Source organism: Nocardioides sp. GY 10127, from assembly GCF_004919085.1.
Lineage (GTDB): Bacteria > Actinomycetota > Actinomycetes > Propionibacteriales > Nocardioidaceae > Nocardioides.
In genome coordinates this window covers 337,466-395,136 of the sequence record NZ_STGL01000006.1, presented here as the reverse complement: position 1 = coordinate 395,136, position 57,671 = coordinate 337,466, and the positions used below count along the sequence as shown (strand labels likewise).

The following is a 57,671-nucleotide window of genomic DNA, read 5'->3' as shown; positions in this document are numbered from 1 at the left end:
GGCTGCGGAAGTTCGAGGAGGCCGGCCCGCCGATCGAGCAGCCGCGCGAGCAGAACGTCACCATGCGGCTCTCGGGCGGTCGCACCGGCAAGCGCGCGGTCGTCTGCGAGAACCTCGAGCTCACGGGCCTGATGAAGCCCTTCGACCTGGAGGTCTGGTACGGCGAGCGGGTGGCCGTGCTGGGCTCCAACGGGTCGGGGAAGTCCCACTTCCTGCGGCTCCTCGCCGCCGGCGGGAGCGACCCGGACGTCGAGCACCGACCGGTCTCGGAGACCGCGATCGAGCCGGTGCGGCACACGGGCCGGGCTCGGCTGGGGGCGCGGGTACGGCCGGGCTGGTTCGTCCAGACCCACGACCACCCGGAGCTCCTCGGCCGGACGCTGCTCGACATCCTGCACCGGGGCGACGGGCACCCGGACGGCCGCCAGGGCATGGGGCGCGAGCAGGCCAGCCGCGTCCTGGACCGCTACGAGCTCTCCGCGGGCGCCGAGCAGACCTTCGAGTCGCTCTCGGGCGGCCAGCAGGCGCGCTTCCAGATCCTCCTCCTGGAGCTGTCGGGCGCGACCCTGCTGCTGCTCGACGAGCCCACCGACAACCTCGACGTCCAGTCCGCGGAGGCCCTCGAGGAGGGCCTGGCCGCGTTCGAGGGCACCGTCCTGGCCGTCACGCACGACCGCTGGTTCGCCCGCGGGTTCGACCGGTACCTCGTCTACGGCGCCGACGGCTCCGTGTACGAGTCGACCGACCCCGTGTGGGACGAGGGCCGCGTGGAGCGTGCCCGGTGAGCGCGCCGTCGTCGGTGGGGCGGCCGGTGGACTGGTCCGTGGAGGCCGTCGACCCCGAGGACGAGGCGGCGTTCGCCGCCTGGCACGCGGTCTACGCCCGGGCCGAGGAGCACGACCGCGGCGCGGCCGCGACGACGTGGACGGCGCCGGAGATGCGCGAGACCCTGCGCGACGCGGGCGGGAGCCGGCGGGTCAGCGGGTTCGTCGGACGCCTCGGGGGCGAGCCGGTCGCGTTCGGGCTGCTGGAGGTGCCCCTGCGGGACAACCTCGAGTCCGCGCAGGTGCTCGTCGTGGTGCTGCCCGAGCGCCGGCGCGCCGGCCTCGGCTCGGCGCTGCTCGCCCGGCTCGAGGACGAGGCGGCCGCCCTCGGCCGCACCGTGCTGGGCAGCGAGGTGCTCTGGCCGTGGCGGCTCGGCCCCGAGGGCGGGCAGTCGGACGGCGAGCAGCCGGGCGCCGGGCAGCCGGGCGGCATCGCGCCGGGCCTGGCCTTCGCCGCCGCGCGGGGGTACGCGCTGGAGCTGGTGGAGGTGCAGCGCCGCCTGCGGCTGCCCGTGCCGGCCGGCGTCCTGGACGACCTCGCGGCGCACGCCGCCACCCGCCACGAGGGCTACGCGCTGCGCGCGTGGGTGGGCGAGGTGCCCGAGGAGCTGGTCGGCGGGTGGGCGGTGCTCGAGGCGAGCCTGGAGACCGAGGCGCCGACCGGTGGGCTGACCCGCGAGCCGCAGACGGCCGAGGTGGCGCGCGTGCGCGAGGGCGAGGCGCTGATGCGCCGCCAGGGGCGGACGCCGTACCGGGCGGTCGCGCTGGACGTGGACGGCACCGTGGTGGCCTACACCGAGGTGGTCACGACCGCGCACGAGCCGACGCGGGCCTACCAGTGGGGGACGCTCGTCGACCGCGCCCACCGGGGCCACCGGCTGGGCGTCGCGCTCAAGGTGGCCGCGGCGCGGCTCCTGGGGGAGCGGGCCCCCGGCGTGGAGTCGGTGGCCACCTGGAACGCCGCCGAGAACGAGTGGATGATCGCCGTCAACGAGGCGCTCGGGTTCCGGCCGGTCGAGTACCTGGGTGGGGTGGAGAAGCGGCGCTGAGACCCGTCGCCTCCCCACCCCGCCGTGGGGACGGCGTCAGCTGACGACGCCGATGGTGAGGGCGTCGACGTGGTTGCGCGACCACGTCCGCACCTCGTCGCGGCGCACCGCCTTGAACAGGCCCTTGTCCTCCGCGTGGTCGAGGTAGACGACGCTCTGGTCGCCCTCGTAGCCGAACCCGGCGACCGGCGCGGTCATGAAGTCGACGTCCTTGGTCTTGAGGTCCGTGAGGTCCATCAGGAGGTCCTTGAGGTCGTCGACGGTGAGCTCGGAGCTCACCGACAGGTGCTCGGTGAGCGTGGAGATCATGTCCCGCACGTGCAGCGGGTCGGTGGCCTTGAACTGGTGGCGGAAGGTGTCCATGAGCGCCTTCATGAAGTACTGCTGACGGCGCACGCGGTCGAGGTCGCCGCCGGCCAGGCCGTAGCGCTGGCGGACGTAGAGGAGCGCCTCCTCGCCGTCCAGGTGGTGCATGCCGCGGGTCCAGGTGACGTCGCGGGCCGAGTCGTAGACGGTGCCCGGGACCCAGACGTCGACCCCGCCGAGCTCGTCGGTGAGGGCGGCGAAGCCGTCCCAGTCCACCCAGGCCACGTGGTCGACGTAGACGCCGGTGAGCTGCTCGACGGTCTCGACCGCGAGCGACGGGCCGCCCCACGAGAAGGCCGCGTTGATCTTCGACTTCCCGTACCCGGGGATGTCGACCCACGAGTCGCGCGGGAAGGAGATGAGCGCGGCGCTCTTCCGGTCCGCCGAGAGGTGCAGGAGCATCATCGTGTCCGAGCGCTGCGAGCCGGGCACCCAGTCCTCGGCGCTCGTGGTGCCGCCGCTGGTGCCGTCCGTGCCGGTGGTCGGGGTGTCGCTGCGCAGGTCGCTGCCCAGCAGCAGGATGTTGACCGCGCCGGCCGCCTCGCCCTCGGTCACCTTGGACGGACGGTTCTCCAGGTTCGAGAACACGTCGTCGACCTTGGTCACCTGGGAGTCGAGCTGCTGCTCGGTGCTGTGCACCGACCAGGCGACCCCGCCGACGCCCAGCGCGAGCACCACGAGGACGACGAGCAGCACGGTGCGGGTCCGGCGTCGGCGTCGACCGCCACCGCCGCGGCCGTCGTCGCCGTGGTCCCCGCCCTGGCCGCCGTCGCCGGGTCCGTCGCCGTCACCGGCCAGGCCGATCCCGGCGAGCCCGGCGTCGTCGTCGGTCGGGGTCCGGCCGGGCTGCGACGCGGCCGGGGCGGCAGAGGGGTGCGCCACGGCGTCCTCCTGGGTTCGGGGTCTGCGGGGAAGGGGAGCGGGGTGCGTCCCGCCGGCGACGCACGGGTGTCCGGACGGTGCGGGGCTTGCGTTCCGCGGTCTTCCGGGCTCGGCGTCGTGACGACGCTAGGGCCGCGCGCGGGGCCCGCCGCGATACCGGCGATGACGTACCCCATTCGCGGTACGTGGCCCAGGAGGACTACCCGCATCTGGGGTAACTAGCCCCTCGACCTGCCCGGCTGCCCCTCCTCGCGTCGTGGCATGGAGCCCTCAGCAGCTCCGAGGGAGGCGCCGTATGTCCGTCCAAGCCACCGCGAGTCCGGTCGAGACCCAGCCGGTCGTCCTGCGTCGCGCCGTGCCGGCGCCGCGCCCCGTCGTGCCCGCCCGTCGACCCCTGGTGCTGCCGGACGCCCTCCCGCTCGTCCAGGACGGCCGCTTCGGCCCCGTCATGCTGGTGAGCTCCGGCGGCGGCCACTTCGCCGAGCTCTGCGCGGTCGCGGACGCCTGGGGCGTCCCGCACGCCGACCGGCACTGGGTCGTCCCGCGCAGCCAGCAGACCGCGGGCGTCGTCGCCCAGGGCGGCACCGTCACGTTCGTGCCGAAGGTGGCGAGCCGCCAGCTGGGCCGCGCCGCCTCGTCGCTGGCCCGCGCGATGGTGCTGCACCGGCGCGTGCGCCCCTCCGTCGTCCTCTCCGCGGGTGCGGCGCAGGCCGCGCCCCACCTGGTCGCCGCGGCAGCGATGCGCACCCCGATCGTCTACGTCGAGAGCGTGGCCCGCCTCGACAAGCCGTCGCTCACGGGCCGGCTCGCCGCGGCCCTCCCGGGCACGCGCCTGTTCCGCCAGGCGACCGGCGCGGGCAGCTGGGACTCCCGCTGGGTCCGGACCTCGGACATCTACCACGGCTTCGCGGTCGAGAGCTCCCCGCTGGCCGTCGCGCCGACGAGCGTCACCGTCATGCTCGGCACCGAGAAGTTCGGCTTCCGCCGGCTCGTCGACGGCGTCACGGGCGCACTGCCCGAGGGGGCCCGGGTGACCTGGCAGGTCGGCAACACCGACTGCGAGGTGGACGGGGAGCAGCCGCAGCGCTGGCTCAGCTCGCTCGACCTCCAGGCGGCCGTGGCCACCAGCGACGTCGTCGTCACCCACGGCGGTGCCGGCTCCGTCCTCACCGCGCTGCACGAGGGCCGCATCCCCGTGGTCGTCCCGCGCGACCCCGAGCAGCACGAGCACGTCGACGACCACCAGGTCCGCATGTGCCGCGACCTGGCGGCCCGTGGACTCGTGGTCATGGTCGAGCCCGGTGAGCCGCTCACCGGCGAGCACCTGGCCGAGGCGGCCCGTCGCCGGGCCGTCCCCGCCCCGGCCCTGGTCAGCCGGGCGGGCTGAGCGGGCGGCCCAGGCCGCAGGCCCGCTGGAACGACGAGACGGCCGGACCCCGCCAGGGTCCGGCCGTCTCGTCGTCTCGTCCCGTGTGCTGCGCCGCGTCAGTCGAGCGGCACGGAGGGGCGCAGCTGCTTGACCACCTGCGCGGGGTTGCCGACGACGACGACCGCGGGCGGCACCTCGCCGCGCACGACGCTGGCCGCGGAGACCACGGAGTCGCGGCCGATGCGGGAGCCCTTGAGCACCCACGCCTGCGCGCCGATCCACGCGTTGTCCTCGATGACGATGGGCGCACGGGTGCGCGGGCCGGGCGGCAGGTGCCGCTCGGCCGGGTCGAGGTTGTGGAAGTCGGAGTCGCTGATGAAGCAGTCCGACACCAGGCACCGGCGGCCGACGTCGACGCGGGTGGTCGCGCCGATCCAGCAGCCGTTGAGCAGGGTGTCGGCCCCGACGTGGATCTCGCCGCCGCCGTTGACCAGGACGCCGCGGCGCACCCGCACCCCGTCGCCCAGGTGCAGGGTGGTGCCCTGCTGGATCTTCAGCCCGCCGAGGATCACCACGTCGCGGCCGAGGACGAGCCGTCGGCCGTAGCGCAGCTGGTAGCCGGCCACGACGGCGCGCAGCCCGAGGCGCACGAGGCGCCGGGCGGGCCCGGGCAGGCGTCCACCGATCTCGTGGCCGCCGACGGGGGTGGCGGCCACGGGGTCGGTGGGCAGCGCGCTCACAGGCCGCGCCCGCGACGGTGCAGGGTGTCGATGATCGTGTCGGGGCGCGCCCCGGCGACGACGGCGAGGGTCACCACGGAGCGCCACAGGCCCTGGAAGGCCCAGACCGAGCGGCCGACGTGGGCGAGCGCGGCCCCCCGGCGGCCGCGGGCGGCCTCGGCGAACGCGAGCTGGCCGTGGACGCGGGCGGAGGCGCGGCGGTCGCGCGCGATCTCGGGGTGGTGCTCGAGCATCCAGGCCCACGACTCGATCTTGGTGTCCCACGACCGGGCGTAGTGCGAGGTGCGGTTCCAGTCCACGACCACGAGGGGCTCGTCGACGTGGGCGATGGGCCCGAGGCGGGCCGCGCGGAGCTTGATGTCCCAGTCCTCGTTCTGGCTGCCCGGGATGTCCTCGCTGACCAGGCCGATGCGGTCGACCAGGGCGGCCCGGTCGAACAGCATCCCCGACGAGTGCAGCATCGCCATGATGGAGCGGGTGAGGGCCGTGTGGTCGACGGAGTCGGTGCCGGCCAGGCGCGGCGTGCTCACGCCGTCGAAGTCGACGCGCATCGCCGCGGTCACCATCGCCGGGCGGTCGGCCTGCACGGCGCGCTCGACCTGGGCGGTGAGCTTGCCCGGCAGCCAGTGGTCGTCGTCGTCGAGGAACGCGACGTAGTCGGTGTCGAGGGTGAGGATGCCGGTGTTGCGGGTGCCGGCCAGGCCGGGGCGTCGCGCGTTGCGCAGGACGCCGACGGGCCGCTCGCCGCGCACGACGAGCCCCTCGTCCGGCTCGACGCCGTCGTGGACGACGAGCACCTCGATGCGGCCGGGGTAGTCCTGGGCGGCCACGGAGTCCAGCGCGCGGCGCAGCAGCGCCGGCCGGGTCCCGCCCGTGGGCACGACGACGCCGACGCTCGGCCACGACGCCCGGCGGGGGGCCGGTGCGGCCTGCGGGGCGCCGGCGGGGGCGTCGGCGGGGGCGTCGGCGGGGGCGCCAGCGGGGGCGTCGGCCGTCGCGTCGGCGGGGTACGGGGTCACGTCCTGGCTCATCGGACCTCCCGGTGCGGAACGTAGGAGTAGCGGCGCAGCATCGGGTAGGTCAGGGCGGTCACGGCCTGACGCTGGGACCGGGGCTGGGAGAGGCGCCAGCGCACGTCGCGGCGCACGGGCACGCGGCCGTGGGTGTAGCGCATGGGGTTGCCGGCGCAGGAGTGGGTGACGCCGAGCTCGAAGCTGTCCTCGTCGACGTGCGGGAGGTCGACCTCGCCCAGCCCCACCAGCGACAGGACGGCGCGGGTGGCCGAGAGCGGGTCGTCGACGAAGTCCTCGTAGCGCAGCCGCAGGCTCGGCAGGCGGCGGCCGAGCGCCTCGATCTCCACGTTGTGCAGCAGCCAGAGCGCCGAGATGGTGGCCGCGGAGTAGCGGCCCATGCTCTGGTGGGCGTCGTCGACGGCCTCGGGCCGGGCGACGTCCTGGCTCCAGGAGTAGGCGACGCCGCGGGCGTCGCGCAGGCAGTGGACGAGCCGGACGTCGGCGCCGCCGAGGGCGAGCGCCCAGCCGAGGGAGACCTGCTTGGAGGAGTCGACCACGACGGAGGCGTCGGCGACCTTGGCCGCCGCGGCGTGCACGGCACGGTAGGCGGCCGCGTACTCGACGACCTCCTCGCGCAGGCCGCCGGCCGCCAGCACGGGCACCCGGCTGGCGCGGTCGACGCGCCGCTTGAGGTGGGCCATCCGGGCGACGTCCACGTGCTCCCAGCCGCCGAAGGCCTCCTCGCCCACGGCCGCCCAGAACGGGCAGACGGTGAAGGTCTCGCCGCAGCCGCAGCGCTCACCGCGCTCGAGGCCGCGCTCCCACAGGTGCATGGTCTCGCCGAGGGCGACCACGCCGGGGACCGCGCCGAGCACCCGCTCCAGGAGCGTGGTGCCGCTGCGGCCGATGCCGGCGAGGAAGAGGACCGGGGGTCCGTCGGCGGGGGAGGTCCAGCCGGTGGGGCCGTCGGAGACGGGCTGCGCGGTCATCGCTGCTCCTGGGGGTCGCGGTGGTCACGGGTGTCACGGAGGTCGCGGGCGAGGCGGTGCTGGTCAGGCAGGAGGGAGCCCAGGGCCGGGCCCACGCTGGACCCGGAGGCCGCGGGCGCCCGGACGGCGACGGCGACCGACCCGGGGCTCGGCACGGCGACCGACCCGGGGCTCGTCCCGCCGGTGCGGGGTGCGGCCGCGCCGGGCACGCCTGCCGGCCGCAGCGGGCGAGGGGGGAGCGGCCCCACGGCGCGTCCGCGCACCCGCCTCCCCTTGCCGGACAGGCCCAGCAGCCTGTCGAGACCCAGCTGCTCGTGGAGCAGCACGTACGCGCCGGCCACGCCGACGAGGCCGAGCACGAGCACGGCGTCCGCCACCAGCCCGGGCCCGAAGAGGGCGAGGGCCAGGCGGGGCAGCGCGACGAGCAGCACGAGGTCGATGCCGGCGGCCAGGCCCCAGGTGGCGGTGAACGGGTGGCCGGCGGGGCCGAACGCGTCGAGGACGACGGCGGAGCCGTTCTTGACCACGATGGCGGTCGCCCAGCCGATGGCCGCGCCGGTCGCGCCGTGCTCGGGGATGAGCAGGAGGTCGAGGCCGACCATCGTGGCGAGCGCCGCGAGGTTGGTGACGACGAGCAGGTCGGCGCGCCCGGCCATGTTGAGCACGGACTCGGCCGACCCGACCCCGCTGGCCACCAGCATCGCCAGGCCCAGCGGCAGCACGACGCTGTCGGCGCCCGCGTAGCCGTCGCCGAAGACACCGAGCCACCAGTCGGGGCGGGCGACGATGACGAGCAGGAGCGGCCAGAGCAGCGCCACGATCCACAGGGTGGAGCTGCGGTAGACCTCGCGGGCCTCGTGCCGCCGGCCGGCGGCCACGGCGGAGGCCAGCGGCGGCTCGGTGGCGGTGGCGATCGCCTGCTGGACGAGCTGGCAGACCACGACGAAGCGGGTGACGACGGTGTAGACCGCGGCCTCGGCGGGGCCGGCGAGCGCGGCCACCAGGACGACGTCCAGGCGCGAGAACGCCATCTGCATGATCTCGGTGAGCGCGCGGGACGCCGCGAAGCGGGCGATCTCGCTGCCCTCGCCCGGGAGCGGCCGCGGCCACGCGTCGCCGCGGGAGCCGCGGCCGTGCAGGGTGTGCAGGGCGGGCAGCGACCACCAGGCGACCGCGACGGAGAAGAGGTAGGGCAGCGACCAGCAGGCCGCCACGACGCCGACGCCGAGCGTGGCGCCGGTGGCCAGGGACCACGCCCACGCGGCGGCGAGCAGCAGCACCTGCAGCAGCGGACGGCCGGCGCGCTCGGCGACCACCGTCGGCAGCATGCGGCCGGTGCCGCGGGTGAGGCCGAGCAGCGGCTCCACCAGGACGGTGGCCGGCAGCGTGAGCGCCACGACCCCCACCGCGGGCGAGCCGAGGAGCAGCGCGGCGCCGAGGCAGCCGACCGCGGCCAGCAGCGACAGCGCCGTCACCGGCACGAGGATCATCCGGGCGATCCTGCGCTGGGACTCGGGGCCGGGCGCGCCCTCGCGGGCGAGGAACCGGACCGCGGCCGAGGTGGTGCCCAGGCGCAGGACGGCGGCGGCCAGCAGGGCCGCCGAGGTCAGCGCGTAGATCCAGCCGGCCTCCGCCTGGGGCAGGGCCCGGGCGGTGAGCAGGACGACGAGCAGCTGGCCGGCGCCGCCGACCGCGTACCCGCCGAGGTTGAGGAGGCTCTGGCGGCCCAGCCCGGCACCGGCACTCACGAGCGCCAGGACGCGGGGGCGCCCAGCCACGGCGTGAGGGCCTCGTCGAACGGGGCGTAGTGCTGCTCGAGCTCGGCCCGCAGGCCCGGGTCGATGGTGCTCTTCTTCCGGGCGTTGTGCTGCTCGAACATGGTCGGCACCACCGCGCGGGTGCCCATCCAGCCGAGGAAGTCGACGAAGACGTCGGCCGGCTGCTCGAAGAAGCGGTGGCTGTCCATCACGTAGACGTGGTCGCGGCCGAGGACGGAGGCGAGCTTCTCGATCTGGGTCACGTACTCGCCGCGGCGGCGGTAGGCCTGGTGCTGGTGGGCGTGCGAGGTGTACGTCGGGTCCTCCGCGAGGCGCTCCTCCTCGCCGGCGACGCGGGCGTCCTCGGCGGCCAGGGCCTCGGCCAGCGGGAGCGTCTCGTAGCCGCGCGCCAGCTCATGGGCGTGCGCCGAGATCGCGCGCTCGATGGGGTCGCGGACGAGGATGACGACGCGGACCTGGGGCAGCGTCTCGTGGATGCGCTCGGCGGCCAGCGGGTGGAACAGGTAGTACGGGCTGGACTCGAAGCAGGTGGCCGGGGTGCCCCAGCGCTCGCTGGAGCGGCGGACGGTCGAGACCAGCGGGAAGTGCGAGCGGTACCAGTCGACGCCCTTGTCGTAGGAGGAGTCGAAGAAGTGGACGCCCTTGCGCCACACGGGGCGGTGCAGGTGGGGCTGCTGGCTCAGCGCCTTGTAGAGGGACGTCGTCCCGCAGCGCTGGCCGCCGGTGATCAGCAGGCCCGGCAGGGCCCGGTGGCCCGCGGTCAGGTGCCCGACGGAGTCGCGCAGCGTGCGGGCGGTGGCCCGCAGCGGGTCGCGTCCGTCCCGGGCCGCTCGAGTACTGGTCGCGGTCAGCGTCGCCATGGTGTCCCCTCAGCCGTGGATGGTGGTGTGGTGGGTGGTGAGTGCCGGCAGCGTCCACGCCGCCAGCTCCCGGGTGGCCCGTGCGGTCCGGGCCAGGTGGGTGTCCACGTCGACACCGTCCGCGGGCTGCGCACGCCAGAGGTCCCCGGCGTAGCGCGTCAGCAGGTCGAGCACGAGGAGCCGGGCGAGTCCCCTGTCCTGCAGCGCTCGACTGCGAGGCTGCCAGCGACTCAGGACCTCGGCGCAGGACGTCACGAGACTTCCCTCAGGTTGGGTATGACGCCGGTGCTGCTGGAGCACTAGGTGGGCCTCGTCGTAGCCCAGCGGGCGTACGTCGGCGAATCGCTCCCAGTCCCAGACCGCCACGCGGCCCTCGGCGGTGACCGCCAGGTTCTGCGGCGCCCAGTCACCGTGCGAGGGGGCGCAGACCACGTCGTCCAGCCAGGGGGCGGACGCCAGGTCGGTGACCGCCCGGAAGGCGGTGCCCACCAGGCGACGCTGGAGGTCGGCGTGCTCGGTGTCGCAGCCCTCGTCCGGGTCGGGCAGCGCCAGCACGCGGTCGAAGAGCGAGGCCACCCAGCCCGCGGCGGAGCCCGGCCACTCCGGCCCGTGGGCGGACAGCTCGCGCTGCGCCGCGCGGCGCAGGGACTCGTCCGGCACCTGCGGGCGGTCCGGGACCGGCACGACCGACTGGACCATCAGGGTGCTGCCGCCGGGCCCGGGGCCCAGGCCCAGCAGCTCGGGCACCACCAGGAGCGTGTGCGGCGGGCCGCTGTGCAGCGACCGCAGCGCGCCGGCCTCGTGCCGCACGAGCGTGCTCGTGACCGGCCCGGTGCCGATCTTGGCCACGGCGGAGAGCCGGCCCGCGCCGTCCAGGAGGAGGACGACGGGCTTGCGGTTGGCCCGCGGCGGGCCGAAGTGCAGGGCGAGGTGCTGGACCTCGACGCCCGTGCCGCTCAGGACCTGCTCGAGGCTGCTGCGCAGGGCGCCGTCGGCGAGGTGGACCCGCTCGCGGCCCACGAGCCCGGCCCCGGCGACGCAGGCGTAGCCGCGTCGGGCCAGGTGACGGCGGCGGGACTCGGGGTCGTTGGCCCGCGAGAGGACGCGGCGCAGGACCGGCGCGCCCGCGTCGGGCAGGAGGCTGCGCACCCCGTCGGGGCGGCGCACGACGCGGTAGGTGGAGGTGCTGCCGCTGCCGTCGTCCAGCAGCCCGGCGAAGGGGATCTCGGTGGCCGGCGCGGTCGCGGCGCGGGCGCCCTGGTGGAGCTCGGTCATGGTGCGGGAACCGCCGTCCTGGTCGTGCCGGCGAGCGCGGCGTCGGGGGTCTCGAGAGTGGTGTCCGGGGTGGTGTCCGGGGTGGTGCCGGTGCTGCTCCGCGGGGTCTCGCGGCACGTCAGGGCGGCCAGGCCCAGGCCGAACGCGAGCATCTCCAGGCAGCCCGTGGCGGCCACCCGGTCGTAGACGAGGGAGAACCACAGGGCGAGGAACGCGGAGGCCGCGGCTCCCCAGACGATCGTGGGAAGCGCCGGGTCGGCCGGCCCGGAGCGTCCTTCCTCCACGGCGTCGGCGGGCGCCCGCCGACCCCGCCAGAGCAGCCACAGGACCGCGACGTGGAAGCCGAGCCACAGGCCCGCCCCCACGAAGCCCTGCCCCGTGAGCGCGAACCAGAGCTGCCCGTTGGTGCCGATCGGCAGGTTGCCGCAGTTGGCGCAGTCGGTGGAGTTGCCGATCGCGATCGACTTCAGGCTGCCGACCTGCTCGCGCGTGCCGCCGTAGCCGAGCACGGGCGACTCCTCGGCGAGCTCGAACGCCCGCTGGATCGACCAGCCACGGATGTCGTTGCTCGGCGCCTCGCTGCTCTGCCGGGCGATGACCACCGCGCCGAGCGGGGAGAGGGCGAGGACGACGAGGGCGATCGTGCCGCCCGCGACGATGGCCGCGACCGGCACGACGTGCCCGCGGCGCAGCAGCAGGACCAGGCCGAACGCGGCGCCCAGTCCCAGGCCGAGCCACAGGCCGCGGTTGAGCGACAGGACGGCCGCCGGGATCACCACGACCAGCAGCGCGGACCAGGCGATCCGGGTGAGGCGGGTGCGGGCCAGGCGGGCGCAGACGATCGCCCACGGGGCGAGCAGGCCGACGGCGTTGGCCCAGGAGTTCGTGTAAGGGAAGGGCGCGCTGGGGCGCCCGTCCCCGGTGCCGAGGACGTCCTGGATCTGCGCGGCCGCGGGGTGCACCAGCGCCGAGACGTAGCCGGCCGAGGTCAGGCTCCCGGGGAGCAGCCGCTCGACGAGGCTGGTCACCTCGAACTCGGGGGCCACGACGCCGAGGAGGCCGCCGGCCACGCTCCACAGCAGCATCACGCCGAGGAGCCGGGCCATCCGGACCATGGCGGGTCGTCCGCCCGTGGTCGCGACCGTCCACGCCCAGAGCAGGCAGACCGTCGCGCTGGCGTACTCGAGGAACCGGAACCCGACGGCGACCACGCGGCTCGAGGCCGAGGCGGCCACGGTGTCGGTGGGGTTGAGGCCGAGCGCGAGGAGGCTGAGGACCAGCCAGAGGCAGAAGAGCAGCCACCAGCCGAGGGCAGGCGGCGCGGTGAGGCGCCGGTACCTGCCCAGCTGGAGGGCCATCAGGCCGGCGACGGCGAACCAGCCGAGGTTCGCCATGCCCAGCAGCCACCACACGGGGAGCGGGACGACCAGCACCGCCAGCGGGAACAGCGGGTCCCGCGGGTGGAGGGCAGCGAGCACCGGACGCACGACGCGCCCGTCGTCCGCCGTCCGTCCGGTCGTCACCGGCGCCGTGAGGTCAGCCATGCGCGACCGGCTCCGCCTCGTCCTCGCGGGCGTCCTCGTGGACGTCCTCGTGCTCCTCGTGCGCCTCGATGGGCTCCTCGTCCAGGAGCGCGGCCGACGGGTCGGTCGCGGCGTCCGTGTCGGCGTCGGTGTCGGCGTCGGCGTTGGTCGGAAGAGTGTCCGCGTCCGTCGACCCGAGGACGCCCCCCAGCGTCGCTCGGGTCGACGGACGCGGGTGCAGCACGACGCCCATCAGGCTCCCGTCGGCCCCCAGCTCGGACGGGAGGTGCGCCTGGATGGCGCGGGCGTCGGCACCGCTGGAGACCACCACCACGGTGGGGCTCCCCTCGGTGTGGTCGGTGTCCCACAGGGCACCCTCGGGGCCTGCCACGAGGACCGTGAGGGCGTCGGAGGTGGGCAGGTCGGAGAGCGGCGCGCCGTGCAGGTCGACGACCTCGACGTGCACCTCGCTGCCGCGGGCCACGCCGGTCCAGCGGCCGGTGCGCAGCTCGCCGGGCTCCGCGGCGTCCCAGACGAGGGTCGCCGCGGCGGTCTCGTCGAGGGCGACCGGCAGGTCGTCGCCGGCCAGGGCCTCGAGCACGAGCCGGACGGGGCGGGTGCTGCGGGCGACGGACCAGGAGAACGCGGCGCCGACCGCGACGGCGTCCGCGTGCGCGTCGCCGGGCAGCACGACGAGGCTGGTGCCCGGGACGTCGTCGGCGAGGGCGCGCCAGGCGCGGGCGAGGGTGACCTCGCTGGCGAACTCCGGCTCGGTGCGGACCTCGGCCGGGTGGGCGGGCAGCGCGACGCGGACCGGCAGGCCCGTCTCGCGGGTGACGTCGGAGGCCTCGACCAGGCGGGGGCGGCTGCGCTCGCGCCACGCGGAGGCCAGGAGGCCGCCGAGCAGGCCGAGGGCCAGGCAGGAGCCGATCACCAGCGCGGCCTGCGGCTGCGCGGGGGAGTCGGGGACGTCGGCCTCGTTGATGACGCGGCCCGGGGTGACGAGGATGGACTTGAGGGAGGCCACGGACTGAGCGAGGTCCGTGACGGTGGCCGCGGCCGCGGCCACCTCGGCCTGGAGCGCGGTGGCGTCGGCGCCGGAGGCGGCGGCGGCCTGGCGCTGGAGGCTGGTCTGCTCGGTGCGGGCCTGCTCGAGCTGGTCCTGGAGCGTCTGGACGCGCTGGTCGATGTCGTCCTCGGCGACCGAGCGGCGGCTGTCGAGGTAGGCCTGGGCGAAGGCGGAGGCGCCGGCCTGGGCCGCCTCGGGGGAGTCGGCCGCGTAGGTGATCTCGAGGACCGTGGTGTTCGCGGGGACCTGGACGGACACCTGTGCTGCCACGGTGCTCGGGTCCGCGTCGCTGCCGAGCTCGGTGAGGGCGCGGTCGACGACCTCGGCGGACTTCACCAGCTGCGCCTCGGTGTCGAGGTTGACCTCCTCGTCCGTCGTCCGCTCGCCCACGGAGGAGGTGGAGGTGGCGCCGGTGGTGGTCACCAGGACGGCGGCGGTGGAGGTCCACGTGCGGGGCAGGACGGCGAACGCCACGGCACCGACGACGAGGCCCAGCACGACGCCGCCGATCACGAGCCGCCAGCCGCGGACGAGCACGCGTCGGTAGTAGCCGGCGTCGACGGGGGCGCTGAGGTGGGAGTCGTCCATGGCTGCAGCATCCGTCGCGCCGAGGTCTGTCAGGCCCGTCCTGGAATCGACTCCCCAATTGTGGGTACCCATCGTCGTTCCTGCTCAGGGCGGGTGTGACGAAGCCGACAGGCAGGTCGGGAGCCCTGTCGCGGCCGTGGGAACGGCCCGAACGGGCTCCCGAAAGTAAAGAGGGCGAACCCAACCACAGTGGTCGCCCTGCCGCATACCCAACTTGGGGTAGATCGTGGCCGCCACGCGGGAGGGATTCCTAGCCTTGCCGCTCCCGGTCTGGACGGATCCCCGTCGAGTGTCGGGCAGGTGCCTCACCCGCCACGTCAGCCAACCAGAAATGGCGGATGACAACAGGTGAACACCTGAGAACACGATCCACCCCCAGCCCAGCCACGACCGCCGACCTCGACCCCGGGCCGGCGGCCCACCGCCAGGAGCCCGACCCATGGAAGACCAGCAGCACGCGGAGAGGCCGGCCCCCGACGCCCGCCGCCCCGCGTCCCGCCGGCCGCGCGCCCCGCGCTCGGCCCATCCCGTCCCCGACGCCCCCACCCCCCGCGCCACCGCCCCACGCGGTGTCCGGCGGGCGGTGCTGCTCGCCGCCGCGTGCCTCGTGCTCGCCCTGCTGCCGGGTGCGCCGACCGCCGCGGCCGACGGCACGACGTCCGGCACCTCGGCCCGCACCGCCACCGGCGGCCTGCGCGCGGCCGCCGGTGGGTGCCGGCTCACCCGGAAGCTGGTGCCGCGGTGCCCGGGCGGCGTCCTCACCGGTGCCTACGTGCACCCGCACGGGCACGAGACGTGGAACGCCGCCGTGAAGCGGTTCGAGCGCCAGTCCGGCGGTCGGCTCGGGGTCGTGCACTTCTACTCGCGGGGGGACTCCCTGTTCCCCAGCCGGGGGCAGCGGCACGCCCTCAACCGCGGGGCCGGTCGTCGCCTCCTGTTCGCCAACTGGAAACCCGACGACGGCTACACCTGGCGCCAGGTCGCGAACGGCGCCGCGGACGCCCGGCTGCGCGCCGAGGCCCGCTACCTCAAGAAGCACTGGGACCGCCCCATGTTCCTCACCGTCCACCACGAGCCCGAGGACGAGGTGGTCGCCACGAGCGGCAGCGGGTACCAGGCGCGGGACTACCGCGCGATGTACCGCCACGTGGAGGACGTCTTCGACGAGGTCGGCGCCGACCAGGTCGTGTGGGTCATGAACTACATGGGCTTCCAGGGCTGGGTGCAGAAGGCCTGGTTCAAGAACCTGTACCCGGGCAACGCCTACGTCGACTGGATCGCCTACGACCCCTACATGGCCGCCGACCTGGGCGGGTACGACCCGGGCGGCCTCCAGGGCCTGATCAACCGGCACTGGGGCACCGACTGGCGCGGCTTCTACCGCTGGGCCCGTCGGCACCACGCGAGCAAGCCGCTCATGCTCGCCGAGTGGGGCATCGGCGAACGGCCGGGCCACGCCGGCTGGAAGGGCCGCTTCATGCGGCGGCTCGCGCGTCAGCTCGCCCAGGCGCCGGCGCTCGACGCGATGATCTACTTCGACAGCCCCGTCGCGGCGGTCGCGGGGGACGTCACGATCGACACGACGGCGAGCGCGCTCAAGGGCTTCCGACGGCTGCGCGCCAGTCGGGTCCTGAGCAAGGTAGTCCCCAGTTTCGGGTAAGCCAGCACGCAAACTCGTCGTCGGGGACCGCCTGACCACGAACCTTGCCGGGTCGCATCGCTCGCGTGCCCGACCCCCGGGCACGCCCTCCTCCTAGGGGAATCCGCCGTGGCCCGAGCCCGAAGTTCGTTCCGCCCTGCATCGTCACGTCCAGTGCTGCTCCTGCTGACAGCACTGCTCTGCGCCCTCATGCCGGCGCTCGTCGTCCCCGCGCTCACCAGCGCGCAGGCAGCGGTGCCCTCCACGGTGCCCGCCACCACCCCGAACATCAACGACGGGGAGGTGAACGCCATCGCCGAGGTCGGGACCACGATGATCGCGGGCGGCACCTTCACGAGCGTGAGCTCGGCGGGCAGCAGCGCCACAATCAGCCGGACCTACCTCGTCGCGTTCAACGAGAACACCGGCGTCGTCAGCACCACCTTCAACCCGGTGCTCGACGGCACGGTCGAGGACGTGATGGCCGGCCCGACCTCCGGGACCGTCTACGTCGCCGGGTCCTTCAAGACCATCAACGGCGCGACGGCACGCCGCGTGGCCCTCCTCAACGTCTCGACCGGCGCCCTGGTCACCTCGTTCTCCGGCCCGGCCTTCAACGGCAAGGTGAACGCCCTGTGGCAGCAGGGCACCCACCTGATCGTCGGCGGCAACTTCGACACCGTCGGTGGCGAGACCCACAGCGGGCTCGTCAGCCTCAACGCCACGACCGGTGCCCTGGAGACGTGGATCAACTCGCAGCTGACCGGCCACCACAACTACACCGGTACGTCGGGCTCCAACGGCGCCGTCGGCGTCAAGGACGTCGTCGCGAACTCGAGCCAGATCGTCGCGATCGGCAACTTCAAGACCGTCGACGGCTACACACGCGACCAGATGGTCGTGTACGACACCACCAGCTCCACGGTGAGCGTCAACCCGAACTGGAACACGAACGGCTACACCGCCGCCTGCTACAACTTCGCCTTCGACAGCTACATGCGCGGCCTCGACATCTCGCCCGACGGCACCTGGGTCGCGGTCACCACGACCGGCGGCTACAACGCCGGCTCGCTGTGCGACTCGGTCTCCCGCTTCGAGCTCGGCGCCACGGGCCAGGCCATCACCCCGACCTGGACGGACTACACCGGTGGTGACACCACCTGGGCCAACGAGATCACCGACGACGTCACCTACGTCGGCGGCCACCTCCGCTGGCTCAACAACCCCAGCGCCGCCGACAAGGCCGGCCAGGGTGCCGTCGCCCGTCCGGGCCTCGCCGCCGTCGACAACGAGACCGGCCTGCCCGTCGCCTGGAACCCGGGCCGCAACCCGCGCGGCGTCGCGATCTACGACTTCCTCGACACCAGCACGGGCCTCTGGCTCGGCTACGACACCGAGTACATCGGCAACTACGAGTACGTCCGCAAGCGCATCGCGGAGTTCCCGCTCGCCGGGGGCAGCTCGCTGGCCGACTCCAGCGACAACGACCTGACCAGCCAGGTGCTCCTCGGCGGCTCGACCGCCGTCGACCAGGGCAACGTCCTGTACCGCGTCAACGCCGGCGGCTCCGCGGTGCCGTCGATCGACGGCGGCCCGGCCTGGGAGGCGGACGGCACCTACCGGTCCGGCTCCGCGTACAGCGCCTCCTACAGCCCGTCTGCGACCCTCGGCTCGACCGTGGCCAGCAGCACGCCGGCGGCGGTCTTCGACACCGAGGAGTACTCGACCTCGGACAGCCCGAAGCTGACCTACACCTTCCCGGTCACCGCCGGCGTCCCGGTCCAGGTTCGCCTCTACTTCGCCAACCGGTACTCCGGCACGAGCGCCGTCGGCCAGCGGGTCTTCGACGTCCAGGTCGAGGGCTCCACCGTGCTGAGCAAGTTCGACATCGTCGCCGCGGCCGGTGCCGACCAGACGGCCGTCGAGAAGACGTTCAACGTCACCAGCGACGGCTCGATCACGGTGAGCTTCAGCCACCAGACCGAGAACCCGCTCGTGAACGCGATCGAGCTGGTGCGGACCGACAAGGCCGCCCCGGTGGCCGCGGCCAGCACCCTCAAGTCCGTCGCCTTCGACGGGACCACCGCCGGCACGCCGACGTCCGTCGACACGCAGGGCATCGACTGGAGCACCGTGCGCGGAGCGTTCATCGCGGGCGGCAAGCTCTGGTACGGCTCGAGCACCGGCACGATGTACTCGGCCGCCATCACCAGCACCGGCCTGGGCACCCCGACCGTCGTCGACCCGTACCACTCCACGAAGTGGGACGACGTCCAGAACGGTTCCGGCAGCACCTACGAGGGCATGACCGTCGGCTTCTACGGCCAGCTCTCCTCGGTCACGGGGATGACCTACGCCCACCACCGGATCTACTACACGCTCTCCGGCTCCAACAACCTGTACTGGCGCTGGTTCACGCCCGACAGCGGGATCGTCGGTGCCGTGGAGAACACGATGACCGTCTCCGGTGTCTCGTTCTCGAGCACTCAGGGTCTGATGGCGGCGGGCGATGTCCTGTACGTGGTCAACTCATCGACGGGCGCGCTGAGCAAGCTGAACTTCAGCACCTCGACGCCGTCCGGCACGCTCGCGGCGGTCAACAGCAGCGTCGACTGGCGTGCCCACGCCCTCGTGCCGAGCCCCTGGGCGGCGAGCACCACCAACGCCGACCCGACCGCGGCCAGCACCGCCAGCTGCACGGACCTGACCTGCTCCTTCAGCGGGTCCGGGTCCAGCGACTCCGACGGCTCCATCGCGTCCTACGCCTGGAGCTTCGGTGACGGCTCGACCGGCACCGGCGTCTCCGCCTCGCACACCTACAGCGCCGCCGGCACCTACACGGTGACGCTCACGGTGACCGACGACGACGGCGCCACCGACACGGCCACCCGCACGGTGACCGTGACCGCACCGACCGGTGGCGGCGGGGGCTCGTCCTCCGACGTGGCCTACGTGGCCTCGGCCTCCACCACGGCGAACAACGCGAACCCGTCCATCACCGTGCCCTCGGCGGTCTCCGCCGGCGACCAGCTCGTGCTGGTGGGCAGCTACGGTGCGAGCGTCACGCCGTCCACGCCCTCGGGCTGGACCCTGGTCTCCTCGCAGACCAACGGCTCGCTCGTCTCCTCGGTGTGGACGAAGACGGCGACGGCCTCCGACGCCGGCGCGTCGGTGACCACCGCCCTGGGCTCGCAGACCAAGTCGGGGCTGTCCGTCACCGCCTACAGCGGCGTGGACACCAGCGACCCGGTCACCGACGTGGCGTCCTCGACGGACACCTCCACGACGTCCCACACGACGCCGTCGGTGTCCGTGACCGACGGCGGGCTCCTGGTGCAGGCCTGGACCGACAAGTCCTCGGCCACCACCGACTGGACCGCTCCGTCCGGCGTCACCACCCGTGAGGAGTTCTACGGCAGCAACAGCGGCCGTATCACCGGGCTCGTGGCCGACTCGTCGGTCACCTCCACCGGCACCTCCTCGGGCGCCACGGCGACCACGGACGCCTCCTCGCGAGGCATCTCGTGGGCGCTGAGCCTCACCCCGGCCTCCGGTGGCTCCACCGGCGGCGGCGGCTCGACCGCCTCCGACATCGGCTTCGTCGGCTCCGTCTCCGCGGCCTACAACCGGGCCAACCCGTCGGTGACGGTGCCCTCGGCGGTCTCCGCCGGCGACCAGCTGGTGCTGGTGGGCAGCTACGGCGTCAGCGGCACCGTGCCGACGACGCCCTCGGGCTGGACGGTGGTCTCCTCCGAGACCAACGGCTCGCTGGAGTCCTACGTCTGGACCAAGACGGCCACCGCGGCCGACGCCGGCTCCGACGTGACGACGGCGCTGGGGTCGCAGATCAAGTCCGCCCTGGTCCTCTCCGCCTACAGCGGCGTGGACACCAGCGACCCGGTGGTCGACGCCGACTCCGCCACGGACACCTCCACGACGTCCCACACGACGCCGTCGGTGTCGCAGGTCAGCGGTGGCTGGCTCGTCCAGACGTGGACCGACAAGTCGTCGGCCACCACGGACTGGACGGCTCCCTCGGGGGTCACCACCCGTGAGGAGGTGTACGGCAGCAACAGCGGCCGGATCACCGCCCTCCTCGCCGACTCGGGCCCGGCCTCCTCGGCCGGCACCACGTCGGGCGCCACGGCCACCTCGGACGCCTCCTCGCGGGGCATCTCCTGGGCCGTCAGCCTGAGGCCCGCGTCGTGACCGGCCGGACCCGCTCGCTGGCTGCGGCCCTCGGCGTGACGCTCCTGCTCTCGTTCGCCGGTTGCGGCAGCGACGCGGAGACCAGCGCCGAGGCCGGGGCGGACGCCACCACGTCCGCCGGCGCCTCCTCCTCGGCCGCGGCCGGGGAGGAGGGCACGGCCGGCGGGTCGGCGTCCGGCGACTCCTCGTCCGCGTCCTCCGCCTCCGACGGCGGCTCGGCCTCGGCCGGGTCGTCGTCGGGGACGGCGGGCTCCGCCTCGTCCGGCACCGGCACCTCGGCTGCCGAGAAGAAGCAGGCGAAGACGCTGGCGAACATCGCCGGCAGCTCCGCCGAGCGCTGCATGGCCACCACCGGCAAGGACAACGTCCGCTCCGGCGGGCTGGCGGCGGGCTCGTTCAGCGACGCCGTCGCCGCCTGGAAGGACACCTACACCGACAACGGTCGCACCCTGTCGCTGTACGTCGTTCCCGGCACCGTGGCCAAGAACGAGCTCACCATGACCGCGACGCAGTCCGGTGAGCCCACCGACACGGTCACCGTCGACAAGCCGGCCTCCATCGAGGGGTACCGGTACTACAGCGTCGACATCACCCTCGCCAGCCCCGGCACCTGGACCCTCCGGGCCACCGCCGGCGAGGCCACCGGCTGCTGGATCGTGAAGATCCCCGCCAGCTCCTGATCCACCCGGTCCCCGGACCACCCACGAGCCCCGTGCCCCTCGGCACGGGGCTCGTGTGCGTCCGGGCCGGTGTTGAGCGGTGTGTGAGCAACGTTCTGCGGGGTGGGGCGGAGTGCGAGCTGCTGGACGTCATGCGTCTCGGTGCGTTGTACGGCCGATGTGTATGACGTCCCGGTGGTCGGTGGCCGGGCGCCAGCAACCGGTGTGGGCGGGGGATCGGTTGCTGGGGCACCGCTGGTCGGCGCGCGCTGGGGTGGGCGGTGCGTCAGCAACCTTCGGCGGGCCGGGGCGGGTTGCTGGGGCACCGCTGGTCGGCGGTGGCTGGGGTGGGCGGTGCGCCAGCAACCCCTGCGGGGCGCCGTGCGGTTGGTGGGGCACCGCTGGTCCTCGGTGGGTCGGGTGGGCGGTGGCTGGGCAACCGTTGGGGGGTGCGGATCGGTTGGTGGGGCACCTGCGGTGGGTCTGAGTCGCGCGTGGCGGCTGTGTCGGCTTGGCGGGCGAGCTGTGGGGACGTCTACGTCCGGTTGCGTTGTGGGGCCGATGTGTATGACGTCCCGGTGGTCGGTGGGCGGTGCGTCAGCAACCGGTGTGGGCGGGGGATCGGTTGCTGGGGCACCGCTGGTCGGCGGTGGCTGGGGTGGGCGGTGCGCCAGCAACCCCTGCGGGGCGCCGTGCGGTTGGTGGGGCACCGCTGGTCCTCGGTGGCTGCGGTGGGCGGTGGCTGAGCAACCGTTGGGGGGTGCGGTTCGGTTGCTGGGGCACCTACGGGCGGGCCCGAGTTGCGGTCGAGGGCCGAGCCGGCCTGGCGGGCGAGCTGTGGGACGTCATACGGCCGGGTGCGTGGTGGGGCCGATGTGTATGACGTCCCGCGGCTGGTGGGGCGGTGTGTGAGCAACCGGTGGTGAGGCTGGGCGGGTTGGTGGGGCACCGCTGGTCTGCGGTGGGGCCGGTGGGCGGTGGCTGGGCAACCGGTGCGGCGCGCGGTTCGGTTGCTGGCACACCGCCCACCCCGGGGCACCTCAGCCGGCGGGCGGGTCCGGACATGCCACAGGCCCGACGACCGGGAGGGATCGTCGGGCCTGCGTCTCCGACCGCGATGGGGCGCGGGCGGACCTGTCGTCCGGCCGGGACGGTGCCAGCCGACAGGTGGTCCGTGGGTGATGAGGAGCGGTGCGGTGGAACGGGAGGTACGGAGGAGCGGTGGTGCGGGGGCTGCGATGGAGCGGAGAGGGTCAGTAGGCGCCGCGGTGGGAGAGCACCGCGGAGAGTGTCCGGCCGAGGATCGAGAGGTCGAGGCCGAACGACCAGTTGTCGACGTAGAGCAGGTCCATCCGGACGCTCTCGGACCAGCTGAGGTCGGAGCGGCCGGAGACCTGCCACAGGCCGGTCAGGCCCGGGCGGACGTGCAGCCGGCGGCGGGCGTCCTCGCGGTAGGTGGCCACCTCGGACGGCAGCGCCGGGCGCGGCCCGACGAGCGACATGTCGCCGCGGAGGACGTTGACGAGCTGCGGGAGCTCGTCGAGCGAGTAGCGCCGCAGGTAGCGGCCGACGCGGGTGACGCGCGGGTCGCGGCGCATCTTGAACAGCGGGCTGTCCGGGTCGGCCTCGTTCTTCAGGTCGACGGCGACGGCCCCGGGCACCTGCATGGAGCGGAACTTGAGCATCGTGAAGGTGCGGCCGTCGCGGCCGACCCGCTCCTGCCGGAACAGGGCCGGGCCGCGGCTGTCCAGCCGCACGGCCAGCGCCAGGCAGCCGAGGAGCGGCGCGAGGAGGACGAGGAGGCCCACCGCGGCGCCGCGGTCGAGCAGCGACTTGGCGACGCCGGCGACGCCACGACGCTGGGCGTGGCGGACGTGGAGCAGCGACCAGCCGCCGACCTGGGTCACCTGGGCGCGGCGCTGGGCGACGTCCACGAGCCCGGTGCCGAGGATCAGCTCGACCCCGGCGGACTCCAGCGACCAGGCGAGCCTGCGCAGGGACGCGGCGTCGAGGTCGGTGCCGGGCAGCACCAGCACGGCGTCGGCGTGACGCTGGACGGCCACCTCGGGCGCGTCGCTGAGGAAGGACGAGTCGGCGGCCCGCGGCTCGAGGCCGTACGAGCCGACGTGCTCCCAGCCGGGGTGGCTGCTGACGACCTCCTCGGCGGCACCGAGCAGCGAGTCCTCGCCCAGGACGACCAGCCGGCGCGGCTTGTCCACGAACGTCGCGGCGAGGTGCACCGCGAGGCTGGTGAGGATGGTGACGGCGAGGGCGCCGGCGAGGCGAGGTCCGACCGGGTCGACGAGGTCGAGCGCGGCGCCGGCCCACAGCAGGAGGCCGAAGGACCCCGCGGCGGCCAGGACGTGCTCGGTCGTCATCCGGCGGTGCCGCGCGATGGAGCGCCGGTAGCAGCCGTGGAGGCCGAGGACGACGAGCCACGAGAGCGTCATGCCGAGGAGATCGGCGAGCCGGGGCCCGCCGAGCAGGGCACGGGTCCCGAGGAGCGCCGGCACGAGGACCAGGAGGTCGAGCAGCGGGAGCCAGCGCCGCTGGAGGCCACGCGCCCGGGCGGGCGTGCGCTGCGCGGGCTGGACGAGGACGGGTCGGGGCCGGGTGACCTCGCGCCGGGTGGACGGCTGGGCGTGCCCGACGTGCACGGGGCCGGTCTCGAGGGCGGACGTGTCGGTCACGGGCGGGGCCCCTTCCATCCGGTGCGGTGGGCCAGCCCGACCGCGGCGAGCTGGGAGGAGACGCCGAGCTTGCCCAGGATCGACTTCACCTGGGTCCGCACGGTCGCCTCCGCGACGATGTCCTCGGTGGCGACGTCACGGACGGTGCGCCCGTCCATCAGCCGCCGCAGGACCTGCTGCTCGCGCGGGGTCAGCTGGTCGAGCCGGCGCTGGGACTCGGCGTGCTCCGCGCGTCCGTTCTGCCAGGCCCGGACGAGGGCCTCCCGCTCGCCCGCCGCCAGCAGGGGCAGGCCCTGGTGGGCGCGACGGACGGTCGCGAGGATCTCGTTGAGGGACGCGTGCTTGGGCACGACCTTGCGGGCGCCCTGGGCGTGGCACTCGCCCCAGCGGCCGTGGTCGGGCTCCCCGGTCAGGACGACGACGTCCACGCCGGTCCGGGCGAGGCCGCTGATGAGGCGCGAGCCGTCGCCGGAGGCGCCGAGGTCGAGGTCGAGCAGGATGAGCCGAGGGCGCATCCGTTGGATGGCGCTGAGCAAGGACGCGGTCGTCGCTCCCTGGGCCGGCTGGTAGCGCCGGACCGTGTACCCCTCCATGGAGAGGGTGAGCTCGAGGGCCTCCGCGAACAGCGCGTGGTCCTCGATGATGACGACGCGGTAGTCCTTACGCGACGTGGCCAGGGCGGCGGGTGTCGCCACGCGAGGCCTCCTTCCTGGCTGCATCGCGGAGGCTGAGCACGAAGCTGCTCCCGCCGGTACCGGTCTCGACGCGCAGGTCCCCGCCCTGGCGTCGTACGAGCTCGCGCGCCGAGTACAGGCCGATGCCCTGCCCCGTCGAGGACGCGCCACGCACCCGCCAGCCGAACAGCCGGGGAGCGACGGCCGGGTCGACACCCGGGCCCTCGTCCTGCACCGCGATCTCGACCCGACCGTCACGGCCGGTGGAGACCTGCACGCGCACCGGGCTGCCCGGAGCGTGCTGGTGGGCGTTCTCGAGCAGGATGCTGAGCACCTCGGCGACCACGTCGGGGTCGGCGAGGACGGTGGTGGTCTCGTCGCACAGGAGCGAGACGGGGTGCCCGGCAGCGGCCAGGCGGGCCACGACGGGCCAGGCCACGGCGGCGACGTGCACGGGCATCAGCTCGGGCCGGCGGCCGGGGTCCACGAGGCGGTGCAGACGGTCGGCCTCGGCGTGCATCATCCGGTGCAGGCGGTCGACGCGCTCGCGGCCGAGGCCGCGGTCGTCGTCCAGCAGCCGTGCGGCGGCCGCGAGACCGGCGGCGATGGCGTTGATCTCGTGCAGGCGGGTGCGCTCCCCGCGCATGACGTCGTCCAGCCGGCGGAGCTCGGAGAGGAGCCGCCCCTGCTCGCCGTGGGTCTCCTCGACGAGCCGCGAGAGATGCCGGGTGCGGACGACGGCGAGGGCGAGGAGCAGGGAGACGCCGACGATCCCCACGAACACGGCGGGCCGACCGGCGCTCGGCAGGAGCACCGCGACGGTGGCGGCCGCGACGACCGCGACGGCGACGAGCGTGAGGTCCCGGATGCGGCCCTGACCGCACGCGGGCACGGCACCGGCCGAGGGGCCGGTGGCCGCGTCGAGAAGCGGCTCGGCGGCCGCCTCCTCGGGAGCGCCGGCGGCGGTCTCGGCGTCCACGACGGGGACGGCGGGGAACGCGGGCACGTCGACGGGCGTGGTCTCGGCCGCTGCGAGCGGTGCGACGACGGGCGAGGGGAGGGGAGTCGGGGCGGCGCCGGCGACACGCGGCCCGGTCACCGCGGCCACGGCCACGGGTCGGGCGCGGTGGCTCGGCACGAAGGCCCGACGCCAGGGGCGACGCCCGTCCCGGGCCGTGCGGGACTGCTCTGCCTCGGACATGTCGGGACCCCCCCCTCGTCGTGCTGTGCGAGGGGCAGCGGACGCCGTCGTCCCCCCTCGTCAGCGAGTATTGGAGCGTCAGGAGGGGTCTGCCGGAGGCGTGCAGCGACTTACCCAGGATTGGTGAGCACCAGGGGAACGGGTGCCACCGTCAACCGGGCGCCGGGGCTGAAGGGGCTCCTCGCCCGGGTCCGTGCCCGTCCGGGCGGGCGGCCGCGACGACCTGCCGGGACGGGCTGGAGCGGGGTGACCGTGCCCGCCCCCGTGGGTGCCCGCCCGGGGCCCGGGACGCCGGTGACCGGCAGGTGACGGGCGCGTGTCCGGCCGGGGGAGGAACGCGTCCTTCGTCACCGCAGGGCACCCGGAACAGGGCTTCACGGCTGGATCGGGGAGGAAACGTCCTGGTCAGCGGGGGTGGGAGTGTCCGTCGTCGGCGCGCCCGGCTCATCCCCAATACAGGGGTCACTCCTGGGATGGACGTCCCAGGATTGCCAGGATGGGGTCAAGATGGGGCCCCGACGTGCGCCGGTTCCCCAGATTCGGTGATCGTCGGCCGATGCCGTGCCGCCCCGCTCGGCATCCTGCGTGCCTCGCTGGATCTGGTCGCCCCATCAGTCACACTGACCACCACCGGCAGCACCGAGCACAGCCCCTGCCCCACCCCTGTCCGCCTCGTCCGCCCCCGAACACGGGTCTCCCAGCACCCGTGCCCCCGACCCCCACGGTCCGCGCCCGCCCGCCCCCGGCGCCGACCGTCGAGATGGAGTGACGTCACATGCTCGACGCAGAGGCCTCGGGTCCTCGAGTGGCAGTCGTGTCCGACCAGCGACTGGTCCAGGAGACCGTCGTCGTCGGGCTGAGGCACCACGGCGCGTTGGCCCGGCCCCTGGGCCTGCGGCCGCGCGGCACGCAGGAGAGCGTCCGCACCCAGCTGTCGAGCATGCGTGCCCAGGTGGGGGTCTGGATCGGCTCCCTGGCCGTGGACGACGTGCTCGCCGAGCTCATGTGGGTGCTGGAGCAGCAGCCCACCGTCCCGTGGCTGGTCTCGTCCTCCAACGATCCCGGTGCTGCCGCGCGCCCCCTGGCCGACCGCGGCGCCACGGTCGTCGTGGGTGCCTCGCTGGACCGCCTCGTCCACCTGCTCCGTGAGCTCGTCGGGCAGGACGGCGCCGAGTGGGACCCGGAGGGCGTCGCCCAGCGCGCCCGGCCGGGCTGGTACCTCCTGGACGAGCAGCGTCGCGACGCCGTGACCCGGTTGGCCGGCCTGACCTCACGCGAGCGCGACGTCCTCGACGCCCTCGTGGCCGGCGAGGACGCGCGCGCCATGGCCGACTCACTCGAGCTGGCCGAGCACACCGCCCGCACCATGCTCAAGCAGGTGCTGCGCAAGCTGGGCGTGACCGATCGCGTGAAGGCGGTGCTCCTGGTCGAGTCGCTGCGCGAGGACGCGCACCGGCTCACGGTGCCTCACCTGGGCGCGGACCACCCGACGCCGTAGGCCATCCCGACTGCGGCGACCTGCGAGGAGACCTCGAGCTTGCCGAGGATCGACTTGACCTGGGTGCGCACGGTCGCGGGGGAGAGCGTCTCGGCCGCGGCCACCTCGGTGACGGTCCGTCCGGCCATGAGGTGCCCGAGCACCACCCGTTCGCGGGGCGAGAGCAGCTGGAGCCGCTGGAGGGTCGCCAGCTCCTGCACCTGACGCCTTCGCGCGGCGCCGAGCAGGCGCTCGCGCTCGGCGACCTCCATCACCGGCACGCCCGCCATCACCCGGCGGACGACGCTCATGATCGAGGGCAGCGAGGAGGACTTGGGCAGCACGGTCCGCGCCCCGGCGGCCAGGCACTCGCCCCAGCGCAGCTCGTCGTGCTCACCGGTCACGACGATGACGTCGACGCCGGCCTGGACGAGCGGGCCGACCGCGGTCACGCCGTTGCCGACCGGGCCCAGGTCCAGGTCGAGCATGACCAGGCCGGGGCGTCGGCGCAGCACCTCGTCCACCAGGCCGCGCACCGAGGAGGCCTCGGCGGGCAGGACCCGGTTGACGGTGTGGCCTCGCAGCTGGAGCGCGAGCTCCAGCGCCTCGGCGAAGAGCTGGTGGTCCTCGACGAGGACGACGAGCTCAGCGTGCGGGGAGGCCATGGTGCGGCCCTCCTTCCGTGGTGCGGCTGCCGGGGGTCCGCGGGTGGGCGGTGGCGCGCTCCGGCTGCCTGGTGGACGGGTGGCCGACGGGGAACCCGTGGCCGCGGGGGCCCGTGGGGGCCGTGAGGACGACGGTGGGCGGGGTGGCCGTCCGGGCGGCGGAGGCCTCGAGGACGGCGGCCGGCAGGATCGTCGGCATGGGGGACGTCTCCGCGGCGACCGCACGCGGCCGCGTCGTGCGGGGTCGAGCGGGCGCGGGCGCCGGCCTCTCCGGGAAGCTGCCGGGCACCAGCGGGAGCACGAGCTCCCACGTCGTGCCGGTGTCGGTGGGCAGCAGGCGCAGGTCGCCCTGGTGACGCATGGCCAGCCACCGGGCGGAGGCGAGGCCGAGCCCCTGCCCGGGCGAGCCGGCGCGCTGGACGCCGGGCATGAAGACCGCCCGGCGCACGGCGGGCTCGACCCCCGGGCCGTCGTCGCTGACGCGCACGACCGCGACGTCGCCGACGCGGGTCGCCCGCACGTCGACCCGGGCTCCCGGAGCGTGCGCGGCCGCGTTGTCGAGCAGGACGCCGAGGATCTCGGCGACGTCGTCCGCCGGAGCGGCCAGCTCCAGGGAGGAGACGGCGGCGCTGACGTCCCGACCTCGGGCGCGGTGGCTGAGCAGCAGGTCGGCGAGGAGCCGGTCGAGCTCGGTCCGGGACGCCTGGTCGGAGGCCTCGGAGCCGCTGCGCTCGAGGCGGCGCTGCAGGCGCATGGCCTCCCTCGTGATGAGGACGGAGATCCGGTCCCGGGCCTCGGGCGCGATCTCGGGGTTCGACAGGAGTGCGGCCGCACCCGCCAGGCCGGCGGAGATGGACCGCACCTCGTGCAGGGCCAGCAGCTCCGGGGCGGCGTCGGGGTGCTCGACCCCCGGGCCGACAGCGGCCAGGGCGGCTGCGTCCAGCTCCTCGAGGTCGTCGGCCTCTGCGGCCTCGCGGTGGCGGCGCACCATCTGCGCGGCCAGCACCAGGGTGCCCAGGACCGCCACGTGCAGCGCCAGCGGGTCGAGCATCGTCAGCGACGAGCCGACCACGCTCCGGCGGTAGCAGAGCAGAGCGACGGCACCGACCAGGAAGGCGGAGGCGGAGCGTCGCGAGCGGGAGAGCAGTGCGCCGAGGAGGAGTCCGTCGACGGCCACGTCCAGGAGCAGCACCGGCGGGGGCGGCAGGGTCGTCAGCACGACCGGACCTCACCGCTGCGCCGTCGGCCGCGCGGGCCTGCCGGCGCTGCCTGCTGTGCGCCGTCCGGCCGGCGTACCGCGTCCCGCGGCCCCCCGGTCGACGGCGTCGGGTGGAGCCCCTCAGGGCGCACCTCGACCGTCATCTCGTCCCCCCACTTCCGGCCGGTCCCACGGCCGATCCATCCACGTGCGCGGTGCCTGTGCTGTCCCGTCCCGGCCCGCGCCGATCTCGTCCACGACGAGAACACTGAGCAAACTCCTGGTGAGGGTCACCTGACTACTATTTTCAGTCGCCGGTCCGGAACGGAATGGCGCACGCACGTCCACAGGATTCAGGTTCATCGGGAGCCCCTCCCCGGATGGCTGGACCACCCGAGGTGCGGGCCCCGATGGTGGTGCTCTCACGACCACCGAGAGCGTTTGCTGTCCGGACGATCCTGGCAGCAAAGCCGTCTGGCCTGCGCGAATGCCCGCTCGAGGGAAGGCTTTGGTCGGCTCTGGGAGTTCGCTGCCGGGGCGCCGCCGGCGCTGACCGCTTCCGGACACGGGCCGCTCACGGCCTCACGGCCCAGTCGGGCTACGAGTGTGGGGATCGGCCCAATTCTGTTCCAGTGGACACGCGTGACCTCTTGCCTCCCCGGTTCGGGATACCCGTCGTGGTACGGGGTCCCCGCCACCCGACCCGGTGGGCGAGACCGACGGCGGCCAGCTGTGAGGAGACGCCCAGCTTCGCGAGGACGGCCTTCACCTGGGTCCGCACGGTCGCGACCGAGAGCGTCTCGAGCGACGCGACCTCCGCCACCGTCCGCCCCGCCAGCAGGTGCGCGAGGACGACCCGCTCCCGCGGTGAGAGGGACTGGAGGCGGCGGTGCGTCTCCCCGTCGTCCGCGCGGCGGGCCCCTGCCGCGGCGAGCAGACGCGCCCGCTCCTCCCGCTCGTGCACGGGGCGTCCCTCGAGCGTGAGTCGCACCGCGCGCAGGACGTCGGGGAGCGCGACGCCCTTGTGCACCACTCCCCGGGCGCCCGCGGCCAGGCACTCGCCCCACCGGGCCCGGTCGTCGTCGCCGGTGACGACGAGCACCGCCGTGCCCGCCGCCGCGAGAGGGCGGATCGCACCCAGGCCGCTGCCCAGGGGGCCGAGGTCGAGGTCGAGGAGGACGAGGCCGGCGGACCGGTGGGTGACGGCCCGGACCAGCGCGTCCAGCGAGGCCAGCCGCCCCGGGTCCAGACGGTCGACCTGGTGGCCACGCAGGGACAGCGAGAGCTCGAGGGCCTCGGCGAAGACGCCGTGGTCGTCGATCACGACGATGGTGCGCTCAGGCATCGACGTCGACCTCCGACGAGGAGGGCGACGTCACCGCGGACGCCTCCGGGAGGGTCAGCTCCCAGCGGACGCCGGCCCGGCCGTTGCCCGCCAGGCGGAGGTCGCCGCCCCCGCTGCGGGCCAGCAACCGGGCCGCGGCCAGGCCGATGCCCGAGCCGCCCGTCGCCCGACCCCGGACGCCGGGGGAGAAGAGCCGGGGAGCCAGCGTCCTGGGCACCGGGGGACCGTCGTTGGCGACGGTGATCCGGAGCGTGGCCGCGTCCCGGGCGGTCAGGACGCCGACGCGGGCCCCCGGGGCGTGCCGGGCCGCGTTGTCCAGCAGGACCCCGACCATCTCGCTCAGCGCGTCGGTCGAGACCGCCGCCCGCGTCCCCACGGGCTGCCACGACACGTCCATGCCGCGCGCGCGGTGACTGGTGACGAGGGTGTCGAGGACGACGTCGACCTCGGCCTGGCAGCCGGGCGGCTCGTCGAGGGCGCGCCCGGACGAGTCGGGGAACCGGGTGCGGCGCTGGAGCCGCTGCGCCTCCGAGACGAGGAGCGCCGTGAGCCGGGGCTGCTCGGCCGCGGGGAGCCCCGGGTCGCGCAGGAGCTCGGCGACGCCGGCCAGCCCGGCCGAGATGGAGCGGAGCTCGTGCCAGGTCGCGGCCTCGGCGGCGGACGCGTCCGCGCGGGTGGCGCGCAGGCAGCGGCGGCGCCAGCAGGTCTCCCCGGCGGCCAGGAGGGCGCCGAGGGCGATGGTGAGGGCGGGGGCCAGGCCGGCGTGGTCGGGATCGGCCAGGGCCTGCGGCACGCGCAGCCACAGCGCGCCCAGGAGGAGCGCCAGCGAGAGCACACGTGTCCTGGTCGTCCGGGACAGCACGGCCGCGACCGCGGCCAGGCCGAGCGTCAGGTCCAGCGCGGGCGGGGGAACGGGCAGCACGGGGCCGGGCAGGGCCTGGCCGAGGGTCAGCCGGGTCATGCGGCGACCCGCCCGGTCCGGCCCCGAGCACCTCCCGGTCGGTGCGCTCTGTCAGGAAAAGAAGCAGGTCCCATGCGTGATCCCCCCATTGGATCGTCGATGTCGCCGGATCGCGCGCCTGCGCGCCGTCCAGCGTGTCCTGTCACTCCTGCCCGGGTCGTGGGTGACCGAAACGGACGCACACGGGGCCTGGGGACAGTTCCCGGGCGGTCGCCGACGGCGGGACAGTGGAGAACGCATGTTTACCGAGGAGAGAGCGGACGAGGCCCCGTCCCGGCGACTGCCGGGGCGGGGCCTCGCTCCTCACCACGACCGGTGGGACCAGGACCGGTCGGGATCGTGGGCCCGCGGTGCGCGGGCGCCGGCTCAGGAGCCGGAGTCGTCGCCGTCCGAGTCGAGGGTCAGCGTGGCCGTCCCCTCCGTGCCGTCGCGCTCGTAGGTGATCGTCACCTGGTCGCCCGGGCGGTAGGAGCGGATGGTCGCCACCAGCGAGTCGGCGCTCGTGATCTGCGTGTCGTCCACCTTCGTGATGACGTCCCCGGCCTTCAGCCCGGCCTCGCCGGCGGTGGAGCCGTCGTTGACGGACTGCACCTGGGCGCCGTCGACGCTGGAGGTGGAGTCCTGGACGTCGGAGACCGAGATGCCCAGCTTGGCGTGCGTCGGCGTCTCGCCCTTGATCATCTGCTGGATCACGGGCCAGACCTCGTCGATCGGGATCGCGAAGCCGAGGCCGATCGAGCCGCCCTCCTCGGTGGTGCCGTAGGCGGACGAGGAGGAGGCCGTCTGGATCGAGGCGTTGATGCCGACGACGTTGCCCTCGAGGTCGACGAGCGGGCCGCCGGAGTTGCCCGGGTTGATCGCCGCGTCGGTCTGGATGGCGGGGTAGACGGTGGCGTTGCCCTGGTCGTCCGAGCCCACGTCGACGGGTCGCTCCAGCGCGGAGACGATGCCGCTGGTGACGGTGGCGTCGAGGCCGTAGGGGGAGCCGACCGCGACCACGCCCTCGCCGACCTTGAGGTCGGAGGAGACGCCGATGTCCGCCGGGGTCAGGCCGGAGACACCCTCGGCCTTGACCACCGCGGTGTCGGTGAGCGGGTCGGTCCCGACGACGGTGGCCTGGGCGTGGCTGCCGTCGTTGAAGTCGATGGTGATGGTGCCGTTGTCGCCGGCGACCTCCACGACGTGGTTGTTCGTGAGGATCTCCCCGTCGGAGGACAGGATGATCCCGGAGCCCGAGCCGGACTCCGAGGAGCCCGTCACCTCGATCATCACGACGGAGGGCAGCACCTTCGAGGCCACCTGCTCGATCGTGGAGGAGTCCGTGTCGTCGCTCTGGACCACCTGGGAGGTGGAGGCGCTCCCGGCGGAGTCGTCGTCGTCCCCGAGCACGGACCAGGCGGCGGCACCGCCGAAGCCGGCCGCAGCACCGACCACGAGGGACGTCGCGACGACCGCGGCGGCGAACGGCACCCGCCGGCGCCGCGAGGGCGCGGGGGCGGTCGCGACGGCGGTCGGCGAGGCGGCCTCGCCGTAGGCGGTGGTGTGCGGGGCCGGCTGGTAGGTGGACGCGTCGTAGGGGGCCGCGCCGGTGGGCAGCTGCACCGTGGGCTCGGCGCCGCCCGTGGCGGGCGGGGCGTCCGTCGGCTGCGCGGGCTGGGAGGACGCGGGCTGGGAGGACGCGGGCTGCGCGGGCTGGGACGCCTGGAGCGGCTGCGTCTCGTCGCTCACGGGCCCCTGCTCCGGCGAGGAGTAGGGGTTGGAGTTCGGGTAGCGGGGGTAGCTCCGCTGGGCGTCGTCGTCCTGCGGGGGGTCCGGGGGGGTGCTGCTCATGCGGAGGATGGTGCCGGGCGTTGCTGTGACGAGGCTGAGACCCGGCGCAGATCTCGGCCGTCGACGTGTCCGAGGTCACGCGAGGCCGCGCGAGGGGCGCGGGAACGACCGTGCATTGCCGAACGTGCTGGTCCGGTGGTCGGGACGAAGGTCCCGCAGGCCCGGGCGGAGGGCCCGAGATGATCCGCTCGTCCACGGACCGGTAACAACTTGTGCACCCGGCAGACAGGCGGGCCCGGACTGTGACAGGTTCTCCTCAGGAGGCCCCTGTCCTGGGAGGACGCCGGGGGCCGAGGGGCACGAGTACGAGGGACGCGTACAGCACATGGGACACACCTACGAGGGCGCCGCGCTGCCGCGGCGCTCCACCCGCGGCCGCATCGCCGCGCTCACCGGACTGGTCGTCGCCGCGGCCGTCGCGATCTCCCCGGCCCTGGTCGGGTCCGCGGACGCGACGGGGAACGCGAGCCTGACCGCCGCGTCCTGCACGGACGTCGACCAGCTGCTCGGTGACGCCACCGGCTGGACCGAGTTCGTCGAGGGCAGCTCCTACCGGACCGCCGAGTCCGAGGGCAGCGTCGCGGTCGGCGGGACGCTGAGCGGCTCGGCGATGGACGTGGGCGCCGGGCTGACCGGAGTCAAGAAGAGCGACGCCGTGCTGTCCGTCGACACCCTGGCCTCCGGCACCACCGTCAACGTCCAGGGCGGTTCCGCCTGGGTCGGCGACAAGCAGGGCACCGTCAACTTCAACGGCAGCGCCTCGACCAAGGGCAGCCTGCTCACCGACGCTCCCGTCGACGTCGCCACCTCCTTCAACTACCTGCGCACCCTGTCCTCCGCGCTCGACGGCCTCGACGTCACGGGCACGACGCAGCGGGTGTCCGTCGACAACGGCGCCAAGTACCGCCTCGTCCTCACCGGCACCGGCAGCGACTACAACGTCTTCGACGTGACGGCCGCCCAGCTCGCGGGCCTGCAGAACGGCTCCATCGACGTGGACGTGCCGAAGGGCTCGACCGCGATCATCAACCTGCCCAGCGGCGACGTCACGCTCGGCACCACGAGCACCGAGTTCCGCGTCGGCACGAACGGCTCCTTCAGCCAGGCCTCCGACGCCCTCAAGGGCAGCGACTACGCGGGCATCCTGTGGAACGCCGCGGACACCACCTCGCTCACCATCTCGGGCGGCAGCGCGTTCCTGGGCACGGTCCTCGCGCCGGACGCCGCGGTCTCGGTCACCAGCGCCGGCCACACGATCGGCCAGATGATCGCGAAGTCGTTCACCTCGCAGCGCGAGACGCACGTCAACACGTTCCCGGCCACGGTCTGCCTGCCCGACGTCATCGGTGCCGATACCGCGGACTCGGTCTGCGACGGGCTCAGCTCCGGCAAGATCGACACCACGGGCGAGCCGCTCACGGTCACCGTGGACGCGCCGGCCGGCAAGGTCATCGACTACTACTGCGTCAAGGCCGGCTCCATCAAGCAGGGCCTGGGCCCGCGGACGGTCTACGAGGCCGAGCCGTACCCCACGAGCATCACGTTCTCCTACCCGGTGATCATGAAGAACGGCGGCCTGCGGGCGATCTCGCACTACGCCGTCCACTGGATCGACGCGCCCACCACGGGCTCCGGCAGCGCGTCCTCCACGGCCGCCACCTCCAGCAGCGCCGCCACCTCGAGCAGCGCGGCGACCTCGAGCAGCGCGGCGACCTCGAGCAGTGCGGCCACGTCGAGCAGTGCGGCCACGTCCAGCAGCGCCGCCACGTCGAGCAGCGCCGCCACGTCGAGCAGCGCGGCCACGTCGAGCAGCGCCGCCACGTCGAGCAGCGCCGCGACCTCGAGCAGCGCGGCGACCTCGAGCAGCGCCGCGACCTCGAGCAGCGCCGCGACGTCGAGCAGCGCGGCCACGACGTCCACGAGCACCTCGACCCCGGGCCCGGACACGGGTGGCATCCCGCCGAACCCGAACCCGCGCTCGGACATCACGGTGAACAAGACCGTCTCCGACGCCTCGCCGAAGGGCGGGGACGTCATCAGCTACTCCTTCACCGTGAGCAACCTGGGCTCGCGCGCCGCGACCGACGTGGTCCTCACCGACCCGCTGCCCGACGGCGTCACCCCGAACGGCGTGAGCTACCCGGGCTGCTCCCTCGCCTCCCGCGTCCTCACCTGCGACCTCGGGGACGTCGCCGCGGGCGACAGCCTCGTCGTCGGCCCGGTCTCCGTGACCGTGGACCCGACCGCCGGCGCCGGCACCTCGCCCAACCCGCAGGCCTACCACTGGCTGACCCCCTACAAGGTGGAGCAGCAGGTCGACCTTGAGGCGGGGGAGACCCGCTCCGTCAGCGTGGCCTGCACCGACGGCGGCATCCTGTCCGACGGCAACGTCCGGGTCGACCACGTCGACCAGGGCACCGGCACGGAGACCGACGTCAAGACGCTGTGGTCCGCCGCGAGCGACACCCACACCTACAAGGCGATCATCCGCAACGACGCCACCGGCCGGGCGCAGACCAAGGTCTTCATCGCCTGCCTGCCCGCCCAGACCGCGGAGGCCGACAGCCAGACCGGTCACGGCAACGGCCACGTCCACGACCTCGAGGTCGACTCGACCCCGGCCACCTCCACCGCCACGGTGGACGCCGGGCGCACGACCCTCACTGCCACGTGCACCACCGGCACCACGCCGGTGGCGCCGGGCTGGAACACCTCGGGCGGCGTCGCCACGCTGGTCGCCTCCGAGGCCACCGGGGCGCGCGGCTGGTCCTGGACGTTCGACGTGCCGTCCGCCTCGACCATCACGGTCTCGGCCAACTGCCTGCACACGACCACCAGCGCGGTCCAGGGGCACACCCACGACCTGGTGTTCAGCACGGTCACCCGGACGGTCACGGTGCCGGCCGGCTCGAGCGTGGAGGAGCAGGTCATCTGCGCGGACGACGCCAAGGGCGTCCTCGCCTCCTGGAACCTCGGTGACGGGCTGGTCTCGCTCGGCAACGACCCGCGGATCAAGACGCGGGCCTTCCAGCTGCGCAACACCTCCGACACGGCGGCCACGGGCACGCTGACGCTCTACTGCCTGGGCGACCGCACCTCCGTGGAGTCGGTCGGCACCTCCAGCCCCGTCAGCATCGACAACACCGCCCGCGTGGACTCCACCTCCGAGGACGCCGACCCGGCGAACAACGCCTCGACGGTGACCCTCACGGTCCGCCCGGGCACCGCCACGGTGGCCGTGCCGCGCACGGCGGCCGTCACGGCCCGCACCGTGTCGGTCCGGGTCCTGTCCTCCGTGATGGGCACGAGCACCGTCACGGTGCGCGCGTCGGGCCGCACGCTGGCGCGGGGGACCACGACCCTCACGCCCTCGGGCACGAAGAAGGTGACGCTGAAGCTCACCGCGGCCGGCCGGAAGGCGGTCCGCACGGGCAGCCGCAAGGCCACCGTCGTGGTGGACCCGAAGCGCGGCCCGGCGGTGAGCACCGCGGTGCGGCTGCGCGGCTGAGGAAGCACCAGCAGCGAGGACGGGCCCCGTCCTCCCCGGCCCGTTCAGGGCGGTGGGAGGATGGGGCCCGTGCGCTTCACCGAGAACGAGATGACCCGGGCCATGGAGGGCGCCGCGAAGAGCGTCCTGGCCGGCCAGCGCGAGGTGCGCAAGGGCGGCCGCGACGTCGAGGACGTCTGGCACGACCTCGGCCGCTTCGGGCGCTACCAGCTGCTCGCGGGCCTGGCCGACCAGGTGCTGCCCGTGCTGACCGCGCTCCCGGACGTCGAGGTGGAGCCGGGCACGCGGCCGACCTTCACCGAGGAGCAGGTGCGCGCGGCCGTCGAGGAGGGCCTGGACGGCGTGGGCCGGCTCCAGCGCGGCCTGGTGCTCAAGGCGCGCATCGCGCTCGTGGAGGCGGCCCTGGCGGCCGTCCCGCCGCGGATCGACCCCGACGGGCTGCTCACCGAGGACAGCATCGGCGAGATCGAGATCCCGGACGACCTTTCCGGGCTCTGAGGCGCCTCATGCCGGCGGGCGCCTCACACCGGCAGGCCCTCACACCGGGAGGCCCAGCGCCCCGAGCCGCTCGCGCAGGGACCCCGCGTCGGTGAAGACCACGCCCACCATCCCGGCGGCCTCGGCGGCGCGGACGTTGTCCGCCCGGTCGTCCACGAACACCAGCTCGTCGGCGCGCAGGCCGGTGCGGGCGACCGTGAGCGCGTAGATCCTCGGGTCGGGCTTGGCGAGGCCCACGTCCCCGGAGACGACCACGTCGCGCAGCAGCGCGACGGCCTCGTGCCGCGGCGCGTGCGGGTGGTACAGCTCGCTGCTCCAGTTCGTGAGGCCCCACTGGCCGACCCCGGCCGCGTGCAGCGCCCGGACCAGGGCGGTGGTGCCGGGCACCTCGCCGCGCAGCGAGGCGGCGAAGTGGCGACGGTAGGCACGGCCGGCGTCCGCCCACTCGGGGTGCTCGGCGGCGAGCCGGGCCTCGTTGGCGTCCCAGTCGAGGCCGGCGTCCGCCGCGTGGTTCCAGGCGTGGAAGTCGACGGCGGCGAGGAAGGCCCGCGCCCGCTCCTCGCCGACCCCGGCGGCGATGGCCGCGAGGGGGTCCCAGTCCACCAGGACGTTCCCGAGGTCCCAGACGACGCCCCGGACGGCGGCAGGACCGGCCGAGGAGCCTGCCGAGGGGCCGGGGGGAGGGGAGACGCTCATGCGGCCATCCTCCCCGAGCACCGTGCCCGGGAACGCCACCGGCCCCGGACGACGAGGTCGTCCGGGGCCGGTGGGTGCGTCCGGCAGGAGGCGGGGATCAGGCCCAGCGCTCGGAGGCCGGGGTGAACTGCAGCGTCCGGTCGCCGGTGTAGATCTGCTTCGGGCGCGCGATCTTCTGCTCCTTGTCGGTCACCAGCTCGCTCCACTGGGCCAGCCAGCCCGGGGTGCGGCCGATGGCGAAGAGGACGGTGAACATCTCCGGCGGGAACTGGAAGGCCTCGTAGATCAGGCCCGAGTAGAAGTCCACGTTCGGGTAGAGGCGGCGCTTGACGAAGTACTCGTCCTCGAGCGCGATCTTCTCGAGCTCCTGGGCGATCTCGAGGAGCGGGTTGACCCCGGTGACCTCGAAGACGTCGTCGCAGGCCTTCTTGATGATGGTGGCGCGCGGGTCGTAGTTCTTGTACACGCGGTGGCCGAAGCCCATGAGGCGCTCGTTGCCCGACTTCACGCCCTCGATGAAGGCGGGGATCTCGGACTTGTTGCCGATGCGCTTGAGCATCCGCAGCACGGCCTCGTTGGCGCCACCGTGGAGCGGGCCGTAGAGGGCGCCGATGCCGGCGGCCACGGCGGAGTACGGGTCGACCTGCGAGGAGCCGACGGAGCGGACCGCGTTGGTCGAGCAGTTCTGCTCGTGGTCGGCGTGCAGGATGAACAGCGTGTCCAGGGCCTTGACCAGGCGCGGGTCGGCGTCGAACTTGCTCTCGCTCATCTTGAAGAGCATGGAGAGGAAGTTGCCGGTGTAGGACAGGTCGTTGTCCGGGTAGACGTACGGCTTGCCCTGGGCGTGGCGGAAGGACCAGGCGCCCAGCGTCGGCATCTTGGCGATCATCCGGACGATCTGGATGTGCCGGTTCTGCTCGTCGCTGATGTCGCGCGACTCGGGGTAGAACGTCGACAGGGCCCCCACCGACGCCATGAGCATCCCCATGGGGTGCGCGTCGTAGCGGAAGCCCTGCATGAACGACTTCACGTTCTCGTGCACGAACGTGTGGTAGGTGATCTCGTGCACCCAGGCGTCGTGCTGCTCCTTGGTCGGCAGGTGGCCGTGGACCAGCAGGTACGCGACCTCCAGGAACGAGGAGTGCTCGGCCAGCTGCTCGATCGGGTAGCCCCGGTACTCGAGGATGCCCTTGTCACCGTCGATGTAGGTGACGGCGCTGCGGCACGAGGCGGTGTTGACGAAACCGGGGTCGTACACGGCCAGACCGGGCGCTTCGTCGGAGGCCTTGATCTTCCCGAGATCGGCGGCGCGGATGGTGCCGTCCGTGATCGGGACGTCGTACTCCTGCCCGGTGCGGTTGTCTCGGACGGTCAGAGATTCGGTCACGTTGCGGGACTGTATCCCCCGCCACGTACGCACCGGTAGCGGGTGTCCCACGTCGCGGGCGCCGGAACCGCTGCTCACGGCCTCACGGCCTCGCGCGCGCTCGCGCAGTCACGAGGGGCTCGAGGACGCCGGCCGGGGCCCCGCGGCCGGGGGAGCGCCGCGCCGCGCCAGACTGGACCGGCGTGGGTCGCGCACGCCGTCGTCCCCGTTTGGACGTGCGGCGGGCCGCTGCGTAGTCTTGCTGGTCGCGACTTCTGCCGCGCCCCGACCTCCCCGGTCGGAGTGCAGATCCGGACGTGAGCCGGGCGCCCCTCGGGCGCCGACAGGTGCGATCCGGGCCGTGTTCGTCAGACGTCGTGGAAGCACCACCCGGTTGGGGACACCCCGCCGGGCCGAACGAACGAGAGAGTAGGACAGCCGTGCGCACCTACAGCCCCAAGCCCGGCGACATCACGCGTGAGTGGTACGTCATCGACGCTGCCGACATCCGCCTGGGTCGCCTCGCCGTCACCGCGGCGAACCTGATCCGCGGCAAGCACAAGCCGCAGTTCGCCCCGCACGTCGACGCCGGTGACTTCGTCATCGTCATCAACGCCGAGAAGGTCTCCCTCTCGGGCGACAAGGCCCGCACCAAGATGGCCTACCGCCACTCCGGCTACCCGGGCGGTCTGTCCGCCACGCCGATCGGCGAGGTCCTGGACACCGACGCCCGCAAGGCGATCGAGAAGGCCGTCTGGGGCATGCTCCCCAAGAACAAGCTGGGTCGGCAGATGCTGAAGAAGCTGAAGGTCTACTCGGGCCCGAACCACCCGCACCAGGCCCAGCAGGCCACGCCCTACGAGATCCGCCAGATCTCCCAGTAACTTCTCGACCGAGCTGACAAGGAACGAAGAACATGGCTGACAACGCCACCGAGGTCGAGGAGACCTACACCACCGACGAGCAGGGCGTCGCCTACAGCTCGGAGTCCGCTCCGTCCGCTGACGCCGAGGCCCGTCCGGCCACCATCGCCCCCGCCGCGGCCGTCGGTCGCCGCAAGGAGGCCGTGGCCCGCGTCCGCATCGTGCCGGGCACCGGCGTGTGGACCATCAACGGTCGCACCCTCGACAACTACTTCCCGAACAAGCTGCACCAGCAGGTCGTGAACGAGCCGTTCGCCACCACGCAGCTCGAGGGCCGCTTCGACGTCATCGCCCGCATCCACGGCGGCGGCGTGACCGGTCAGGCCGGCGCCCTGCGCCTCGGCGTGGCCCGTGCGCTCAACGCGGTCGACGTCGAGGCCAACCGCCCCACGCTCAAGAAGGCCGGGCTGCTCACGCGTGACGCCCGCGTCATCGAGCGCAAGAAGGCTGGTCTGAAGAAGGCGCGCAAGGCGCCGCAGTTCTCCAAGCGCTGATCCCGGTTCGTCTTGGGACGACTCTTCGGGACCGACGGGGTCCGGGGCCTGGCCAACGGTGCGCTCACCGCTGACCTGGCCCTGCACCTCGGTGAGGCCGCTGCCCATGTCCTGGTCGACGAAGTCGGCCAGGCCGGGCGGCGGCCTCTCGCCGTGGTGGGCCGCGACACCCGCATCTCCGGGCAGTTCCTGGAGCACGCGGTGGTCGCGGGCCTCGCCTCGGCCGGCGTGGACGTGCTACGGCTCCGGGTGGTCCCCACCCCCGGTGTCGCCTACCTGACGGGGCTGCTGGACGCCGACCTGGGTGTCGTCATCAGCGCCTCCCACAACCCCATGCCCGACAACGGCATCAAGCTGCTGGCGCGCGGTGGGGTCAAGCTGGACGACGCGGTCGAGCGCGCCATCGAGGCGGCCATGGGCGGCGAGCGCTCGCTGCCCACGGGCGGCGGCGTCGGCCGCGTGACCCCGTACGCCAGCACGATCGACGACTACGCCGACCACCTCCTCGCGACGCTGCCCGGCTCGCGGCCGCTGGAGGGGCTGACCGTCGTCCTCGACTGTGCCCACGGTGCCGCCCACGAGGTCGGCCCCCGGGTGCTGGCCGCCGCGGGCGCGCGGGTGATCCCGATCGGGGACCGCCCCGACGGGCTCAACATCAACGACGGCTGCGGCTCCACGCACCTCGGCCCGCTGCGGCAGGCGGTGCTCGAGCACGGGGCCGACGTCGGCATCGCCGTGGACGGGGACGCCGACCGGTGCCTCGCCGTGGACCACACCGGCACCGTCGTCGACGGCGACCAGATCCTCGCGATCCTCGCCCTCGGCCTGCACGAGGCCGGGCGGCTGGCGGACGAGACGCTCGTCGTCACCGTGATGAGCAACCTCGGCCTGCACCTGGCCATGAAGGACGCCGGCATCCGGGTCGTCCAGACGGCGGTGGGGGACCGCTACGTCCTGGAGGCGATGAAGGCGGGTGCCTACTCCCTGGGTGGGGAGCAGTCCGGCCACGTCATCCTCTCCGACCACGCCACCACCGGCGACGGGCTGCTCACGGCGCTGCACCTGCTGCAGCGGGTGAAGGCCACCGGCCGCTCGCTGCGCAGCCTGGCCTCCGTGGTCACCCGGCTGCCGCAGGTGCTGGTCAACGTCGCCGGCGTCGACCGCACGCGGTGCGACGACGACGCGCTCCTGGCCGCCGTGGCGGTCGAGGAGGCCAAGCTCGGCGAGACCGGTCGGGTGCTGCTGCGCCCGTCGGGCACCGAGCCGGTCGTGCGGGTCATGGTCGAGGCGCCCGAGCAGGTCCAGGCCCAGGAGGTCGCGGACCGGCTGGCGGACGTCGTCCGGGAGCGCCTGGCGCTCTGACGCGCCACCGCAGCACCTTCTCGAGGCCGGTCCCGCTCCCGCGGGGCCGGCCTCGTGCGTCCTGCCCCCCTCGGCGCCGGCGCCGGTGCCGGGGTCGGCTCAGACCTTGCGCAGGCGCACGTAGCGCACCGAGTGGTCGCGGTCCTTGCGGAGCACCAGCGTCGCCCGCGAGCGCGTGGGCAGGACGTTGTCGACGAGGTTCGGGCCGTTGATGGCGTCCCAGATCCGCTCGGCCTCCGCCACGGCCTCGTCGTGCGTGAGGGCCGCGTACTTGCGGAAGTAGCTGCTGGGATCGCGGAACGCGGTGCGGCGGAGCTTGAGGAAGCGCTCGGTGTACCAGTCGCGGATGTGGCTGGTGTGCGCGTCGACGTAGACGGAGAAGTCGAAGAAGTCGCTCACCGCGAGCCCGGCGCGGCCGTCCTCGCGGTTGCGCGCCGGCTGGAGGACGTTGAGGCCCTCGACGATGACGATGTCGGGACGGCGGACCACGACCCGCTCGTCGGGCACCACGTCGTAGACGAGGTGGGAGTAGACGGGCGCGGTGACCTCGTCCTTGCCCGACTTGATGTCCACGACGAAGCGGAGCAGCGCCCGGCGGTCGTAGGACTCCGGGAAGCCCTTGCGCTGGAGCAGGCCGCGCCGCTCCAGCTCGGCGTTGGGGTAGAGGAAGCCGTCCGTGGTCACCAGCGCGACGTGGGGGTGCTGCGGCCAGTGGGCCAGCATCTGCTGGAGCACGCGGGCGGTGGTGGACTTGCCCACGGCCACCGAGCCGGCGACGCCGATGACGAACGGCGTGCGCGGGGGAGTGCGCTGGTGGAGGAACTGCTCCTGGTCGCGGTGCAGCCGGCCCGCGGACTCCACGTACATGCTGAGCAGGCGGGAGAGCGGCAGGTAGACCTCGCGCACCTCGTCGATGTCGAGGCTCTCGCCGAGGCCGCGGAGGCTGTTGACCTCGGCCTCGGTCAGCGGGCTCTCCGTCTCCTTGGCCAGGGCCGCCCAGGCCGAGCGGTCGAGCTCGAGGTACGGCGAGGTCTCGCGCGGGCCCTCGGGGTGGACGGCGGGGAACCACCCGGTGGGCGGGGCCGGCGCGGCGTCCACGGACCGCTGCGGCTGCGAAGACATGGGCAGGATTCTTGCAGCCCGGTCCGGCTCGCGTGCCCGGACCCGGTGCACCCGAGGGGGTGAACGTCTAGGGCCGGGTCCCCTCGACCACCGTCCGGCGCAGGTCAGGGCCCGTCCGGCGCCCGCGCGACGCCCCGGCGGTCCGCGGCGACGAGGTTCCGGGCGCTGATCCGCCTAGACTCTCCAGCCATGTGCGGGATCGTCGGGTACGTGGGTGGGCGCTCGGCGCAGGACGTCGTGATCGACGGGCTGCGCCGGCTGGAGTACCGCGGCTACGACTCGGCCGGTGTCGCCCTCGTGCACGAGGGCTCGGTCGAGGGGCGGAAGAAGGCGGGCAAGCTCGCCAACCTGGAGAAGGCCATCTCCGAGGACCCGCTGCCGGTCTCCACGATCGGCCTCGGACACACCCGCTGGGCCACCCACGGCGCGCCCAACGACGTCAACGCGCACCCTCACCGCGGCTACGGCGGCCGGGTGGCCGTCGTGCACAACGGCATCATCGAGAACTTCGACGACCTGCGCGCCCGCCTCGAGGAGGAGGGCCACCAGATGGTGTCGGAGACCGACACCGAGATCGTCGCCCACCTGCTGGAGCTCCAGGTGGACTCCGGCGAGGACCTGACGACCGCGATGCAGCGCGTCTGCCGCCGGCTCGAGGGCGCCTTCACCCTGGTGGCCATCGACGGGCAGGACCCCGACCGCGTCGTCGCCGCCCGCCGCAACTCCCCGCTGGTGGTCGGCCTGGGCGAGGGCGAGAACTTCCTCGGCTCCGACGTCGCCGCCTTCATCGAGTTCACCCGCGAGGCCCTCGAGCTGGGGCAGGACCAGGTCGTCACCATCACCCGCGAGGGCGTCCAGGTGAGCACCTTCGACGGCCGCCCCGCCGAGGGCCGGGCCTACCACGTGGACTGGGACCTCTCGGCCGCCGAGAAGGACGGCCACGACTGGTTCATGCGCAAGGAGATCTTCGAGCAGCCGCGGGCCGTCGCCGACTCCCTGCTCGGCCGTCGCACCCGCTCGGGGGCCCTCCAGCTCGACGAGATGCGCCTCTCCGACCAGGAGCTGCGCGACATCGACAAGATCATCATCATCGCGGCCGGCACCTCGTTCTACGCGGGCCTGGTGGCCAAGTACGCGATCGAGCACTGGTGCCGCGTCCCGGTGGAGGTCGAGCTCAGCTCGGAGTTCCGCTACCGCGACCCGATCCTCGACTACTCCACCCTCGTCGTGGCGATCAGCCAGTCCGGCGAGACCGCCGACACCCTCCAGGCCATCCGGCACGCGCGCACCCAGCGCAGCAAGGTGCTGGCCATCTGCAACACCAACGGCTCGACCATCCCGCGGGAGTCCGACGCCGTCATCTACACCCACGCCGGCCCGGAGATCGGCGTCGCCTCGACCAAGGGCTTCCTCACCCAGCTCGTGGCCTGCTACCTGCTCGCGCTCTACCTGGCCCAGGTCAAGGGGACGCGGTACGGCGACGAGATCACCCAGGTGCTGGGCCAGCTCGAGGCCATGCCCGACCACATCAGCGAGGTGCTGGCGAAGGCCGACCAGGTCTACGACCTCGCCCGCGAGCACGTCGGCTCCCGCTCCGTCCTCTTCCTCGGGCGCCACGCCGGCTACCCGGTGGCCCTGGAGGGGGCGCTCAAGCTCAAGGAGCTGGCCTACCTGCACGCCGAGGGCTTCGCCGCCGGCGAGCTCAAGCACGGCCCGATCGCGCTCGTCGAGCAGGGCCTCCCGGTGCTCTGCGTCGTGCCCCCGCGCGGCCGCGACCAGCTGCACGACAAGATGATCAGCGGCATCCAGGAGGTGCGCGCCCGCGGGGCGCGGACGATCTGCCTGGCCGAGGAGGGCGACACCTCGATCGAGCCCTACGCGGACGTCCTCCTCACCCTGCCGCGGGTGCCGGTGCTCCTGCAGCCGCTCGTGGCGGTCGTGCCGCTCCAGCTCTTCGCGTGCGAGCTCGCCACCGCCATGGGCCACGACGTCGACCAGCCGCGCAACCTGGCCAAGTCGGTCACGGTCGAGTAGCGGTGGCCGTCCTCGGCGTCGGCATCGACGTCTGCGACATCGACCGCTTCTCCGCGACGCTGAACCGCACGCCGGGCCTGCTCACCCGCGTGTTCACGCCGGGGGAGCGGGACCGGACCGTCGCCTCGCTCGCCGCGCGGTTCGCCGCCAAGGAGGCGCTCGCGAAGGCGCTCGGCGCCCCCGCCGGGCTGTCGTGGCAGGACTGCGAGATCGTGAGCGAGGCCTCCGGCCGCCCGCGCTTCGAGGCGCGCGGCAGCGTCGCGCAGGCGCTGGCGGACCTCGGCGTCGCCTCCGTGCACGTCTCGCTCTCCCACGACGCCGGCGTCGCGTCCGCCATGGTGGTGCTGGAGGGCTGAGCGCCCCTCGTCCGGTCCAGGTCGTGTGCCTGGATCAGCCCTCAGAGGCTCGTCCAGGCACACGACCTCGCCGCGGAACACCCAGTCGCACCAGGTCAGCCACGATCTCGTGCGGCTCGTGCCGGACCTCGTGCGCGGTGCAGCTGATCACGAGCGTCTCGGCCGAGGTGAGACGGCGAGCGCGGCGCTTGTCGGCCGCCCACTGCGCGGCCTCCCGGTGAGCCGACCCGTCCACCTCCAGGACGAGCACCCGGCCGTCGGGAAGGCGCCACTCGCAGTCGGTCCAGCGCTGGCGCCCGTCGGCGTCCTGGCGACGGGTCTGCTGCCTGGGCGGGGCGAGCCCGGCCTCCCGGCACAGCCGGACGACGTCGCGCTCGAGCCGGGAGTGCGCCCCGGTGGCGACCTCGTCCACCGCGGCGCGGAAGAGTCGGGCTCGCCGCAGGGGCTGCAGCGACTCGACCCACGCGGCCAGTCGATCCGGTGTGGTGAGGCGCTGCTGGACGACCGCAGCGACCAGCCCGTCGGCTGCCCGCGGTGTGCCGTGGTACCCGGCGTGCAGCAGCGTGGCGGGCTCGACGCGGGCGAGCGGTCGGCTCGTGGTGGCGCGCAGGGACGCGAAGGGCCGGCGCGTCCGGAAGAAGGAGATCCCCGGGACCGGCTCGAACGCCAAGCGGCCGTCCACCCAGACCGTGACCTCGTCCCGCTCCCAGCCGATCAGTCCGTGGCAGGACAGCGCCGTGAGCCCACCCAGCAGGCTCCGCGGGCCGGCGTGCAACGTCCCGAGCCACTCGCGCTGCACGCGGTCCAGTCGGCCGGTCCCCAGGAGGACGACCCGAGGGGTCGGTGAGCTCCAGCGATCGGCCCGCAGGTGCTGCGCCACATGGGCACCGCTGACGCCGTGCTCGAGCAGCTGGCGCCGCGCCAGCAGCCCCTCCTGTGCGTCCGCGAGCATGCCCAGGGAGGAACGTCGCTCGGGGTCCAGGGGTAGGCGGCGGAGCTGATCGGTCGTCATGCCCGTTCTCTTCCCGCTCGATGCCCCGGCCGGTCGGTCGTCCACAGGCCTCTGGTCCAGCAGGAGGTCGTGTACCTGAATCGGCCGCCAGGAGTCCTTTCAGGTACACGACCCACTCCTAGGCTGGCGGCATGCGCAGCGCCCACACCGTCGAGCAGGTCCGTGCCGCCGAGGCCGAGAGGATGGCCGCGCTGCCGGACGGCGCGCTCATGGCCGCGGCGGCGCACGGCCTCGCCCGTGCCGTGAGCGCGTTCCTGGGTGGCACGTACGGGCGCCGGGTCACGCTCCTGGTCGGCAGCGGGGACAACGGCGGGGACGCGCTGCACGCCGGCGCGATGCTCGCCCGCGGGGGCGCCGCCGTCGAGGCCTGGCTCCTCTCCGCGCGTCCGCACGCCGCCGGGCTGGCCGCGCTGCGGCGGGCCGGGGGGCGCGTCGTGGGCTCGGGGGAGGTGCCGGCCGACCTCCCGGCGCACCGGCGGCCCGATGTCGTGGTCGACGGCGTCGTGGGCATCGGCGGCCGTCCGGGGCTCCGGGACGACGCGCAGGCGGCCCTGGCGGTGCTCGCCGGCGTCCCGGTGGTGGCCGTGGACGTGCCCAGCGGCGTCGAGGTCGACACGGGCAGGACGCCGGGCCCGCACGTCCGGGCGGACCTCACCGTCACCTTCGGCACCCTCAAGCCCGCCCACCTGCTCGACCCGGCGTCCGCGGCCTGCGGCGCCGTCGAGCTCGTCGACCTGGGGCTGGCCCTGCCACCGGCGCCGGTCGAGGCGCTCGGGGCGGCCGACGTCGCCGGGCTGCTCCCCGTGCCGGGCGGCAGCGACCACAAGTACACGCGCGGGGTGGTGGGCGTCCGGGCGGGCTCCGCGCAGTACCCCGGCGCGGGCCTGCTCAGCGTGGCCGGCGCCGCCTGCGGCCTGGCCGGCATGGTCCGCTACGTCGGGGACGCCGAGGTGGCCGACCGGGTCCGCGAGGCGCACCCCGAGGTCGTCGGCGACGGGCGCGTGCAGGCGTGGGTGGTCGGCTCCGGCGGCGGGTCCGGGGCGGGTGAGGAGCTCGCGGCCGCGCTGGCCGACGGCGTCCCCGTGCTCGTGGACGCCGACGCGCTGACCCACCTGCGCGGCGCCGACCGCTCGGCCGGGTCACCGCTGGTGCTCACCCCGCACGCGGGGGAGGCCGCGGCGCTGCTGGACGTGCCGCGGGCCGACGTCGAGGCGGCGATGCTCGAGCACGCCCGCCGGGCCGCGGCCGAGCTCGACGCCGTCGTCCTGCTCAAGGGCCGGCGCACGGTGGTGGCCGAGCCGCGGGGCCGGGTCCGCGTCAACACCACGGGCACCCCGTGGCTGGGCACTGCGGGCGCCGGCGACGTCCTCGGCGGGCTGGTCGGTGCGCTGCTGGCGGCGGGCCTCGAGCCGTTCGACGCGGCCTCGGTCGGGGCCTGGCTGCACGGCGCCGCGGCGGTGCTGGCGTCCGCCGGCGGGCCGCTCGTGGCGGGGCAGGTGGCCGCGGCGCTGCCCGCGGCCGTCCGGGGTGCGCTGGGCAGAGACCTCCCCTGAGGTCCCGGGCCGCCCCTGGCCAGGCCGCCCGGGCCGCCCAGGCCGCCCCACGCCCTTGCACGGGGAGGTGAGCGTCGTCCCACCCTCCGGGGTGCGGGCGCGGGGGTGGGTGCCCGATGGGAGGATGGGCGGTGATGTCCGCACCCCTGCGCCCCGAGATCGTCGTCGACCTGGCGGCGGTCCGGCACAACCTGCGCGCGGTCGCCGCCGAGGTGGGGCCCGACGTGCAGGTCATGGCCGTGGTGAAGGCGGACGCCTACGGGCACGGCATGGTCGAGGTCGCGCGCGCGGCCCGGGAGGCCGGTGCCGCCTGGGTCGGCGTGGCCACGGGCCCGGAGGCGCTGGCGCTGCGCGCCGCGGGGGACACGGGCCGCCTCGCCTGCTGGCTGCTCATGCCGCACGAGGACCTCGCCCCGCTGGTCGCCGCGGACGTCGACGTCACCGCCTCGAGCCTGGAGGGGCTCGAGCAGGTCCACCGGGCCGTGGACGCGACCGGCCGCTCCGCGCGGCTCCAGCTCAAGATCGACACCGGCCTCTCCCGCTCGGGCTGTCGCCCCGAGGACTGGCCCGCCCTCGTCGAGCACGCCCGCGCCGGCGAGGAGGCCGGCCGGTGGCGCGTCACCGGCCTGTGGTCGCACCTGGCCGCCTCCGAGGAGCCGGAGCACCCCGCGAACGCCCACCAGGCGCGCGTGTTCGCCGAGGCGCTCGAGGTGGCGGACGCCGCCGGGCTGCGTCCCGAGGTGCGGCACCTGGCCAACTCCGCCGGCGCCCTGCTGCACCCGGACCTGCGCCACGACCTCGTCCGCGTCGGGCTCGCCACCTACGGCCTCGACCCGGCCCCCGGCGTCACGTCGATGCGGCTGCCCCACCTCGACCTGCGGCCGGCCATGACCGTCGTCGCGCCGCTCGTCCTGGTCAAGCAGGTGCCGGCCGGCGAGCACGTCTCGTACAACTGGCGGTGGGCCGCCACCGCGCCCACCACCCTGGGGCTCGTGCCGCTCGGCTACGGCGACGGGCTGCCCCGCGCCGCGGCCGGTGCCGCGGAGGTGGAGGTCGGCGGGCACCGCCGGCCGCTGCGGGGCACGGTGTGCATGGACCAGGTCGTCGTCGAGCTGGGCCCCGCCGGCACCGACGTCGCCGCCGGGGTCGGGGACGCCGTCCGGCTCATCGGGCCCGCACCGGCCCCCTCGGCGCAGGAGTGGGCCGAGGCCTGCGGCACCATCAGCTACGAGATCGTCACCCGCCTCGGCGGGCGGCTCGAGCGCCGGCACGTCGACAGCGAGGCCGAGCACGGGGCCGAGCACGAGACCGGCCCGCAGACCGCCCTGGCCGGGGCACCCCGCGAGGAGCACGCATGACGCCCCGATCCGGCTCCGGCGACCACCGGCACGTCTCGCGCGGCCTGGTGCTCGGCATCGCGGGCGCGGCCGCCGGCGCGGCCGTGGCCGGAGGTGCGGCCGCCGCCGAGATCGTCCGGCGCCGACGCGTGGTCGCGCGGCGCGGTGCCGGCGACGCCGTCCAGCCCGGGTCGCTGCGCTCGCCCGCGCTCACGGTGGTGGCGGACGACGGGGTGCCGCTGCACGTCGAGGTCGACGAGTTCGAGCCCTCCGAGGGCGCGGCCGGCCGGGCCGAGCCGCCGCTCACCGTGGTCTTCGTGCACGGCTACGCGCTCACGTCCGACTGCTGGCACTTCCAGCGCGCGGCCTACCGCGGCCTCGTCCGCGCGGTCTACTACGACCAGCGCAGCCACGGCCGCTCCGGTCGCTCGGCCCCCGAGCACGCCACGATCGAGCAGCTCGGCCACGACCTGCTGCGGGTGCTCGACGAGGTCGCCGCGCACACGCCGGTGGTGCTCGTGGGGCACTCGATGGGCGGCATGACCATCGCCGCGCTCGCCGAGCAGCACCCCGAGCTGTTCGGGACCCGGATCGTCGGCGTGGGGATGGTGGCGACCGCCGCGGACAAGCTGCACGTGGGCCGGATGTTCCTGCCCGCGGTGCCGGCGCGCCTCGGCGGCCAGTTCACCCGGAACGTGATGAAGGGCGTCGGGGTCGGCCACAAGGCCGTCGACGTCGTCCGCGACCTGGGCGGCGCCCTCTCGGAGCAGACCGCGCGCCACTTCGCGTTCGGGCGCGACGTCCCGCGCGCCTACGTCGACTTCGCGTGGGCGATGCTCGCCACCACGCCCACCAAGGTGCTCGTGGACTTCTTCCCGAGCCTGGACAGCATGGACAAGCTGCACGCCGTGGAGGTGATGAGCCGGGTGCCGGTCTCCATCGTGTGCGGGACGAAGGACAAGTTGACGAAGATCCAGCACAGCCGGACGCTGCACGCCCGCATCGCGGGCTCCCGCCTCCTCGAGGTCGCCGGTGCCGGGCACCTGGTGATGATCGAGCGGCACGGACAGGTCAACGCCGAGATCGACCAGCTGCTGGCCGCCGCGACCGAGCGGGTGCTGCGCGCATGAGCGCCTCCGCACCGGCGGCCGGGGCGGGCCCCGAGGTCGTCGTCCGGCCCGTGGGCCCCGAGGCGGCCGAGGCCGTGCACGCGGTCGTCGCCGCCGCGTTCGGCAACCGCATCGCGATGGACCCGCCGCCCGACGCGCTCTCCGAGACCCCGGCGAGCATCGCCGAGAAGCTCGCCGCCGGCGGTGGCCTCCTCGCGGAGCTGGACGGGGTGCCGGTCGGCTGCCTGATCCTCGACCCGATCGGCTCCACCACCTACCTGCGGCGGTTCGCGGTGAGCCCGGAGCACCAGGGCCACGGCATCGCCGGCCTCCTCGTGGACGCCTGCGTGGACGCCGTCCTGGCCTCCGGGCGTGGCACCGACGACCTCACCGTCGTGGCCCGTGAGGAGCTGCCCGCGACCATCCGCTTCTGGGAGCGGCAGGGCTTCCGCGAGATCGGGCGCTACTCGCCCCTGGTCGAGATGCGCCGGCCGCTGCGCACGATGGTCTTCCGGGCGCCCACGGCGGAGTCGACCCGCGGCCTCGGGCGCTCGCTGGCGGGCCAGCTCACGCGCGGCGACCTGCTCGTGCTCACCGGCGACCTCGGCGCCGGCAAGACGACGTTCACCCAGGGCCTCGGGGCCGGGCTCGGCGTCCGCGGCCACGTCACCTCGCCGACCTTCGTCATCGCGCGGGTCCACCCGTCGCTGGTGGGCGGCCCGGCGCTCGTGCACGTGGACGCCTACCGGCTGGGCGGCCTGGAGGAGCTCGACGACCTGGACCTCGACACCTCGCTGGAGGACGCGGTCACGGTGGTGGAGTGGGGCGAGGACATCGCCGAGGGGCTCGCGGAGTCGCGGCTGGAGGTGCGGATCGTGCGCGAGCAGGGCCTGGTCGCGCAGGACGCCGGCGCCCTCGACGTGGACGGCGAGCCGCTGGACGAGCGGCGGATCGAGGTCACCCCCGTCGGCCCCCGCTGGCACGCGCTGTCGTTCCGCGGCCTGGGCTGAGGCCGGCCCGCCCGGCCTGACCCAGCTCGCCCGGCCTGATCCAGCTCGCCCGGCCTGATCCAGCGCTGCCCCGGCGGGGGAGGCGCTGTCGGCGCGGCGACCTAGACTCGGGCACAGCACACCCCCGGTCGGCCCCGACCGGGGGCGCTCGTGCTGTTCCACCCCTGGCAGAACCCGAGGAGCTCCCCGTGCCGCAGTCCACCGTCCACGAGAGCCTGCTGGCGCCCGTCCTGGCGAACGAGCCGCTGGCCGGCGTCCTCGGCGACGCCCGCGAGGGCCGCCTGCGGACGCTCGACCTCACCGGGCCCGACGGCCTGCGCCCCTTCGTGGTGGCCGGGCTCGTGCGCGAGGGGCGCTCGGTGCTGGTCGTCACCGCGACGACGCGGGAGGCAGAAGACCTCGTCGAAGGCCTCGGGACGCTGCTCGACCCCGACCTGGTGGCCTACTACCCGAGCTGGGAGACGCTGCCGCACGAGCGGCTGAGCCCCCGCTCGGACACGGTGGGCCGCCGGCTGGCCGTGCTGCGCCGCCTCGTCCACCCCGAGGACGCCGCGGGCCCGGTCCGCGTGGTCGTGGCGCCGGTCCGCTCCGTGCTCCAGCCGCAGGTCAAGGGGCTGGGCGACCTGGAGCCCGTGGGGCTGGTCGCGGGGGACCAGGTGGAGCTGGACGACCTCGTCCGGCGCCTCACCGACGCCGCCTACAGCCGGGTCGACCTGGTGGAGAAGCGGGGCGAGTTCGCCGTCCGCGGCGGCATCGTGGACGTCTTCCCGCCGACCGAGGACCACCCGCTGCGCGTCGAGCTGTGGGGCGACGAGGTCGAGGAGATCCGCGGCTTCTCGGTCTCCGACCAGCGCACCACGGAGAAGGTGGAGCGCCTGTGGGCGCCGCCGTGCCGCGAGCTGCTGCTCACGGAGGACGTGCGTGCCCGCGCGGCCGAGCTGGGCCGCGCGCACCCGCAGCTGCTGGAGATGACCGACAAGATCAGCCAGGGCATCGCCGTCGAGGGCATGGAGTCGCTCGCCCCCGTCCTCGTCGACGAGATGGAGCTGCTGGTCGACCTCATGCCCGAGGCCAGCCACGTCCTGGTCCTCGACCCCGAGCGGGTGCGCCGGCGCGCGCACGACCTGGTGGCGACCTCCGAGGAGTTCCTCGGGGCGTCCTGGGCCGCGGCGGCCGGCGGCGGCACCGCGCCGGTCGACCTCGGCGCGGCCTCGTACCGCGACCTGCCGGAGGTCCGGGCGCACAGCCTGGAGACCGACCGCCCCTGGTGGACGCTGAGCCCCTTCGGCATCACCGACGAGACGATGGCCGTCGACGGGCCCTCCGACGCCGCGGGCCGACCCGTGCCGGACGTCGAGGCCATGGTCGACAAGGCGGCCGGCGTGGCCACCCGCGCCCTCGCGGGCACCCCGGTGGAGGCCTACCGGGGCGACGTGGAGCGGGCGCTCAAGGACCTGGAGTCCTGGCGGACGGCGGGCTACCGGACCGTGGTCCTGCACCCCGGCAGCGGCCCGGCGCAGCGGATGGTCGAGGCGCTCGGCGAGGCCGACGTCCCCGCCCGCTTCGTGCACCCCGACCAGGTCGAGGCGGCGGGGGAGGAGCTGTGGACGCGCGACGTCGTCACCGTCACCTGCGGCTCGCTCTCGCGCGGCTTCGTCGACGCCGAGGCGGGCCTGGTCCTGCTCACCGGCGAGGACGTCTCGGGGCAGAAGTCCTCCACGCGCGACATGCGCAAGATGCCGGCCCGGCGCAAGCGGCAGATCGACCCGCTGGAGCTCAAGGCCGGCGACTACGTCGTCCACGAGCAGCACGGCGTCGGCAAGTTCATCGAGATGAAGCAGCGCGAGGTCGGCGGCGCCGTCCGCGAGTACCTCGTGCTCGAGTACGGCTCCTCCAAGCGGGGCGCCCCGGCCGACCGGCTCTACGTCCCCGCGGACGCGCTGGACCAGGTCACCCGGTACGTCGGCGGCGAGCAGCCCAGCCTCGACCGCCTCGGCGGCGGCGACTGGACCAAGCGCAAGGCGCGGGCCCGCAAGGCGGTGCGCGAGATCGCCGCCGAGCTGATCAAGCTCTACGCGGCCCGGCAGGCGAGCCAGGGCCACGCGTTCGGCCCTGACACCCCGTGGCAGCGCGAGCTCGAGGACGCCTTCCCGTTCGCCGAGACCCCCGACCAGCTCTCCACGGTCGACGAGGTGAAGGCCGACATGGAGCGCACGGTGCCGATGGACCGGCTGGTCTGCGGCGACGTCGGCTACGGCAAGACCGAGATCGCGGTCCGCGCGGCGTTCAAGGCGGTCCAGGACGGCAAGCAGGTCGCCGTCCTCGTGCCCACGACGCTGCTGGTCAACCAGCACCTCTCCACCTTCACCGAGCGGATGAGCGGCTTCCCCGTCGTCCTCAAGGGCCTCTCGCGGTTCCAGACCGACAAGGAGGCCGCCGAGGTGATGAAGGGGCTCGCGGACGGCTCCGTCGACGTCGTGGTCGGCACCCACCGCCTCTTCAACGCCGACATCCGGTTCAAGGACCTCGGCCTCATCATCGTCGACGAGGAGCAGCGCTTCGGCGTCGAGCACAAGGAGCAGATGAAGCGCCTGCGCACCAGCGTGGACGTCCTCTCCATGTCGGCCACGCCGATCCCGCGGACCCTGGAGATGTCGATCACCGGCATCCGGGAGATGTCGACCATCGCGACCCCGCCGGAGGAGCGCCACCCGGTGCTCACCTACGTCGGCGGCTACGAGGACCGGCAGGTCACCGCCGCCATCCGGCGCGAGCTCCTGCGCGACGGCCAGGTGTTCTACATCCACAACCGGGTGCAGTCGATCGAGAAGGCCGCCGGGCGCCTGCGCGAGCTGGTGCCCGAGGCCCGGGTGGCGACCGCCCACGGCCAGATGAACGAGAAGCAGCTCGAGCAGGTGATGGTCGACTTCTGGGAGAAGCGCTTCGACGTGCTCGTGTGCACCACCCTCGTCGAGTCGGGCCTGGACGTCTCCAACGCCAACACGATGATCATCGAGCGGGCCGACACCCTCGGCCTCTCCCAGCTGCACCAGCTCCGCGGCCGCGTGGGCCGCTCCCGCGAGCGCGCCTACGCCTACTTCCTCTACCCGACGGAGAAGCCGCTCACCGAGACCGCCCACGAGCGGCTCGCCACGCTGGCCCAGCACTCCGACCTCGGCGGCGGCATGGCGATCGCGATGAAGGACCTCGAGATCCGCGGCGCGGGCAACCTGCTCGGCGGCGAGCAGTCCGGGCACATCGCGGACGTCGGCTTCGACCTGTACGTGCGCCTGGTGGGCGAGGCCGTGGCTGACTTCAAGGGCGGGGTGGACGACGTGCTGGAGGAAGTGCGCATCGAGCTGCCGGTCGACGCCCACCTGCCGCACGACTACATCGGCTCCGAGCGGCTGCGCCTGGAGATGTACAAGCGGCTGGCCGAGGTGCGCTCGGACGCCGACGTGGACGCCATCAACGAGGAGCTGGTCGACCGGTACGGCGAGCCCCCGGTCGAGGTCGTCTCCCTGTTGCTCGTGGCGCGTTTCCGGGCCCGTGCCCGGCAGGCCGGCATCCGCGAGGTCACCGTGGCGGGCAAGAACGTCCGGTTCGCGCCGGTCAGCCTGCCGGAGTCCCGTCAGGTGCGGCTGGCCCGGATGTACCCGAAGTCGCTGGTCAAGCACGCCACGGACACGATCCTGGTGCCGCGGCCGCAGACCGCGGTCATCGGCGGTCGGCCCCTGGACGGCATCGCGCTGCTCGAGTGGGCCCGCGGCGTCATCGACGCCGTCATCGACCCGGACGGGGCCGCGCCGGCCCCGGCCGAGGCGGCCGTCCCGGCAGGGCGCTCCGGACGCGCGGGCAGCGGCGGCCGGGGCTGAGCGCCCCGGCCCGGGGGCCCGGCCGGAGGGGCGACACGCACGTGAGGTGCGCCTCACCACCACCCGCTCAGGTGAGCCTGGTTCAATGAGGCCGCACCCGCGATGTGAAGGAGCCCTCGTGCCCGTCCTCAGGTCCCCGTTCCGTGCCCTCGCCGTCTCCGCCACGGCCGTCGGACTGGCGCTCTCGCTGACCGCCTGCGGCGTGAGCAGCGCCTCGATGCAGCCGGGCGTGGCCGCCTCCGTGAACGGCACGGACATCTCCGTCTCCGACGTCGACCAGACCGCGATCAGCCTCTGCAAGGTCTCCGTGGCGGTGGGCTCCACCACCACGGCGCTGAGCGGCGCGTACCTGCGCGACATCGTCGTCGACGCGCTCGTCCGGGTGCAGGTCGTCTACGACGTCGCCGAGGAGAACGGCCTGGACGCCGACGCCATGCTCGAGAAGGAGCTGGACGCCGCGCAGACCCAGATCGACGCGCTCGACTACGACGGCGACGTCACCGACGGCGTGGTCACCCTCGTCGCGGCGAACAACTTCTTCACCGACGTCCTCTACAAGGTCGCCGGCACGGACACCACCGACGAGCGCGTGTACCTGGCGCAGTGGCAGGCGAGCCACGAGCTCGACATCAACCCGCTCTACGACGACGTCGACCTCGCCGGCACCCTCACGGTGCGCGAGAAGCGCAACGACACCAGCGTCGCGGTGAGCGACACGGCCACCGAGTTCCTCGACAGCCTGCGCGCCGAGGTCTCCGGGTCGGGCGACGGGTCGGTGGCCTCGAGCCTGCCGAACAACCAGCGCTGCGTCTGAGGCCGGTCGTGGACGGGCCCGACGGCACCCCGGCCGGCGGGTCGTGGCTCGTCGAGATGACCGGGGTGATGGCCCGGCTGCGGGCCGAGTGCCCCTGGAAGGCGGAGCAGACCCCGGCGTCCCTGCGTCGCTACCTCCTCGAGGAGGCGCACGAGACCCTGGAGGCGCTCGACGCCCTGGCCGCCGGGCGCACCGACGCCGCGGCGTGGGCGCACCTGCGTGAGGAGCTGGGCGACCTGCTGCTCCAGGTCTACTTCCACGCCGCCATCGCCGCCGAGCAGCCGCCGGGCGCGGGCCGCTTCGACATCGAGGACGTCGCCCACGGCCTCGTCGAGAAGATGCTGCGCCGCAACCCGCACGTGTTCGGGCCGGACCCCGCAGCCGGGACCGACGGGCCGCGGACGGCGGCCGAGGTCGACGCGGAGTGGCAGCGGATCAAGGCGGCCGAGAAGTCCGAGCGACGCGCGCCCACCGACGGGGTGCCCGCGTCGCTGCCGGCGCTGCTGTGGGCGGAGAAGGTGCTGGGCCGCCTCGAGCCCCAGGACCGCGCGGCGGCCGTGCCGACGCCGGCCGACCCGCAGGAGCGTCTGGGGGAGGACCTGCTCGCGCTGGTGGAGCGGGCGCGGGCCGAGGGCCTGGACGCCGAGCTCGCGCTGCGGGACGCGGTGCGCCGACGCCTCCCCGAGGGGCCGGCCGCCCGCTGAGGCGGGGGCGCGGACGCCCGGGGGAGTGGCGTGCGCCGCACCCGGTGTCCACGCCGCCCGGCCGGAGTCGCGCCGCGGCCCGGGCGGACTAGGCTGACGGCGTCCCCAAGACGTCTTTCTCTTCAGGAGAGCAACGTGGCATCCATCGAAGCTGTCGCCGCCCGCGAGATCCTCGACTCGCGCGGCAACCCCACCGTCGAGGTCGAGATCCTCCTCGAGGACGGAACCTTCGCCCGCGCCGCCGTCCCGAGCGGCGCCTCCACCGGCGCGTTCGAGGCCGTCGAGCTGCGCGACGGCGGTGACCGCTACCTCGGCAAGGGCGTCCAGCAGGCCGTCTCCGCCGTCATCGACACGCTCGGCCCCGCCATCGAGGGCCTGGACGCCGACGACCAGCGTCTCGTCGACTCGGCCATGCTGGCCGCGGACGGCACCCCCAACAAGGGCTCGCTCGGCGCGAACGCCATCCTCGGCGTCTCGCTCGCCGTCGCGAAGGCCGCCGCCGAGTCGGCCGGTCTCCCGCTGTACCGCTACGTCGGCGGCCCCAACGCGCACGTCCTGCCCGTGCCGATGATGAACATCCTCAACGGTGGCTCCCACGCGGACTCCAACGTCGACATCCAGGAGTTCATGATCGCCCCGATCGGCGCGCCGACCTTCGCCGAGGCCCTGCGCTGCGGCGCGGAGGTCTACCACGCGCTGAAGGGCGTGCTCAAGGAGCGCGGCCTCGCCACCGGCCTGGGCGACGAGGGCGGCTTCGCGCCGAACCTCGAGTCCAACCGTGCGGCCCTCGACCTCATCGGCGACGCCGTCGCCAAGGCCGGCTACGAGCTGGGCAAGGACGTCGTCCTGGCCCTGGACGTGGCGGCCTCGGAGTTCTACGAGGACGGCTTCTACACCTTCGAGGGTGTCAAGAAGACCGCCGCCGAGATGAGCGCCTACTACGGCGAGCTCGCCGCGGCCTACCCGATCGTCTCGATCGAGGACCCGCTGGACGAGGAGGACTGGGACGGCTGGAAGACCATCAC

At 74.2% G+C, this 57,671-nt stretch carries 43 protein-coding genes (2 of these 43 running past the window's edge); 22 read left to right on the top strand and 21 right to left on the bottom strand.

The genetic code is table 11. The annotated features are described in order from the left end of the window. On the top strand, positions 1–785 hold the final stretch of the coding sequence (locus E8D37_RS11875; protein WP_136569968.1) for an ATP-binding cassette domain-containing protein. Its footprint begins 910 nt before the window's first position; only the last 785 of its 1,695 coding nucleotides appear in the window; its start codon lies beyond the left edge, outside the window; the stop codon is at positions 783–785. Continuing rightward, positions 782–1,873, top strand: coding sequence for a GNAT family N-acetyltransferase (locus tag E8D37_RS11870; RefSeq protein ID WP_240770366.1), 1,092 nt, complete (start codon positions 782–784; stop codon positions 1,871–1,873). Before E8D37_RS11875 ends, E8D37_RS11870 begins: the two co-directional genes overlap by 4 nt. Positions 1,874–1,909: 36 nt before the next feature. Here the strand turns inward: E8D37_RS11870 and E8D37_RS11865 are convergent, their stop codons facing one another. Continuing rightward, entirely contained in the window at positions 1,910–3,121 is a 1,212-nt protein-coding gene (locus tag E8D37_RS11865) for an LCP family protein (protein ID WP_136569967.1), read from the bottom strand. 295 nt (positions 3,122–3,416) lie between these two features. Between E8D37_RS11865 and E8D37_RS11860 the strand changes: the two genes are divergently transcribed. Next, positions 3,417–4,508, top strand: coding sequence for a glycosyltransferase (locus tag E8D37_RS11860; protein ID WP_136569966.1), 1,092 nt, complete (start codon positions 3,417–3,419; stop codon positions 4,506–4,508). A 98-nt stretch (positions 4,509–4,606) separates the two neighbouring features. Here the strand turns inward: E8D37_RS11860 and E8D37_RS11855 are convergent, their stop codons facing one another. Genes E8D37_RS11855 through E8D37_RS11820 form a run of 8 tightly spaced genes read right to left on the bottom strand, consistent with a single transcriptional unit; the run spans position 4,607 to position 14,325 of the window. Further along, positions 4,607–5,230: an acyltransferase gene (locus E8D37_RS11855; RefSeq protein WP_206055709.1), complete on the bottom strand. Its 624-nt coding sequence runs from the start codon at positions 5,228–5,230 to the stop codon at positions 4,607–4,609. Further along, a complete protein-coding gene (locus E8D37_RS11850; RefSeq protein ID WP_168929732.1) occupies positions 5,227–6,261 on the bottom strand; it encodes a glycosyltransferase family 2 protein in 1,035 nt (344 codons plus the stop codon). Before E8D37_RS11850 ends, E8D37_RS11855 begins: the two co-directional genes overlap by 4 nt. Next, complete coding sequence (locus E8D37_RS11845; protein ID WP_136569965.1) at positions 6,258–7,232, bottom strand: sulfotransferase; 975 nt, start codon at positions 7,230–7,232, stop codon at positions 6,258–6,260. Before E8D37_RS11845 ends, E8D37_RS11850 begins: the two co-directional genes overlap by 4 nt. Continuing rightward, positions 7,229–9,010, bottom strand: a complete 1,782-nt coding sequence (locus E8D37_RS11840) for an MATE family efflux transporter (RefSeq protein WP_136569964.1) — start codon at positions 9,008–9,010, stop codon at positions 7,229–7,231. The genes E8D37_RS11845 and E8D37_RS11840 overlap by 4 nt, the downstream gene beginning before the upstream one ends. Further along, the gene (locus tag E8D37_RS11835; RefSeq protein ID WP_136569963.1) at positions 8,977–9,870 is read right to left on the bottom strand and encodes a sulfotransferase domain-containing protein; all 894 of its coding nucleotides are present in this window, start codon (positions 9,868–9,870) and stop codon (positions 8,977–8,979) included. Before E8D37_RS11835 ends, E8D37_RS11840 begins: the two co-directional genes overlap by 34 nt. 9 nt (positions 9,871–9,879) lie before the next feature. After that, the gene (locus E8D37_RS11830; protein WP_136569962.1) at positions 9,880–11,145 is read right to left on the bottom strand and encodes a hypothetical protein; all 1,266 of its coding nucleotides are present in this window, start codon (positions 11,143–11,145) and stop codon (positions 9,880–9,882) included. Then, positions 11,142–12,689, bottom strand: a complete 1,548-nt coding sequence (locus E8D37_RS11825) for an O-antigen ligase family protein (protein WP_136569961.1) — start codon at positions 12,687–12,689, stop codon at positions 11,142–11,144. The genes E8D37_RS11830 and E8D37_RS11825 overlap by 4 nt, the downstream gene beginning before the upstream one ends. Then, a complete protein-coding gene (locus E8D37_RS11820) occupies positions 12,682–14,325 on the bottom strand; it encodes a Wzz/FepE/Etk N-terminal domain-containing protein (protein WP_168929731.1) in 1,644 nt (547 codons plus the stop codon). The genes E8D37_RS11825 and E8D37_RS11820 overlap by 8 nt, the downstream gene beginning before the upstream one ends. 439 nt (positions 14,326–14,764) lie before the next feature. Between E8D37_RS11820 and E8D37_RS11815 the strand changes: the two genes are divergently transcribed. From E8D37_RS11815 to E8D37_RS11805, 3 genes are all read left to right on the top strand, one after another. After that, entirely contained in the window at positions 14,765–15,985 is a 1,221-nt protein-coding gene (locus tag E8D37_RS11815; RefSeq protein WP_136569959.1) for a hypothetical protein, read from the top strand. Positions 15,986–16,138: 153 nt separating this feature from the next. After that, positions 16,139–20,173 (top strand): PKD domain-containing protein, encoded by a 4,035-nt coding sequence (locus E8D37_RS11810; protein WP_136569958.1) that lies wholly within the window; start codon positions 16,139–16,141, stop codon positions 20,171–20,173. Then, positions 20,170–20,853: a hypothetical protein gene (locus E8D37_RS11805; RefSeq protein WP_136569957.1), complete on the top strand. Its 684-nt coding sequence runs from the start codon at positions 20,170–20,172 to the stop codon at positions 20,851–20,853. The genes E8D37_RS11810 and E8D37_RS11805 overlap by 4 nt, the downstream gene beginning before the upstream one ends. Before the next feature lie 1,232 nt (positions 20,854–22,085). Here the strand turns inward: E8D37_RS11805 and E8D37_RS11800 are convergent. Genes E8D37_RS11800 through E8D37_RS11790 form a run of 3 tightly spaced genes read right to left on the bottom strand, consistent with a single transcriptional unit; the run spans position 22,086 to position 25,397 of the window. Further along, positions 22,086–23,522: a sugar transferase gene (locus E8D37_RS11800; protein WP_240770365.1), complete on the bottom strand. Its 1,437-nt coding sequence runs from the start codon at positions 23,520–23,522 to the stop codon at positions 22,086–22,088. Further along, positions 23,519–24,217 (bottom strand): response regulator transcription factor, encoded by a 699-nt coding sequence (locus tag E8D37_RS11795; RefSeq protein ID WP_240770364.1) that lies wholly within the window; start codon positions 24,215–24,217, stop codon positions 23,519–23,521. Before E8D37_RS11795 ends, E8D37_RS11800 begins: the two co-directional genes overlap by 4 nt. Next, complete coding sequence (locus E8D37_RS11790) at positions 24,183–25,397, bottom strand: ATP-binding protein (protein ID WP_136569954.1); 1,215 nt, start codon at positions 25,395–25,397, stop codon at positions 24,183–24,185. Before E8D37_RS11790 ends, E8D37_RS11795 begins: the two co-directional genes overlap by 35 nt. A gap of 814 nt (positions 25,398–26,211) precedes the next feature. Here E8D37_RS11790 and E8D37_RS11785 point away from each other — a divergent pair. Continuing rightward, on the top strand, positions 26,212–26,895 hold the full coding sequence (locus tag E8D37_RS11785; RefSeq protein WP_136569953.1) for a LuxR C-terminal-related transcriptional regulator: 684 nt from the start codon (positions 26,212–26,214) through the stop codon (positions 26,893–26,895). Here the strand turns inward: E8D37_RS11785 and E8D37_RS11780 are convergent. The 5 genes from E8D37_RS11780 to E8D37_RS11760 all read right to left on the bottom strand — a co-directional run bounded on the left by E8D37_RS11780 (position 26,865) and on the right by E8D37_RS11760 (position 32,873). Continuing rightward, positions 26,865–27,539 (bottom strand): response regulator transcription factor, encoded by a 675-nt coding sequence (locus E8D37_RS11780; RefSeq protein WP_136569952.1) that lies wholly within the window; start codon positions 27,537–27,539, stop codon positions 26,865–26,867. The two genes, E8D37_RS11785 and E8D37_RS11780, sit on opposite strands and share 31 nt — an antisense overlap. After that, positions 27,520–28,758: an ATP-binding protein gene (locus E8D37_RS11775; protein WP_136569951.1), complete on the bottom strand. Its 1,239-nt coding sequence runs from the start codon at positions 28,756–28,758 to the stop codon at positions 27,520–27,522. Before E8D37_RS11775 ends, E8D37_RS11780 begins: the two co-directional genes overlap by 20 nt. A gap of 577 nt (positions 28,759–29,335) precedes the next feature. Beyond that, the gene (locus tag E8D37_RS11770; RefSeq protein WP_136569950.1) at positions 29,336–30,082 is read right to left on the bottom strand and encodes a response regulator; all 747 of its coding nucleotides are present in this window, start codon (positions 30,080–30,082) and stop codon (positions 29,336–29,338) included. Beyond that, the gene (locus E8D37_RS20565) at positions 30,075–31,043 is read right to left on the bottom strand and encodes a HAMP domain-containing sensor histidine kinase (protein ID WP_136569949.1); all 969 of its coding nucleotides are present in this window, start codon (positions 31,041–31,043) and stop codon (positions 30,075–30,077) included. The genes E8D37_RS11770 and E8D37_RS20565 overlap by 8 nt, the downstream gene beginning before the upstream one ends. A gap of 366 nt (positions 31,044–31,409) precedes the next feature. Then, positions 31,410–32,873, bottom strand: a complete 1,464-nt coding sequence (locus tag E8D37_RS11760) for a trypsin-like peptidase domain-containing protein (RefSeq protein ID WP_136569948.1) — start codon at positions 32,871–32,873, stop codon at positions 31,410–31,412. A 325-nt stretch (positions 32,874–33,198) separates the two neighbouring features. On the opposite strand from E8D37_RS11760, the gene E8D37_RS11755 reads away from it, so the two are divergent. Both E8D37_RS11755 and E8D37_RS11750 read left to right on the top strand, forming a co-directional pair. Further along, positions 33,199–36,381, top strand: a complete 3,183-nt coding sequence (locus E8D37_RS11755) for a collagen-binding domain-containing protein (protein ID WP_168929730.1) — start codon at positions 33,199–33,201, stop codon at positions 36,379–36,381. A 60-nt stretch (positions 36,382–36,441) separates the two neighbouring features. Beyond that, complete coding sequence (locus tag E8D37_RS11750) at positions 36,442–36,879, top strand: hypothetical protein (protein WP_136569946.1); 438 nt, start codon at positions 36,442–36,444, stop codon at positions 36,877–36,879. Between the two features lie 39 nt (positions 36,880–36,918). Here E8D37_RS11750 and E8D37_RS11745 read toward each other — a convergent pair whose 3' ends face one another. Both E8D37_RS11745 and E8D37_RS11740 read right to left on the bottom strand, forming a co-directional pair. Next, positions 36,919–37,575, bottom strand: coding sequence for an HAD family phosphatase (locus tag E8D37_RS11745; RefSeq protein ID WP_136569945.1), 657 nt, complete (start codon positions 37,573–37,575; stop codon positions 36,919–36,921). Between the two features lie 97 nt (positions 37,576–37,672). Next, the gene (locus tag E8D37_RS11740) at positions 37,673–38,962 is read right to left on the bottom strand and encodes a citrate synthase (protein ID WP_136569944.1); all 1,290 of its coding nucleotides are present in this window, start codon (positions 38,960–38,962) and stop codon (positions 37,673–37,675) included. A gap of 419 nt (positions 38,963–39,381) precedes the next feature. Between E8D37_RS11740 and rplM the strand changes: the two genes are divergently transcribed. From rplM to glmM, 3 genes are read left to right on the top strand one after another with little or no spacing between them, the layout of a single operon-like run. Continuing rightward, positions 39,382–39,825 (top strand): 50S ribosomal protein L13, encoded by a 444-nt coding sequence (gene rplM, locus E8D37_RS11735; protein ID WP_136569943.1) that lies wholly within the window; start codon positions 39,382–39,384, stop codon positions 39,823–39,825. A gap of 32 nt (positions 39,826–39,857) precedes the next feature. Continuing rightward, positions 39,858–40,358: a 30S ribosomal protein S9 gene (gene rpsI / locus E8D37_RS11730; RefSeq protein ID WP_136569942.1), complete on the top strand. Its 501-nt coding sequence runs from the start codon at positions 39,858–39,860 to the stop codon at positions 40,356–40,358. A 12-nt stretch (positions 40,359–40,370) separates the two neighbouring features. After that, positions 40,371–41,720 (top strand): phosphoglucosamine mutase, encoded by a 1,350-nt coding sequence (gene glmM / locus E8D37_RS11725; protein ID WP_136569941.1) that lies wholly within the window; start codon positions 40,371–40,373, stop codon positions 41,718–41,720. A 99-nt stretch (positions 41,721–41,819) separates the two neighbouring features. Here glmM and coaA read toward each other — a convergent pair whose 3' ends face one another. After that, positions 41,820–42,842, bottom strand: coding sequence for a type I pantothenate kinase (gene coaA, locus E8D37_RS11720; RefSeq protein ID WP_136569940.1), 1,023 nt, complete (start codon positions 42,840–42,842; stop codon positions 41,820–41,822). Between the two features lie 189 nt (positions 42,843–43,031). Between coaA and glmS the strand changes: the two genes are divergently transcribed. Together glmS and E8D37_RS11710 are read left to right on the top strand one after the other, a co-directional pair. Further along, complete coding sequence (gene glmS, locus E8D37_RS11715; RefSeq protein ID WP_136569939.1) at positions 43,032–44,876, top strand: glutamine--fructose-6-phosphate transaminase (isomerizing); 1,845 nt, start codon at positions 43,032–43,034, stop codon at positions 44,874–44,876. Positions 44,877–44,878: 2 nt separating this feature from the next. After that, positions 44,879–45,232 carry a holo-ACP synthase gene (locus tag E8D37_RS11710; RefSeq protein WP_136569938.1) on the top strand — a complete coding sequence of 118 codons (354 nt, stop codon included), beginning with the start codon at positions 44,879–44,881 and terminating at the stop codon, positions 45,230–45,232. Positions 45,233–45,266: 34 nt separating this feature from the next. Here the strand turns inward: E8D37_RS11710 and E8D37_RS11705 are convergent, their stop codons facing one another. Next, on the bottom strand, positions 45,267–46,244 hold the full coding sequence (locus E8D37_RS11705) for a hypothetical protein (RefSeq protein ID WP_136569937.1): 978 nt from the start codon (positions 46,242–46,244) through the stop codon (positions 45,267–45,269). Positions 46,245–46,375: 131 nt separating this feature from the next. Between E8D37_RS11705 and E8D37_RS11700 the strand changes: the two genes are divergently transcribed. The 8 genes from E8D37_RS11700 to eno form a co-directional block, all read left to right on the top strand. Then, entirely contained in the window at positions 46,376–47,797 is a 1,422-nt protein-coding gene (locus E8D37_RS11700; protein ID WP_136569936.1) for an NAD(P)H-hydrate dehydratase, read from the top strand. 134 nt (positions 47,798–47,931) lie between these two features. Beyond that, positions 47,932–49,155, top strand: coding sequence for an alanine racemase (gene alr, locus E8D37_RS11695; protein WP_206055708.1), 1,224 nt, complete (start codon positions 47,932–47,934; stop codon positions 49,153–49,155). Then, positions 49,152–50,264 (top strand): alpha/beta hydrolase, encoded by a 1,113-nt coding sequence (locus E8D37_RS11690; RefSeq protein ID WP_136569935.1) that lies wholly within the window; start codon positions 49,152–49,154, stop codon positions 50,262–50,264. The genes alr and E8D37_RS11690 overlap by 4 nt, the downstream gene beginning before the upstream one ends. Continuing rightward, positions 50,261–51,253: a tRNA (adenosine(37)-N6)-threonylcarbamoyltransferase complex ATPase subunit type 1 TsaE gene (tsaE, locus tag E8D37_RS11685; RefSeq protein WP_136569934.1), complete on the top strand. Its 993-nt coding sequence runs from the start codon at positions 50,261–50,263 to the stop codon at positions 51,251–51,253. The genes E8D37_RS11690 and tsaE overlap by 4 nt, the downstream gene beginning before the upstream one ends. A 188-nt stretch (positions 51,254–51,441) precedes the next feature. Continuing rightward, positions 51,442–55,128 (top strand): transcription-repair coupling factor, encoded by a 3,687-nt coding sequence (mfd, locus tag E8D37_RS11680; RefSeq protein WP_206055707.1) that lies wholly within the window; start codon positions 51,442–51,444, stop codon positions 55,126–55,128. A 118-nt stretch (positions 55,129–55,246) separates the two neighbouring features. Beyond that, positions 55,247–55,942, top strand: coding sequence for a SurA N-terminal domain-containing protein (locus tag E8D37_RS11675; RefSeq protein ID WP_136569933.1), 696 nt, complete (start codon positions 55,247–55,249; stop codon positions 55,940–55,942). Positions 55,943–55,950: 8 nt separating this feature from the next. Then, complete coding sequence (locus tag E8D37_RS11670) at positions 55,951–56,646, top strand: MazG nucleotide pyrophosphohydrolase domain-containing protein (RefSeq protein WP_206055706.1); 696 nt, start codon at positions 55,951–55,953, stop codon at positions 56,644–56,646. Between the two features lie 135 nt (positions 56,647–56,781). Beyond that, positions 56,782–57,671, top strand: the 5' portion of a protein-coding gene (gene eno / locus E8D37_RS11665) for a phosphopyruvate hydratase (protein WP_136569932.1). Its footprint extends 388 nt past the window's final position; 890 of the gene's 1,278 nt are visible here — the first part of the coding sequence; the start codon lies at positions 56,782–56,784; the stop codon falls past the right edge of the window.

Excerpts from the sequence above, each read along its gene's own strand:
- alr (WP_206055708.1), top strand. The coding sequence starts at position 47,932 with ATGTCCGCACCCCTGCGCCCCGAGATCGTCGTCGACCTGGCGGCGGTC.
- E8D37_RS11705 (WP_136569937.1), bottom strand. The coding sequence starts at position 46,244 with ATGACGACCGATCAGCTCCGCCGCCTACCCCTGGACCCCGAGCGACGT.
- E8D37_RS11830 (WP_136569962.1), bottom strand. The coding sequence starts at position 11,145 with ATGACCGAGCTCCACCAGGGCGCCCGCGCCGCGACCGCGCCGGCCACC.
- E8D37_RS11835 (WP_136569963.1), bottom strand. The coding sequence starts at position 9,870 with ATGGCGACGCTGACCGCGACCAGTACTCGAGCGGCCCGGGACGGACGC.
- E8D37_RS11750 (WP_136569946.1), top strand. The coding sequence starts at position 36,442 with ATGGGGCCCGTGCGCTTCACCGAGAACGAGATGACCCGGGCCATGGAG.
- rpsI (WP_136569942.1), top strand. The coding sequence starts at position 39,858 with ATGGCTGACAACGCCACCGAGGTCGAGGAGACCTACACCACCGACGAG.
- E8D37_RS11815 (WP_136569959.1), top strand. The coding sequence starts at position 14,765 with ATGGAAGACCAGCAGCACGCGGAGAGGCCGGCCCCCGACGCCCGCCGC.
- E8D37_RS11755 (WP_168929730.1), top strand. The coding sequence starts at position 33,199 with ATGGGACACACCTACGAGGGCGCCGCGCTGCCGCGGCGCTCCACCCGC.
- E8D37_RS11860 (WP_136569966.1), top strand. The coding sequence starts at position 3,417 with ATGTCCGTCCAAGCCACCGCGAGTCCGGTCGAGACCCAGCCGGTCGTC.
- E8D37_RS20565 (WP_136569949.1), bottom strand. The coding sequence starts at position 31,043 with ATGACCCGGCTGACCCTCGGCCAGGCCCTGCCCGGCCCCGTGCTGCCC.
- E8D37_RS11820 (WP_168929731.1), bottom strand. The coding sequence starts at position 14,325 with ATGGACGACTCCCACCTCAGCGCCCCCGTCGACGCCGGCTACTACCGA.
- E8D37_RS11690 (WP_136569935.1), top strand. The coding sequence starts at position 49,152 with ATGACGCCCCGATCCGGCTCCGGCGACCACCGGCACGTCTCGCGCGGC.
- E8D37_RS11790 (WP_136569954.1), bottom strand. The coding sequence starts at position 25,397 with ATGTCCGAGGCAGAGCAGTCCCGCACGGCCCGGGACGGGCGTCGCCCC.
- E8D37_RS11850 (WP_168929732.1), bottom strand. The coding sequence starts at position 6,261 with ATGAGCCAGGACGTGACCCCGTACCCCGCCGACGCGACGGCCGACGCC.
- E8D37_RS11845 (WP_136569965.1), bottom strand. The coding sequence starts at position 7,232 with ATGACCGCGCAGCCCGTCTCCGACGGCCCCACCGGCTGGACCTCCCCC.
- E8D37_RS11700 (WP_136569936.1), top strand. The coding sequence starts at position 46,376 with ATGCGCAGCGCCCACACCGTCGAGCAGGTCCGTGCCGCCGAGGCCGAG.
- E8D37_RS11745 (WP_136569945.1), bottom strand. The coding sequence starts at position 37,575 with ATGAGCGTCTCCCCTCCCCCCGGCCCCTCGGCAGGCTCCTCGGCCGGT.
- E8D37_RS11780 (WP_136569952.1), bottom strand. The coding sequence starts at position 27,539 with ATGGCCTCCCCGCACGCTGAGCTCGTCGTCCTCGTCGAGGACCACCAG.
- E8D37_RS11760 (WP_136569948.1), bottom strand. The coding sequence starts at position 32,873 with ATGAGCAGCACCCCCCCGGACCCCCCGCAGGACGACGACGCCCAGCGG.
- E8D37_RS11825 (WP_136569961.1), bottom strand. The coding sequence starts at position 12,689 with ATGGCTGACCTCACGGCGCCGGTGACGACCGGACGGACGGCGGACGAC.
- coaA (WP_136569940.1), bottom strand. The coding sequence starts at position 42,842 with ATGTCTTCGCAGCCGCAGCGGTCCGTGGACGCCGCGCCGGCCCCGCCC.
- tsaE (WP_136569934.1), top strand. The coding sequence starts at position 50,261 with ATGAGCGCCTCCGCACCGGCGGCCGGGGCGGGCCCCGAGGTCGTCGTC.
- E8D37_RS11770 (WP_136569950.1), bottom strand. The coding sequence starts at position 30,082 with ATGCCTGAGCGCACCATCGTCGTGATCGACGACCACGGCGTCTTCGCC.
- glmS (WP_136569939.1), top strand. The coding sequence starts at position 43,032 with ATGTGCGGGATCGTCGGGTACGTGGGTGGGCGCTCGGCGCAGGACGTC.